The organism is Spirillospora sp. NPDC048823 (assembly GCF_043198445.1).
Lineage (GTDB): Bacteria > Actinomycetota > Actinomycetes > Streptosporangiales > Streptosporangiaceae > Spirillospora.
Genome location: NZ_JBICUT010000019.1, coordinates 112,472 through 158,982, shown reverse-complemented (window position 1 = coordinate 158,982; position 46,511 = coordinate 112,472). Strand labels below are relative to the sequence as shown.

At 70.4% G+C, this 46,511-nt stretch carries 44 protein-coding genes, 1 tRNA gene, 1 pseudogene and 1 riboswitch (1 of these 47 cut by a window edge); of the genes and pseudogenes, 17 read left to right on the top strand and 29 right to left on the bottom strand.

All coding sequences use genetic code 11. The annotated features are described in order from the left end of the window. Nucleotides 1-337 precede the first annotated feature (337 nt). The 9 genes from ACGFK0_RS33120 to ACGFK0_RS33080 form a co-directional block, all read right to left on the bottom strand. Nucleotides 338-640 carry a hypothetical protein gene (locus tag ACGFK0_RS33120; RefSeq protein ID WP_392912125.1) on the bottom strand — a complete coding sequence of 101 codons (303 nt, stop codon included), beginning with the start codon at nucleotides 638-640 and terminating at the stop codon, nucleotides 338-340. 203 nt (nucleotides 641-843) lie between these two features. After that, the gene (locus ACGFK0_RS33115) at nucleotides 844-969 is read right to left on the bottom strand and encodes a hypothetical protein (protein WP_392912122.1); all 126 of its coding nucleotides are present in this window, start codon (nucleotides 967-969) and stop codon (nucleotides 844-846) included. 114 nt (nucleotides 970-1,083) lie between these two features. Continuing rightward, nucleotides 1,084-1,674: a phospholipid scramblase-related protein gene (locus ACGFK0_RS33110; RefSeq protein WP_392912120.1), complete on the bottom strand. Its 591-nt coding sequence runs from the start codon at nucleotides 1,672-1,674 to the stop codon at nucleotides 1,084-1,086. A gap of 74 nt (nucleotides 1,675-1,748) precedes the next feature. Next, nucleotides 1,749-2,351, bottom strand: coding sequence for a phospholipid scramblase-related protein (locus ACGFK0_RS33105; protein WP_392912118.1), 603 nt, complete (start codon nucleotides 2,349-2,351; stop codon nucleotides 1,749-1,751). Between the two features lie 126 nt (nucleotides 2,352-2,477). Further along, nucleotides 2,478-4,106 carry a chaperonin GroEL gene (groL, locus tag ACGFK0_RS33100; RefSeq protein WP_392912115.1) on the bottom strand — a complete coding sequence of 543 codons (1,629 nt, stop codon included), beginning with the start codon at nucleotides 4,104-4,106 and terminating at the stop codon, nucleotides 2,478-2,480. 657 nt (nucleotides 4,107-4,763) lie between these two features. Further along, nucleotides 4,764-5,531 carry a hypothetical protein gene (locus ACGFK0_RS33095; RefSeq protein ID WP_392912112.1) on the bottom strand — a complete coding sequence of 256 codons (768 nt, stop codon included), beginning with the start codon at nucleotides 5,529-5,531 and terminating at the stop codon, nucleotides 4,764-4,766. Between the two features lie 476 nt (nucleotides 5,532-6,007). Next, nucleotides 6,008-6,286, bottom strand: a complete 279-nt coding sequence (locus ACGFK0_RS33090; RefSeq protein WP_392912110.1) for a MoaD/ThiS family protein — start codon at nucleotides 6,284-6,286, stop codon at nucleotides 6,008-6,010. Between the two features lie 11 nt (nucleotides 6,287-6,297). Beyond that, nucleotides 6,298-7,542, bottom strand: coding sequence for a threonine synthase (gene thrC / locus ACGFK0_RS33085; protein WP_392912108.1), 1,245 nt, complete (start codon nucleotides 7,540-7,542; stop codon nucleotides 6,298-6,300). A gap of 16 nt (nucleotides 7,543-7,558) precedes the next feature. Further along, a riboswitch (SAM riboswitch) is annotated at nucleotides 7,559-7,700 on the bottom strand. 117 nt (nucleotides 7,701-7,817) lie between these two features. Then, nucleotides 7,818-8,756, bottom strand: coding sequence for a cation diffusion facilitator family transporter (locus ACGFK0_RS33080; RefSeq protein ID WP_392912105.1), 939 nt, complete (start codon nucleotides 8,754-8,756; stop codon nucleotides 7,818-7,820). A 109-nt stretch (nucleotides 8,757-8,865) separates the two neighbouring features. Here ACGFK0_RS33080 and ACGFK0_RS33075 point away from each other — a divergent pair, with 109 nt between their 5' ends. After that, nucleotides 8,866-10,377 carry a trehalose-6-phosphate synthase gene (locus ACGFK0_RS33075; protein WP_392912103.1) on the top strand — a complete coding sequence of 504 codons (1,512 nt, stop codon included), beginning with the start codon at nucleotides 8,866-8,868 and terminating at the stop codon, nucleotides 10,375-10,377. 94 nt (nucleotides 10,378-10,471) lie between these two features. Here the strand turns inward: ACGFK0_RS33075 and ACGFK0_RS33070 are convergent, their stop codons facing one another. Next, complete coding sequence (locus ACGFK0_RS33070; RefSeq protein WP_392912101.1) at nucleotides 10,472-11,497, bottom strand: sulfotransferase family protein; 1,026 nt, start codon at nucleotides 11,495-11,497, stop codon at nucleotides 10,472-10,474. A 173-nt stretch (nucleotides 11,498-11,670) separates the two neighbouring features. After that, nucleotides 11,671-12,222, bottom strand: coding sequence for an RNA polymerase sigma factor (locus ACGFK0_RS33065; RefSeq protein ID WP_358469208.1), 552 nt, complete (start codon nucleotides 12,220-12,222; stop codon nucleotides 11,671-11,673). Here ACGFK0_RS33065 and ACGFK0_RS33060 point away from each other — a divergent pair. Continuing rightward, complete coding sequence (locus ACGFK0_RS33060; RefSeq protein ID WP_392912099.1) at nucleotides 12,221-14,512, top strand: serine/threonine-protein kinase; 2,292 nt, start codon at nucleotides 12,221-12,223, stop codon at nucleotides 14,510-14,512. The two genes, ACGFK0_RS33065 and ACGFK0_RS33060, sit on opposite strands and share 2 nt — an antisense overlap. 199 nt (nucleotides 14,513-14,711) lie before the next feature. Next, nucleotides 14,712-15,305 carry a PadR family transcriptional regulator gene (locus ACGFK0_RS33055; protein ID WP_392912097.1) on the top strand — a complete coding sequence of 198 codons (594 nt, stop codon included), beginning with the start codon at nucleotides 14,712-14,714 and terminating at the stop codon, nucleotides 15,303-15,305. A gap of 17 nt (nucleotides 15,306-15,322) precedes the next feature. Here ACGFK0_RS33055 and ACGFK0_RS33050 read toward each other — a convergent pair whose 3' ends face one another. The 4 genes from ACGFK0_RS33050 to ACGFK0_RS33035 all read right to left on the bottom strand — a co-directional run bounded on the left by ACGFK0_RS33050 (nucleotide 15,323) and on the right by ACGFK0_RS33035 (nucleotide 19,288). Then, nucleotides 15,323-16,498: a hypothetical protein gene (locus ACGFK0_RS33050; protein WP_392912095.1), complete on the bottom strand. Its 1,176-nt coding sequence runs from the start codon at nucleotides 16,496-16,498 to the stop codon at nucleotides 15,323-15,325. 252 nt (nucleotides 16,499-16,750) lie between these two features. After that, nucleotides 16,751-17,557, bottom strand: coding sequence for a hypothetical protein (locus tag ACGFK0_RS33045; protein WP_392912093.1), 807 nt, complete (start codon nucleotides 17,555-17,557; stop codon nucleotides 16,751-16,753). A gap of 502 nt (nucleotides 17,558-18,059) precedes the next feature. Next, nucleotides 18,060-18,881 (bottom strand): trehalose-phosphatase, encoded by an 822-nt coding sequence (gene otsB, locus ACGFK0_RS33040; RefSeq protein ID WP_392912090.1) that lies wholly within the window; start codon nucleotides 18,879-18,881, stop codon nucleotides 18,060-18,062. An 86-nt stretch (nucleotides 18,882-18,967) separates the two neighbouring features. Beyond that, a complete protein-coding gene (locus tag ACGFK0_RS33035; RefSeq protein ID WP_358469225.1) occupies nucleotides 18,968-19,288 on the bottom strand; it encodes a DUF3263 domain-containing protein in 321 nt (106 codons plus the stop codon). 346 nt (nucleotides 19,289-19,634) lie between these two features. Between ACGFK0_RS33035 and ACGFK0_RS33030 the strand changes: the two genes are divergently transcribed. Further along, a complete protein-coding gene (locus ACGFK0_RS33030; protein ID WP_392912087.1) occupies nucleotides 19,635-20,375 on the top strand; it encodes a MarR family winged helix-turn-helix transcriptional regulator in 741 nt (246 codons plus the stop codon). A 37-nt stretch (nucleotides 20,376-20,412) separates the two neighbouring features. On the opposite strand, the gene ACGFK0_RS33025 is transcribed toward ACGFK0_RS33030, so the two are convergent. From ACGFK0_RS33025 to ACGFK0_RS33010, 4 genes are all read right to left on the bottom strand, one after another. Then, nucleotides 20,413-20,703, bottom strand: coding sequence for an SHOCT domain-containing protein (locus ACGFK0_RS33025; protein WP_392912085.1), 291 nt, complete (start codon nucleotides 20,701-20,703; stop codon nucleotides 20,413-20,415). Nucleotides 20,704-20,822: 119 nt separating this feature from the next. Beyond that, nucleotides 20,823-23,171, bottom strand: coding sequence for a S8 family serine peptidase (locus tag ACGFK0_RS33020; RefSeq protein WP_392912082.1), 2,349 nt, complete (start codon nucleotides 23,169-23,171; stop codon nucleotides 20,823-20,825). Between the two features lie 252 nt (nucleotides 23,172-23,423). After that, the gene (locus ACGFK0_RS33015; RefSeq protein ID WP_392912080.1) at nucleotides 23,424-25,091 is read right to left on the bottom strand and encodes a cation acetate symporter; all 1,668 of its coding nucleotides are present in this window, start codon (nucleotides 25,089-25,091) and stop codon (nucleotides 23,424-23,426) included. Further along, nucleotides 25,088-25,423, bottom strand: coding sequence for a DUF485 domain-containing protein (locus ACGFK0_RS33010; RefSeq protein ID WP_392912077.1), 336 nt, complete (start codon nucleotides 25,421-25,423; stop codon nucleotides 25,088-25,090). Before ACGFK0_RS33010 ends, ACGFK0_RS33015 begins: the two co-directional genes overlap by 4 nt. Nucleotides 25,424-25,615: 192 nt before the next feature. Here ACGFK0_RS33010 and ACGFK0_RS33005 point away from each other — a divergent pair, with 192 nt between their 5' ends. From ACGFK0_RS33005 to ACGFK0_RS32990, 4 genes are all read left to right on the top strand, one after another. Further along, nucleotides 25,616-26,758 (top strand): hypothetical protein, encoded by a 1,143-nt coding sequence (locus tag ACGFK0_RS33005; protein WP_392912074.1) that lies wholly within the window; start codon nucleotides 25,616-25,618, stop codon nucleotides 26,756-26,758. 91 nt (nucleotides 26,759-26,849) lie between these two features. Beyond that, nucleotides 26,850-27,797: an LLM class flavin-dependent oxidoreductase gene (locus tag ACGFK0_RS33000; protein WP_392912072.1), complete on the top strand. Its 948-nt coding sequence runs from the start codon at nucleotides 26,850-26,852 to the stop codon at nucleotides 27,795-27,797. Next, on the top strand, nucleotides 27,794-28,474 hold the full coding sequence (locus ACGFK0_RS32995) for an alpha/beta fold hydrolase (protein WP_392912069.1): 681 nt from the start codon (nucleotides 27,794-27,796) through the stop codon (nucleotides 28,472-28,474). The genes ACGFK0_RS33000 and ACGFK0_RS32995 overlap by 4 nt, the downstream gene beginning before the upstream one ends. A 9-nt stretch (nucleotides 28,475-28,483) precedes the next feature. Continuing rightward, nucleotides 28,484-29,170 (top strand): winged helix-turn-helix transcriptional regulator, encoded by a 687-nt coding sequence (locus ACGFK0_RS32990; RefSeq protein WP_392912067.1) that lies wholly within the window; start codon nucleotides 28,484-28,486, stop codon nucleotides 29,168-29,170. Nucleotides 29,171-29,197: 27 nt separating this feature from the next. Here the strand turns inward: ACGFK0_RS32990 and ACGFK0_RS32985 are convergent, their stop codons facing one another. Next, nucleotides 29,198-29,482: a GlsB/YeaQ/YmgE family stress response membrane protein gene (locus ACGFK0_RS32985; RefSeq protein WP_392912065.1), complete on the bottom strand. Its 285-nt coding sequence runs from the start codon at nucleotides 29,480-29,482 to the stop codon at nucleotides 29,198-29,200. A gap of 129 nt (nucleotides 29,483-29,611) precedes the next feature. On the opposite strand from ACGFK0_RS32985, the gene ACGFK0_RS32980 reads away from it, so the two are divergent. After that, the gene (locus ACGFK0_RS32980) at nucleotides 29,612-29,755 is read left to right on the top strand and encodes a BBE domain-containing protein (protein ID WP_392912063.1); all 144 of its coding nucleotides are present in this window, start codon (nucleotides 29,612-29,614) and stop codon (nucleotides 29,753-29,755) included. A 55-nt stretch (nucleotides 29,756-29,810) separates the two neighbouring features. On the opposite strand, the gene ACGFK0_RS32975 is transcribed toward ACGFK0_RS32980, so the two are convergent. Next, nucleotides 29,811-31,046, bottom strand: a complete 1,236-nt coding sequence (locus ACGFK0_RS32975; RefSeq protein WP_392912148.1) for a cytochrome P450 — start codon at nucleotides 31,044-31,046, stop codon at nucleotides 29,811-29,813. A gap of 235 nt (nucleotides 31,047-31,281) precedes the next feature. Between ACGFK0_RS32975 and ACGFK0_RS32970 the strand changes: the two genes are divergently transcribed. Continuing rightward, nucleotides 31,282-31,872, top strand: coding sequence for a hypothetical protein (locus ACGFK0_RS32970; RefSeq protein WP_392912061.1), 591 nt, complete (start codon nucleotides 31,282-31,284; stop codon nucleotides 31,870-31,872). 189 nt (nucleotides 31,873-32,061) lie between these two features. Then, nucleotides 32,062-33,504, top strand: a complete 1,443-nt coding sequence (locus ACGFK0_RS32965; protein WP_392912059.1) for a WD40 repeat domain-containing protein — start codon at nucleotides 32,062-32,064, stop codon at nucleotides 33,502-33,504. Here the strand turns inward: ACGFK0_RS32965 and ACGFK0_RS32960 are convergent. Together ACGFK0_RS32960 and ACGFK0_RS32955 are read right to left on the bottom strand one after the other, a co-directional pair. Further along, nucleotides 33,490-34,464 carry an immunity 49 family protein gene (locus ACGFK0_RS32960; protein ID WP_392912057.1) on the bottom strand — a complete coding sequence of 325 codons (975 nt, stop codon included), beginning with the start codon at nucleotides 34,462-34,464 and terminating at the stop codon, nucleotides 33,490-33,492. The genes ACGFK0_RS32965 and ACGFK0_RS32960 overlap by 15 nt on opposite strands. A gap of 295 nt (nucleotides 34,465-34,759) precedes the next feature. Beyond that, nucleotides 34,760-35,842: pseudogene (locus tag ACGFK0_RS32955) on the bottom strand (IS630 family transposase). Between the two features lie 115 nt (nucleotides 35,843-35,957). On the opposite strand from ACGFK0_RS32955, the gene ACGFK0_RS32950 reads away from it, so the two are divergent. Then, the gene (locus ACGFK0_RS32950) at nucleotides 35,958-36,527 is read left to right on the top strand and encodes an SMI1/KNR4 family protein (RefSeq protein WP_392912055.1); all 570 of its coding nucleotides are present in this window, start codon (nucleotides 35,958-35,960) and stop codon (nucleotides 36,525-36,527) included. 584 nt (nucleotides 36,528-37,111) lie between these two features. Here ACGFK0_RS32950 and ACGFK0_RS32945 read toward each other — a convergent pair. Further along, nucleotides 37,112-37,184, bottom strand: a tRNA-Thr gene (locus tag ACGFK0_RS32945). Nucleotides 37,185-37,336: 152 nt separating this feature from the next. On the opposite strand from ACGFK0_RS32945, the gene ACGFK0_RS32940 reads away from it, so the two are divergent. From ACGFK0_RS32940 to ACGFK0_RS32930, 3 genes are read left to right on the top strand one after another with little or no spacing between them, the layout of a single operon-like run. Continuing rightward, entirely contained in the window at nucleotides 37,337-37,900 is a 564-nt protein-coding gene (locus tag ACGFK0_RS32940; RefSeq protein ID WP_392912053.1) for a dihydrofolate reductase family protein, read from the top strand. Then, the gene (locus ACGFK0_RS32935; protein WP_392912051.1) at nucleotides 37,897-38,238 is read left to right on the top strand and encodes a YciI family protein; all 342 of its coding nucleotides are present in this window, start codon (nucleotides 37,897-37,899) and stop codon (nucleotides 38,236-38,238) included. Before ACGFK0_RS32940 ends, ACGFK0_RS32935 begins: the two co-directional genes overlap by 4 nt. Beyond that, nucleotides 38,235-39,410, top strand: a complete 1,176-nt coding sequence (locus tag ACGFK0_RS32930) for an RNA polymerase sigma factor (RefSeq protein WP_392912146.1) — start codon at nucleotides 38,235-38,237, stop codon at nucleotides 39,408-39,410. The genes ACGFK0_RS32935 and ACGFK0_RS32930 overlap by 4 nt, the downstream gene beginning before the upstream one ends. Here ACGFK0_RS32930 and rlmB read toward each other — a convergent pair. The 5 genes from rlmB to ACGFK0_RS32905 form a co-directional block, all read right to left on the bottom strand. Continuing rightward, nucleotides 39,391-40,308 (bottom strand): 23S rRNA (guanosine(2251)-2'-O)-methyltransferase RlmB, encoded by a 918-nt coding sequence (rlmB, locus tag ACGFK0_RS32925; RefSeq protein WP_392912049.1) that lies wholly within the window; start codon nucleotides 40,306-40,308, stop codon nucleotides 39,391-39,393. The two genes, ACGFK0_RS32930 and rlmB, sit on opposite strands and share 20 nt — an antisense overlap. A gap of 151 nt (nucleotides 40,309-40,459) precedes the next feature. Further along, nucleotides 40,460-41,857: a cysteine--tRNA ligase gene (gene cysS / locus ACGFK0_RS32920; RefSeq protein WP_392912047.1), complete on the bottom strand. Its 1,398-nt coding sequence runs from the start codon at nucleotides 41,855-41,857 to the stop codon at nucleotides 40,460-40,462. Between the two features lie 95 nt (nucleotides 41,858-41,952). Further along, a complete protein-coding gene (locus tag ACGFK0_RS32915; RefSeq protein ID WP_392912045.1) occupies nucleotides 41,953-43,329 on the bottom strand; it encodes an RNA polymerase sigma factor in 1,377 nt (458 codons plus the stop codon). A gap of 2 nt (nucleotides 43,330-43,331) precedes the next feature. Further along, complete coding sequence (locus ACGFK0_RS32910) at nucleotides 43,332-43,697, bottom strand: YciI family protein (RefSeq protein WP_392912043.1); 366 nt, start codon at nucleotides 43,695-43,697, stop codon at nucleotides 43,332-43,334. A gap of 101 nt (nucleotides 43,698-43,798) precedes the next feature. Further along, complete coding sequence (locus ACGFK0_RS32905) at nucleotides 43,799-44,542, bottom strand: DUF6585 family protein (RefSeq protein WP_392912041.1); 744 nt, start codon at nucleotides 44,540-44,542, stop codon at nucleotides 43,799-43,801. Nucleotides 44,543-44,788: 246 nt separating this feature from the next. On the opposite strand from ACGFK0_RS32905, the gene ACGFK0_RS32900 reads away from it, so the two are divergent. Together ACGFK0_RS32900 and fahA are read left to right on the top strand one after the other, a co-directional pair. Then, complete coding sequence (locus ACGFK0_RS32900) at nucleotides 44,789-46,063, top strand: DUF2637 domain-containing protein (protein ID WP_392912039.1); 1,275 nt, start codon at nucleotides 44,789-44,791, stop codon at nucleotides 46,061-46,063. A gap of 129 nt (nucleotides 46,064-46,192) precedes the next feature. Beyond that, nucleotides 46,193-46,511: the beginning of a fumarylacetoacetase gene (fahA, locus tag ACGFK0_RS32895; RefSeq protein ID WP_392912037.1), read on the top strand. Its footprint extends 899 nt past the window's final position; 319 of the gene's 1,218 nt are visible here — the first part of the coding sequence; its start codon is at nucleotides 46,193-46,195; its stop codon lies off the right edge, out of view.

The following is a 46,511-nucleotide window of genomic DNA, read 5'->3' as shown; positions in this document are numbered from 1 at the left end:
TTCAGCCCTTTTCCGATAACGCCCTTCCACTGCCGCTTGCGCGGCACCTTCCAGGCGGTGAAGCTATTTCATCAGATCCGGCCCGATTGTCAAAATCGACCTTTTCCGACCCACCAACGAACCGCGGACACGGAGCAACCGTGTCTGCTAGGTCGAAGTTGGCTCCCCACGGCACGGCCGCCTCTCGACGTCCCGCTGCCCTGTGGGGCGGAGAGAACATTATGCCCCTGCGGACCCAACGTCAAACCGACACTCACGCTTTTTTCCGAGCGGTGTTCCGCGGGAGCCGGAATCACCCGTCAACCCCACGCGTCACCTGCGGTTATGTCTCTCGCCGTCAAGCCGTCTGAGCAAGGTAGCCGCCCAAGAAGACGACCCCCTCGGCGAAGACCCAGAGAATCGCCGCCGCAGTGAGCATGCCGCTGAGACGATCCGGATCCCGTCGCGGAGAGAGCAACGCCAGAGCCACCAGGATGATTCCCACCGCCGGGATCACCGCGGCAAGGGAGACGAGAACGGCGTCGTGGACGCCGTTGACGCAGGCCTGGTCCCGGGCGCCGTCCGCACCGCAGAAGGCCTGTTCGCCCCAGCCGCCGAGGGCAGTGAACATCCAGAGCGCGGCAAGGGTGAGGTTGGCCACCGCGGGGATCGCGGGTGAGATCCGCCACTCGCCGGTACGTCTCGGAGCGACTTGCACGACTCATTACCTACCCCGGCGGTCCTCACCCGAAAAGGGCTTCCAATTCCCGGTGCGGTCGAGGCAGGTGCGCACTGCCCCCACCATTCCCGGGTCGGCGGCCACGTCGGTGCCGGCCCGTGTACAGATCAGTGCCACATCGAACGTCAGCGGCCGTGGCCGGACGATTGGACGAGGGTCGAGCGCAGATCCTCGGTCGTCACGGACGGGACGCGAGCGTCGAGCTCGTTCATCCGGTGGGCGGTGTGCAGGACCTCCCTCAAGGACCGCACGCGCCGCACCGTCCGGCTTGCCGCGCCAGTTGATCTCCCGCGGGTGGAGCGGATCACGGAGCCGACGGGGCTGACGGCCGCCGCCCCGAGCCCCCCGGCCGGGGCCCGGTCCGGTCAGGTGATCTCCTTGGACTCGTGGAGGGTCATGTCCATCACGATCGCCGTCATGACCGCCATGGTCCGCAGCGGTTCCGGGACGGGGTCGAAGATCTCGGCCTCGTACTTGTCGGCCGTCGTCAGCAGGTGCGTGGCGAGGCCCGCCCACTTCTTGCGCACGTGGGCGACCTTGGTGCCGTCGTTGTCGTGCACGGTGAAGTTGTTGCGCGGCACGTCCACGTCGACCGCGCCGATCAGGGTGCCGTCGCCGTCGTAGACGACGTAGCGGCGTCCGACCCGCTCGGTGACGAACGAGCCGACCGCGTCCTCCTTGGGGCCGAGGATCTCGGTGTAGTCGCGTCCCTTCTGCTTCTCCACGAGGAAAAGGGGGTTCCCGTCAGGTGTCGTCAGCAGGACGGCGCGGGCGTCGAGGTTCGACTTGCCGGGGACGATGCCCCGCATCGCTTCGGCGCGGCCCTGGTCGTCAGCGGGTGCCGCGATGGCGACGACGGTGCCGTCAGCGTCCATCACCTTGTAGCGCGATTTGGCGAACGGTCCTCGGCGAGGCTGCTCAATCCTGAGCATGGAGGAACTGAACGGGTCGCTCATGCATCTCTCCTGGCTTCGTCGTAGGCCGCGCCCTTCCGCGCCCTACGGTACGGGAAATCCACCGGGCGAATGGACTACCCGATCGGCCAGTCCTTACCTTCGTACAGCATCAGATCGATCGCGATCGGGGTGGCGACCACGAGGACGCGGAGCGGGTCGTGGAGAGGCTGGAAGATTTCGACCGAGTATCTGTCGGCGGTGGTCAGCAACTCGGTGGCGACGCCCTTGAGCTTCTTGTCGACCTGCGCGACATGGTTGCCGTAGCCGTCGATCACCCGGAACTTGTAGCCGTAGCGGCTGCCGTCCAGCCGGCCGACGGGGCGTTCGGCCGCGTCCAGAAGCATGTACTGGTACCCGGCCTTCTCACCGATTTTCCGCAGTGAGCCGATCAGAGCACCGTCGGCCGTGCTCACGTGTGTATCCCCGCTCCCGGTTCCCTTTTGCGCCTGCACGGAGATCAGCGGCACACCCTGCGTGCTCTCGACGTGGACGGTCCGGCCGCTGCCCCCGCCTCCGCCGGCGGTCCTCGCCGCCCGGCGGAGCCGCGAAATGTCACGCTCTCCCGCGGTGGCGAGCAGCGTCCCGTTGCCGTCGAACACCCGGTACCGGGATTCGGCGCCCGGGACGCCGCGCGGCTGATCGACACGCAGTACGGGGGAGCTGAAGAGATCACTCATGGGTACGCATGATGCCAGCGCATCCACCCACCGGGAAATGCCGGCAGCCCATTGTGGACACCGAGCACACGAAAGGGACGGCCCGAAGGGCCGCCCCTCTCACGTCGCGTCGTTACACGTCGCCGATCAGAAGTCCATGCCGCCGGCGTCGGGCATGCCGCCCGCCGGGGCCGGGTTCTTCTCGGGCTTCTCCGCGATGACGGCCTCGGTGGTGAGGAACAGCGCGGCGATCGACGAAGCGTTCTGCAGCGCGGACCGGGTCACCTTGGCCGGGTCGAGGATCCCCGACTCGAACATGTTGACGTAGTCGCCGGTGGCGGCGTTGAGGCCCTCACCAGGAGTGAGGTTACGGACCCGCTCCACCACGACGCCGCCCTCAAGGCCGGCGTTGACGGCGATCTGCTTCAGCGGCTCCTCCAGAGCGCGCTTGACGATGTTGGCACCGGTGGCCTCGTCGCCCGTGAGCTCCAGCTTGTCGAACGCGTTGGTGCCGGCCTGCAGCAGCGCCACGCCACCTCCGGGGACGATGCCCTCCTCGACCGCGGCCTTGGCATTGCGGACGGCGTCCTCGATGCGGTGCTTGCGCTCCTTGAGCTCCACCTCGGTCGCGGCGCCGGCCTTGATCACGGCGACACCGCCGGCGAGCTTGGCCAGGCGCTCCTGGAGCTTCTCGCGGTCGTAGTCGGAGTCGGTGTTGTCGATCTCGGTGCGGATCTGGTTGACCCGGCCCGCGATCTCGTTGGCGTCACCGGCGCCGTCCACGATCGTGGTCTCGTCCTTGGTGATGACGACCTTGCGGGCGCGGCCCAGCATGTCGGTCGTGGTGTTCTCCAGCTTGAGACCCACGTCCTCGCTGATGACCTGGCCGCCGGTCAGCGTGGCGATGTCGCCCAGCATGGCCTTGCGGCGGTCGCCGAAGCCCGGCGCCTTCACGGCCACGGACTTGAAGATCCCGCGGATCTTGTTGACGACCAGGGTGGCCAGGGCCTCGCCCTCGACGTCCTCCGCGATGATCAGCAGCGGCTTGCCGGACTGCATGACGCCCTCGAGGACGGGCAGCAGGTCCTTGTTCGCCGACGCCTTGCCCTGAACGATCAGGATGTACGGGTCCTCGAGGACCGCCTCCATGCGCTCGGGGTCGGTCACGAAGTAGTGCGAGATGTAGCCCTTGTCGAAGCGCATCCCCTCGGTCAGTTCGAGCTCCAGACCGAAGGTCTGGCTCTCCTCGACCGTGATGACGCCTTCCTTGCCGACCTTGTCCATCGCCTCGGCGATCATCTCGCCGATCTGCGGGTCGCCGGCGGAGATGGAGGCCGTGGAGGCGATCTGCTCCTTGGTCTCCACGTCCTTGGCGAGCTTGGACAGCTCTTCGCTGACCCGCTCGACCGCGGACTCGATGCCGCGCTTCAGCGACATCGGGTTCGCACCGGCCGCCACGTTCCGCAGGCCCTCGCGCACCAGCGCCTGGGCCAGCACGGTGGCGGTGGTGGTGCCGTCACCCGCGACGTCGTCGGTCTTCTTGGCTACTTCCTTGACGAGCTCCGCGCCGATCTTCTCCCACGGGTCCTCAAGCTCGATCTCTTTCGCGATCGACACACCGTCGTTGGTGATCGTGGGGGCGCCCCACTTCTTCTCCAGCACGACGTTGCGGCCCTTGGGACCAAGGGTCACCTTGACGGCGTCGGCGAGCTGGTTCATGCCGCGCTCGAGGCCGCGCCTGGCATCCTCGTCGAACGCGATCATCTTTGCAGCCATAGGCTCCAGTCCTCCCGGAACAAGGTGGCTTAGACGGATCGAGCCGACGCCCGCGACGGACGGCCCCCACCGACGACTGCCATTCCGTCGCCGGCCTGAGGCCTCATCGCCCCGACCCAGACTGTGAAGTTGTCACTCTCCACAGCAGAGTGCCAACCGTTTTTTAGCACTCTACCCTGCCGAGTGCAAGCGCCGCGCATCCACGCCGGGGGAAGGTTCATCTACCTGCCCCGACCCGTTCCCACCTGCGCCGGAGTCCCGTTCGGGATCGTCACCGGTGTGTCGCCGCGCTCCACCGCGTCCGGTCATCCGTCGGTAATCACGAAACGATCGTCGAACACGGGCGCGAGGGGGAGCGGCGAAGCCGCGATCCTGTTCCGCGGCGTTCCGCGACGAGGGTAGGAGGAGCCCCCAGCGCTGCATCAATGCGCCGGTTCATGATCTCCTCATCACCGTCGATGCAGTGGGCATACGCGCTTTGGGACAACACCCGCTCATGCCCTGCCGTCCTACTGAGAACGGGCGTCGACCGCGAGTGTTTCCCAGGGGACAGACATCGGCCGCTCCAGACTCGCGTTCGCTGGAGCGGCCCGACAGGCGTCCTGGGGGCCTTATCGCCCTGTGAATCCGAGCTACTTCATGGCGCGCGGCAGGCTGCTACTCGGCGCCCTGCTGGGCGGCGGCGCCATCCGCGATTTCGTCCTGCTCCGAACCCTCGACCTCGTTGACGACGGAGTTGCCTTTGCCGCCCTTGAGGCTGGTGTTGATGTCGTCGACCTTGACCGACTCGTTCCCGACCTTCGGCGAGGCGTAAGGCGACCCGGTGACACTGCTGAAGTTCAGGTTGCCCGGGCCGGACTCGCCGACGAGGGTGGGACCGTTGTGCCCGACGTTCGAGTTCTTCACCCACTGGGCGATCTCGGACTTGCCGTCGTGCCCATTCTTGCCGTCCGACGCGGCCCGCTCGGCGCTCTGCTCCTGTGCCTCCTGCTGCTGCGGAGCGGCCTCCTGCTGCGGAGCGGCCTCCTGCTGCGGAGCGGCCTCCTGCTGGGCGGCCTCCTGCTGGGCGGCCTCCTGCTGGGCGGCCTCTTCCTGCGGAGCCTCCTGCGCTTCCAGCGTGTTGTGCTGGGCGCCCTCGGCGGACGCCTGCTCCGCGCCACCCTGCTCGGCGGCCTCCGCGCCACCCTCGCCCTCGTCCTGCTCCGAGCCCTCGACCTCGTTGACGACGGAGTTGCCGTGGCCGTTCTTGAGGCTGGTGTTGATGTCGTCGACCTTGACCGACTCGTTCCCGACCTTCGGCGAGGCGTGAGGCGACCCGGTAACACTGCTGAAGTTCAGGTTGCCCGGTCCACTTTCGCTGACATAGGTAGGACCGTTGTGCCCGATGTCCGCCTTGTCTACGACGTAGATGTGGATGTCGGCCATCGCGGAAGGGGCCGCCAACACGGTAGCCCCCATCGCGATACCGGTAACCGTCACAGCTCGCGCGATTCGATTCATGCCATTCCTTCCTGCGTGAACTATCGGCGCCCTTCTGGGCGCCCACGCATCACTACTTCCAGGAAAGATCCGACAGCAAAGAGCGTCGATAGGCCTCCACAAGATAGCGGCAGTGAATCACATACTCACGTAAGGGGATCGAATCCTCATCGCGGGCTCCTAATGATATTTCCGAATGTTAGGCAATTCTTCTGTCTTGGCAATTATGTCCCCGAATGCACGATTGTTCAGGTGGCAGGCCCGAAATGCCGGCACGTAGGGGCGTCCGTACACCACGGCGAGACGCCCGGCCGGGAATCCCGGCCGGGCGTCTCGCCAGACTCCTGGCCGAAGCCAGTTGATCAGTCGGTTCTGCGACGACCCACGAATGCGCCGTGGGCGGCGGCACCGAGTCGGCCCCGTCAGCCGCCGGCGACGGCGGGGATGATCGAGATCTGGGCGCCTTCGGGGGTGGAGGTGTCCAGGCCGTCGGCGAAGCGGACGTCCTCGTCGCCGACGTAGACGTTCACGAAGCGGCGGATCTTGCCGTTGTCGTCCAGGATGCGGGCGGAGATGCCGGAGTAGGTGGACTCCAGGTCGGCGACGACGGCGCGGAGGGTGGCGCCCTCGGCCTTCACCTCGGCCTCGCCGCCGGTGTAGGTCCGCAGGATCGTCGGGATACGGACGGACACGGTGCTCATTGGTGCTCCTCTCAGGCCAGGCCTGCGGCGCGGAACGCGTCCAGGGACGGGGCAATGTTGGCGGACGGGGCGACGACGGGTGCGACGGCGTCCAGGGTCTTCAGGCCGTCCCCGGAGTTGATGATCACGGTCTCGGCGGACGGGTCGAGCGTTCCGGCGTCGACGAGTTTGCGGAGGGTCGCGACGGTGACGCCGCCCGCGGTCTCGCCGAAGATGCCCTCGGTGCGGGCGAGCAGCCGGATGCCCTCGACGACCTGCTCGTCGGTGACGTCCTCGACGGCGCCGTTGGTGCGGCGGGCGACGTCCAGGACGTACGGGCCGTCGGCGGGGTTGCCGATGGCGAGGGACTTGGCGATCGTGTCGGGCTTCACCGGGCGGACGACGTCGTGCCCGGCCTTGAACGCGGCGGCGACCGGGTCGCAGCCGGCGGCCTGGGCGCCGAAGACGCGGTAGGGCTTGTCCTCGACGAGGCCGAGCTTGATCAGCTCCTGGAACGCCTTGTCGATCTTCGTGAGCTGGGAGCCGGACGCGACCGGGACGACGATCTGGTCGGGCAGCCGCCAGCCGAGCTGCTCGGCGATCTCGTAGCCGAGGGTCTTGGAGCCCTCGGCGTAGTACGGCCGGACGTTGACGTTCACGAACGCCCAGTCGTCCTGCTCGCCGGCGATCTCGGAGGCGAGCCGGTTGACGTCGTCGTAGTTGCCGTCGACGGTCACGAACGTCCCGCCGTACACCGCCGTCGTGATGATCTTCTGGGATTCCAGGTCGGACGGGACGAACACGGCGCTGCGGATCCCGGCGCGGGCCGCGGCGGCGGCGACGGCGTTCGCGAGATTGCCGGTGGACGGGCAGGCCAGCACTTTGAAGCCCAGTTCACGGGCGGCGGCGAGGGCCACGGCCACGACGCGGTCCTTGAACGAATGGGTCGGGTTGCCGCTGTCGTCCTTCACCCACAGGCTCTGCAGGCCGAGGCTCTCGGCGAGGTTGTCGGCGCGGACGAGGCGCGTCAGGCCGGGCTCGGTGTTGGGCGTGTCGGCCACGGTGGACGGGACGGGCAGCAGCCCGCGGTACCGCCAGATGTTGCGGGGCCCGGACTCGATGGCCGCACGGGTGACGCCCCCGAAGTCGTAGGCGATCTCCAGGGGGCCGAAACACTCCTCGCAGGCGTAGAACGGGCCGAGGTCGCGTGTGGAGCCGCATTCGCGGCAGACGAGGCCGGTAGCGGGTCCGAGGTCAGTGGCAGGCGTGAGTGCCATGAGGGCGAGGCCTTTCTCCCCATCTTCCCTGCGCCACCTTGGTCGCAGGCCGGAGTTGGCACCATCTCCCGGCCGGCCTCGCAGGATCGCGAGTGCGCCTCAGCCGGGTGGTTGCCGGGGCTTCGCAGGGCCGGTCCCTCCACCCCTCTGGATGAGCTGTATTCAGTTGTGAAAGCGAGCGCGCTTTGAACGCGTATGCGTCGACTTTACATGATCTGACCGGATGCCAGACGGGTAGGTCCACTGGCTGAGACGCTACCCGGATGCGCTCTTGATCACGCCGGTTCTCCGCGGCGGACGGTGCGCTGCGTGGGGTCGAGGAACACGTGCCGGACGGCCGGAAGCCGCTCCCTGAGCCTGCGGTCGATCTCCCCGGCGACGTCCTCGGCCTCGTCGGCGCTGATGTCGTCGGAGAAGTTGACCTTGGCGGCGACGAGGATCTGCTCGGGACCGAAGTGCATGGTGAGCAGTTCGTCCACACCGGTCACGCCGCGGGCGCCGAGGATCTCCGAGCGGATCTCGCGCTGTGCGGCGGGGTCGGCGGCCCGCCCGATGAGCAGCACCGTGCTCTCGCGGCCGATCCCGAACGCGAGCACGACGAGCAGCAGGCCGATGAGGACGGAGGCGAGGCCGTCCCAGACGTCCGAACCGGTGATCTCGCGGAGGGTGAGGCCCGCGGCGGCGAGCACGAGGCCGATCATCGCCGTGCTGTCCTCGAACAGCGCCGCCTTGAACGTCAGATCGGGTGACCGGCGGACGTGCTCGACGAGCCCGCGGCCGTTTTCGCGGGTCTCCTGGCGCGCCTGGTAGACCGCGCGTATCCAGGACGTCCCCTCCAGCACGGCCGCGAGGCCGAGGACGGCGTAGGCCAGCCACACGCTCGTGCCGGTGCCGCCGCGGCCCATCATGGTCAGGATGCCGTAGGAGATGGAGAATCCGGCTCCGGCCACGAAGATCCCGAACGCGGCCAGCAGCGACCAGACGTACCGCTCGTTGCCGTATCCGAACGGGTGGCGCCGGTCGGGCGGACGTTCGCTGCGCCCCAGGGACGCGAGGAGGAGGCCCTGGTTGAGGGTGTCCCCCACCGAGTGCGCGCCCTCCGCGAGCATCGCGCTGGACCCGGCCAGGGCGCCGGCGATCAGCTTCGCGATCGCGAGGATGAGGTTCGCCGCACCGGCGACGAGCACGGTCTTGGTCGTCTCGGCCCTGCTCATCCGAGTCGACTACCCGTCGCACTTTGCCCTAATCCAGGCGGATTCGGCAGTGGCGTGAACCACGTGGGTCACTTTGAAGCGCCTCGGTCCCAACTGAGACCCTGCCGGTATGAGCCAAGTGCTGGTGGCATCGAACCGGGGCCCGGTGTCGTTCTCGTCGTCCGAGGACGGCGCGCTCACCATGCGGCGCGGGGGTGGCGGGCTGGTGTCGGGCCTCGCCGCCGTCACGGGAGCCCCGCGCGACCCCGGACCGCTCAGCCCGTCCGCCACCGAGACGGCGTCCGAGGCGGCGTCCGAGGCGGCGTCCGAGGCGGCGGACGTGCTGTGGGTGTGCGCGAGCCTGGGCGAGGCCGACCGGACGGCCGCCCGCCGCTCCCCGGACGGCCGCATCGACCTGGCCGGGTACGAGACCGGGGGCGCCGCCGTACGGATGCTCGACATCCCCGAGGCCACGTTCCACCGCGCGTACAACGCCGTGGCCAACTCGACGCTGTGGTTCGTCCACCACCTTCTGTACGAGACACCGCGCAGCCCGCATTTCGATGCCCGTGCCCGCCGCGACTGGCAGTCCTATGAGGCGTACAACGCGGCGTTCGCCGACGCCCTCGCACGGGACGCCGCGCAGGGCGCGAAGGCTGCGATCCAGGACTACCACCTGTCGCTGGCTCCCCGGATGCTCCGCGACCGGCGTCCCGACCTGAGAATCGTCCACTTCTCGCACACGCCTTGGGCGCCGCCGGAGTACTACAGCCTGCTTCCGGACGACATCGGCTCGCAGATCCTTCTGGGCATCCTCGGAGCGGACCACGCCGGGTTCCTCACCGAGCGGTGGGCCTCCGCCTTCCTCGACTGCTGCGAACTGCTGCCGGGGGCCCGTGTCGACCGTGCCGCCCGTACCGTCACCTGTTCAGGACACGTCACGCATGTAGGCGTCCATGGTCTCGGCGTCGACGGGACGGCGTTGCGCCAACGCGCCGCCGAACAGGATGTCGTGGAACGGGCGCGCGCGCTGCGTGAACAGGTGGGCGACCGCCAGCTCATCGTGCGGATCGACCGGACGGAGTTGTCCAAGAACATCGTGCGTGGTCTCGCCGCCTACCGCGAGCTGCTCGTCAACCATCCCGAGTGGCGCGGACGTGTGGTGCACCTCGCGTTCGCGTATCCGTCCCGCTATGACCTGCCCGAGTACCGGGAGTACACCGCGGCCGTCGAGCGGACGGCGAAGCAGATCACCGACGAGTTCGGCACGGCGGACTGGGATCCGCTGATCCTGCAGGTGAACGACGACTATCCCCGTTCCCTCGCCGCCTACGGCCTGGCCGACGTCCTCCTCGTCAACCCGATCAGGGACGGGATGAACCTCGTCGCGAAGGAGGGGCCCGTCCTGTCGGAGCGCGGCTGCGCGCTGGTGCTGTCCAGGGAGGCGGGCGCGGCGGCCGAGCTCTCCGAGGACGCGCTGATGGTCAACCCGTACGACGTGTCGCAGACCGCCGAGACGCTCCACAAGGCCCTGCTGATGCCGCGGGCCGAGCGCGCCGAACGCTGCGCCCGCCTCACCGCCGCCGCGACGGCCCTCACTCCGCAACGCTGGTTCGCCGACCAGCTCGCCGCCCTCGACTGACGCCGCACGTTCCCGGCCGCCACGGCCGGCCGGTCGTGACGGCCGGCCGGTCGTGACGGCCGGCCGGTCGTGACGGCCGGGGTGGCGGCGCAGGTCACATGGTGGAGGTGACGGTGCTTTCCGCCGCGAGGAGGCATTCGACCGGGTTCGGTTCGTGGTGCTGCTTCCAGCGTTCGCGCAGGGCGGCCTTGCGCTGCGCGATGCGGCGGTGGGCACTGGTCCTGGTGAAGCGGGCGAGCTGGGACGCGGGCGGTTTCGGCAGTCCGCTGGGCTCGTAGCCGTACTCGGCGAGCCGTTCGCCGAACGCGGCCTCCGCCAGGCTGATCTCCCAGGGGTCGAGGCGTTCCGCCCACGAGCCGATGCGGCTGGTCGTGACGGAGTCGTGCGTCCGTCCATGCCACTTCTTGCGGGGTGAGACGGTCCGCTGGGCCAGGCCCTCGGGGCGCGTCATCGCCGGGTCGAAGTCCTCGCCGAGGAACCCGCAGAGCCGGGTCAGCTCGTCGGCGGGGTCGGTGACGAGCCGCTCGTACTGCATCTCGTAGTAGGCGTCCGGGCCGAGGCGCTCGGCCAGCCGGCGTCCCCGGTCGATCGCCTCCCGCCACACGGACACGGCGTGGTGGACGTCCCTGTCGTACCAGGGCATCTCCATCAGCGAGGCGACACAGTCGCGGCCGTCCCGGACGAGGTGGACGAACTGCGCGTCCGGGAACATCCGCAGCAGCGTGCCGGCGTGCCGGAAGTAGCTCGGGCGCTTGTCGCCCCAGCGCGGCTTGCCGTGCCGGCGGGCGTACGCGCGGAACACGATGCCGATCGCCGAGCCCAGCGTCGGCGGCCCGGCGACGATCTCGTCGACGACGTCACCGGCGTCGAGGCCGAGCGCGTGGAACTTGGTGGCCTTCCCGGCCGTGATCCACTCCGCCAGCGCCCGTCTGTTCGCCCTTTCCCTGAGGTCACCGAACTCGCACCGCTCCGTATAGGCGGGGATGAGGAACTTCGTCTCCGCCGGGATCGCGATGCGGGCGTGCGAGTGCAGCATCAGCTGCAGCAGCGTCGTCCCCGAGCGGGGACACCCGAGAACGAAGATCGGGCGGTCGTGACGGGGGTCCGGGCCTGATGACATGCACGGCATGGTGTCCCACGCACCGGGGCGGCGGCCCTGGTCATGAGGGCACCGTTGCCCGCCGATTACCGACGTTTGACGGTGCCGTCTCCACGCGCCCGCACCCTTGCCGCCCCGCTGCGCGTCAAGGGCCGCACGTCACGGCCGCGCGTCACGGGCCCGGCCGGCGGCGGTCAGGTGTAGGACTCGCCCAGTGTCTGCCTGACCTGCTTGCGCGCCTCGTGGATGCGGGACTTGACGGTGCCGAGCGGAAGGCCCAGCTGCTCGGCGATCTCCGCGTACTCCAGCTGGGAGACGTCCCGCAGGACGAGGGCCTGGATGAGGTCGGGCTTGCGAGCCTCCAGGTCCTCCATGGCGTCCAGGATGTCGACCCGGGAGCCCGCGATGACGCTGGTACGGCGCGGGTCGGGGCGCTGCTGCGGAAGCTCCCCCGCCTGCTCCACCGAGCGCCGCTTCAGCGACCGGTAGGTGGAACGGGCGGAGTTGGAGACGACGACGTGCAGCCAGGTGCTGAACCTCGACCGCCCCTCGAAGCGGTGGATGTTCCGCGCCACCTGCAGCAGTGCGTCCTGGCATGCCTCCTCGGCGTCCTGCCGGCAGGGCAGGAATCGGGAACTGTGCCGCAGGACGTCCGGCTCGATCTTGCGGAGGAGCTCGTTGAGGGCGCTCTGGTCACCCTGCGCGGCCTTGACCGCCAGCTCCTCGGTCCTCTCGTCGAATGCCATGCCGCCTCATTGCTCGTTCGCGCACTCACCCCGTTGTTGGGATGATACGGGTGTGTCTTTCCCACCATCAGTAGGCCGTTACCGGATCGACCGCGTCCTGGGTTCGGGGGCGTTCGCCTCTGTGTGGCTGGGGCAAGACGACGCCCTGGAGTCCCAGGTAGCGATAAAAGTCCTGTCTGGCAGCCTGATCGACGATCTGGACGTGCGCAACCGTTTCCTGGAGGAGGCTCGGATACTTCGCCGCGCCGACTCCGAGCGCCTCGTCCGCGTCCACGACATCGGCGAGCTTCCGGACGGGCGTCCCTACTTCGTGATGTCGTACGCGGACCGCGGAACACTCGGCGACCGCATGCGCGAGCGGCCACTTCCGGTCAGCGACGCGATCGCCCTCGCCGAGGAGATCGCGTACGGGGTCGAGGTGATCAACACGCTGGGCGTGATCCACCGCGACCTCAAGCCGTCCAACGTGCTGTTCCAGTCGACGCCGGACGGCGGCGAGAAGCTGCTGATCGCCGACCTCGGGCTGGCCAAGGCTCTCGCGCACGCCTCCGGCGCCTTCACCCTGCCGGTCGGCACGCCCGGGTACATGTCGCCGGAGCAGGCGAGGTTCGGCGGCGGCCTGGACGTGCGCGCCGACGTGTACGGGCTCGGCGCGCTCACCTACCACATGATCACCGGACGGGCCCCCGGCCCGGCACCGGTCAAGTCGCCGCCCAGCGAGCTGCGCGAGGGGATCACTCCGGCGTTCGACCAGGTGATCCTGCGCGCCCTGGAGGTCGAGCGGGAGAAGCGGTGGCCGACCGCCGAGGCGTTCGCCGAGGCGCTGTCCACGCTGCGGCCGACGTCGGCGCCGGGCGTGCCCGCGCCCTCGTACGCGCCGCCGGCCCCGCAGATCAACGCGGACGCGACCGTCCAGGACTTCTACCGGGACGGCAGCCAGGCCCGGCCGCCCGGCCCCGGCCCGGCTCCGGCCATGACTCCCGTTCAGGGCCAGGCGCAGGGCCCCGCCCAAGGACAGGGACCGGTTCAAAGGCAGGCGCCCGTCCAGGGTCAGCCTCCCGCGCCGGGGCCGGCGCCCGGCCCGCAGGGCGGTGGCCCGCGGGAGATGCGGACACGGCTCGACCAGCCGGCCGAGGACGACGTCCACACGTCCGAGATGCGCGTCCCGCCGGGGCCGCAGGGCGGTGAGCAGACGATCGTGGACGACCCGAGCGGACGCGGCACGCCGTTCGGGCAGGCCGAGCCGGCGACCGCCCCCGACAATGACAACGACCGCACGGTGGCGATGCAGTCTCCGCCGCCTCCGCAGCAGCAGGGCGGCCCCGGCGGCGACAACAAGACCGCCGTCTTCCCGACGCAGCCTCCGCAGAACGGCGCCCCGCAGCAGGGCGGCCCCATGCAGCCGATGGGCCCGGGGCCGGGCGGCCCGCAGCCTTACGGTCAGCCCGGCCAACCCGGTCAGCCCGGCCAACCCGGTCAGCCCGGCCAACCCGGTCAGCCCGGCCAGCCCGGCCAGCCTGGGCAACCGGGGCAGCCGCCTCCCACCGGATTTCAGCCGCCGCCACCCGGACCGGTCCAGGGTCAGGGCCAGGGGCCTGGCGGCGGCAAGGGCGGGCTGCTGGGCAAACTCCGGGGCGGCGGTGCTCCAGGGCGGCCGGGCGGCGGTGGCGGCACCGGGAAGAAGTTCGTCACGCCGCTGATCATCACGGTGGTCGTTCTGGCGGTGGCACTGGTCGGCGGCCTGACCCTCGGCCTGCTGTTCTCCGGCGGCGACGACGGCAAGGACAAGGAAGACAAGCCCAAGATTCCGAAGGACTTCGTCGCGATAGCCGACAACTCGGGCAAGATCAAGGCCGCTGTGCCGAAGGCGTGGCCCAAGGACCAGAGCGAGCAGACGTGGACGCCGTCCACCGTCCGGCTCAACGACGCCCAGCCGCGCCCGGTGCTGCGGGCGACGCCGGACAAGGCCGCTTACCTCGGCAACGGCAAGGGCCCCGGGGTCTTCATCGGCGTGACCGCGGACGCGCGTGACGGGCAGCTTCCTCCGCCGAGCGCGGCCGTCCACTCCCAGTGCACGAAGGCCGAGCCGGAGAACTACACCACTCCGGACAAGGCCCTCAGCGGGACGATCACGCGCTTCACCAACTGCAAGACCGGTACGCCGTCCGTCACCGAGGTCGGCCTCCGGGACAAGTCCGGCAAGTTCGGCCTGTGGATCCGGGTCAAGGAGACCGACGACCGCAACGCCACCAAGGACATCTTGGACAGCCTCAAGGTCACCGGCCCCTGACCATCACACGCCCCGGCCTGGCCGTCCCCTGACTGGCGGCGCCGTGCCGTTGCACGGTAATACGTCCACCCCTGTGCTCTCCTGGCGTCCGCCGACGCGCCCCGCGCGCGCGGGCAGATCCAGGACGCGGTGTTGCTTCGCGACCTATTCCGATATATCGTTAATGCATCGCAACCGATCATAAGCTAAGGAGACTGAGATGCGTGACGACACACCGAGAAGGCGCGGAGGCCCCCGGGGGTTCCAGGAGCGCGGGCGCCGCGGAGACCAGTTCGGCCCGTGGGGGTCCGGCGGCCCGGGGTTCGGTCCCGGGCCCGGCCATCGCGGACGCGGTGGACGCGGGCGGCGGACCCGGCGCGGCAACGTCCGGGCGGCCCTGCTCGCCCTGCTCGCCGAGCGGGCGATGCACGGCTACGAGATGATCCAGGAACTGGACGCCCGCACCGGCGGTGTCTGGCGGCCGAGCCCCGGCTCGGTCTACCCGACCCTCCAGATGCTGGAGGACGAGGACATGGTCACCAGCGAGGAGCAGGGCGGCAAGCGGCTGTTCTCCCTCACCGACGCGGGCCGCGAGGCGGCGGCCGCGCAGAGCACGACCCCCTGGGACGAGGTCACCGCGGCCGCCGGCGAGAACGCCCTGCGCGGGCGTGAGGCGGTCGGCCAGCTGATGGGCGCCCTGCACCAGGTCATGGCGGTCGGCAGCGAGACGCAGAAGGCGCGTGCGCTGGACGTCGTCAACGACGCCCGCCGCCGCCTCTACGGAATCCTCGCCGATGACCCCGAAGCCGATTGAAGCGGCATCCGGCGCGGTCAGCCCGGGAAGGGGACCGGCTTGGCGCGCTGGTCGGCCATGTACAGCTGCTTCCACACGTACAGGCTCATGTCCCCGCGGGCGATGTCGTTCTGGACGGGGACGTCGACCGTGGCGCGCACCAGGTACGTGGCGCCCGGCGCCATGTACTTGTCGCCGCCCTCTCCGGGGATGAGCGCACCGCCCGCGAGCCTCCGCACGACCTCGCTCTTCGTCGGCGGCGTGCACATTTCCTCCGGGACGCCGGCCTGCGGCATGCACCGTCCCCGGGCCTCGGGCGTGACGAGCTCGCGCTTGACGAAGACGTCGCCGGGGAAGTCGAGCAGCACCTTCTCGTCCGTCGGGTTGGTGAGCAGGTACTCGATGTAGGGGAACGACGTCCCGGACGGCGGCGACGACTGGAACGTCGTCACGGCGCCGTCGCTCACCCCGCTGGTCACCGTGGCGAGGGTGTACTTGGATCCGTCGGCCGTGCCGACCTTGATGGGCGCCCCGGCGGAGGGCAGGCGGACGTCGGCGCCGCCCGTAGGACGCTCACCGGCGGCGGCGCCTTCACCGCCGCCACCGCCGCCGCGCGTCAGGACGAGCCCGACCACGACCAGGCCGGCCAGGACGAGGACGCCCGCGGCGACGAGCCCGCTGCGGCGCCCCGCCCGCTGCCGCGCCGTGCGTTCCCGCTCGCGCTCACGTGACCCGAGCCGCACCTGCACGCCGCTCGTCTCCCGGACGCCCATCTGCCCGGCCGCGGGCTCGTCCCCGTGCTCTACGTACATGTCCTGCTCGGTGTACGCGTCCTGCGCCTCGGAGACACCCGCCCATGCCGCGCCGCCGCGCATGTCCTGTTCCGCACCCGGCTGCTCCGGGGACCGGACCTGCGACCGGACGTGCGGCTGAACGTGCGGCTGAACGTGCGGCTGCGGCGATTCGGGGGGACGGCCCCAGACCCGCGGCGGTTCCTGCGCACCGGGAGCCGCGTGGACGATGGGACGCGTCGGGGCGCCCGGCGGAACCGGGGTGCCCGGCGGTCTCCGCACGTCCGCCCGCGGGAACGGCCGCGCGGCCCGTCCGGGGTGGACGGGCGTCCCCTGCACGGGCGTGGCCTTCGCCGGAATCTCATGGGGTGGAGCGCTTCGCACCTCGCCCGGACGGCGTGGGACTCCCGGTTCAGTGTTCACCGTCAAGCCTCCCCATGTACCTGTGCGGTTCCCCGTGACCACACTTACCGCGATCCATCCTATTTTGGCGCAATTAGACAGCCGGTCCACGCGCGCCACCAGAGTCTCGCGAGATCCGACAAATCCGTACACGCCACTTTGTCACCTGGGCCAACAACCGGCCAGTACGGCACCGGTCACCCGTCAGTGGCACCTGTCAGGACGGCGCGAGTCCGGTCCGGGGGAAGCCGGACAAGCCGCGATCCTCGCGCCTCACTTCGGAAAGGGGACCTGCTTCGCGGGCTTGTCGGCCATGTAGAGCTGCCTCCACACGTACAGGCTCATGTCCGCTCTGGTGAGGCCGCGCTTGATGGGCGCCTGGACGGTGATGCGCACCAGGTACGTCGATCCCGGCGGCATGTACTTGTCGCCGCCCGCCGCGGGGACCAGCTCGCCGCCCGCGAGCCGCCGCACGACCTCGCTCGTCGTCGGCGGAGTGCACATGTCATCGGGGACGCCGGTCTGCGGCTCGCACCGGCCCTGCGCGGCCGACGTGACGAACTCGCGCTTGAGGAACACGTCGCCCGGGAAGTTGAGCAGCACCTCTTGCTGCGTCGGGTTGGTGAGGAGGTAATCGATGTAGGGGAACGACGTGCCGGCGGGCGGCGCGGACTTCGTCTTCTCGTTCAACCCGCTGGTCACCGCGGCGATCCGGTACCTGAACCCGTCGGCCGTACCGATTTCGACGGGTGCCCCGGCCGGCGGGAGCTCGACGTTCTCGACGCTCTGCCCCGCCTTGCCGGCGTCCGCTTCGCCCTCGTCCCCCGAGCCGGGCGTCAGGACGAGCCCGATCACGACGAGCCCGGCCACCACGAGCACGCCCGCCCCGGCCATCATGCCGCGGCGTCCCGCGGGCCGGCGCTCTCGCCGCTCCCGGCCTTGCCGCTCCCGGCGTTGCCGTTCCCGCTCGCGCGTCCGCGACCCGAGCCGCACCTCCACGCCGCCGGTCTCCCAGCTGCCCGTCTGACTCGGCGCGGACGCTCCGGTCCGCTCGGGGTACGCGTTCTGCGTCTCGGGCACGCCGGCCCACACACCCCCCGGCTGTGATGTCCCGGGCAGCGGTGTCCCGGACTGTGATGGGCGTTCGGGTGGGCGGCCCGGGGGTTCGGGTGGGCGGCCCCAGGCCCCCGGTGTCTCCGGGGCGCCGGGGCGTCCCTGGACGATGGGGCGGGTCGGGGCACCCGGAGGTACCGGCGCACCCGGCGGCGGTGTCCGGGCACCCGGCGGCTCGGGCGCCGCGGGGTGAACCGGCAGTCCTTCCAGCGGTGTCGCCCGGGGCGACGGATCACCCTGGGGAATGTGCCGGGGATCGCCCGGACGGCGTGGGAGTCCCGGTTCCGTGTCCACCGTCTAGTTCGCCTTTCGTAGCGCGGCCACCCGCGAACCGCACACTTGCCGCAATTCGCCACATCTTGCCTCACGTGGACGGCGGCCCGCACGCGGCTCCGGAAACAGGCGAGATCCGATGACCCCGGGCGCGATTCTTGTCACTTTACGACGAGACGTTGGCGTGTCGTGCAGGTCAGAGAGGCGAGTCGAGCAGCGTCCCGAGGAAACCGACGACTCCGGCCGGGCCGTCCACGACCACGTCCGCCCGCTCGGCGAGCGCCGTCACCTCGCTGGACCCGCTGCAGACCAGCACCCCGGGCACCCCTTCCGCGCGCAGCGACTCCACGGCGTCGAACGCCGCCAGGTCACCGAGGTCGTCTCCGGCGAACAGCACGGCCGACGGGCGCGCCCCGCGGTCGTCGATGAACGACCGCAGCGCCATCCCCTTGTCCATCCCGTGCGGCCGCAGCTCCAGGACGAGCCGGCCGGGCTCCACCGTCAGCCCGGTACGTTCGGCGAGCGCGGCGAGAATGCTCCGCAGCCGCTCAAGCGCGACCTCCGGCTCGGCGCACCGGCGGGTGTGCACCGCCAGCGCCTGCCCCTTGTCCTCGACGAAGGTCTCCGGCGGCGCACCCGCGGCCGCCAGGACGCTCGGCAGCTTGGCTCGGGCCTCCGCGACACCCGGCGGCGGCTCGGGGACGGTCAGAACGCCGGACTCCCAGCGTTCCAGCCCGTACTGCCCGAGCACGACCAGGCCGTCGATGCCTTCGAAACCGCCGTACTCGACCGCCACCGCCGCGGGACGTCCCGTGACGATCACCACCGCGCCCACCAGCGGAGCCAGCCGGGCCAGCGCCGCGGCGGCATCCGGATGCGCCCGGGCCGCGGCCGGATCGTCGACGATCGGCGCGAGAGTGCCGTCGAAGTCGAAGCCGAGCACGGCCCCGGCCGGGGATTCACGGATGGCGTCGAGGCCGTCGGCGCCGGCGGCCGTCACAGAGCGGGGAGAGTTCACCCGGCCAGTCAACCCTCTTCGTCCGGGGTGTCGCCAGGACCCGCCCGGCGCGAGTCCTCGGACGGAGGCGGGTGCGGCCGGCCGGGTCAGGGCCGGATGCCGAGGCGGCGGGCCGCGCGGCTGCGTTGCCGCTGCGACCGCATCCGGCGCAGGCGCTTGACGAGCATCGGGTCGCACTCGAGCGCCTCGGGTCGGTCGATCAGAATGTTGAGGAGCTGGTAGTACCGCGTCGCCGACATGTCGAACAGCTCGCGGATGGCCTGCTCCTTCGCTCCGGCGTACTTCCACCACTGCCGTTCGAAGGCGAGGATCCGGCGGTCACGCTCGGAGAGCTGGTCGGCGGGGAAGGCGGCGTCGTCCGCCCCCCCTTCTTCGGTCACGGGTTGCGGAACCGGGCCATCGTCCATGCTTCCGTCCTGTGGGGGGACGTCACCGCGGGGATCACCGGGGGGGTTCGCCGCTCGCATCAGGTCCCCTCTGTGGTCACTGATCCCGGGTCGTCCGGGTTCGGGCGGGAGTCATGTTACGCGTCCGCGCCGACAAGTTCCGGCGGTTCGCGGGGAACGGCGGCCGACGATTCAGTGCATCACATCCCCGTTCACCTGGGGATCTTCAACGCCGCGTGTCCCACCGGGACCACCTGTCCCAGCCGCCCCGGACGCGTGCGATCGCATTCGTTAGGGTCGGTAATCCGCAGTGTCCGGCGCGGCGTCCGAGCAGGCGGCGATGACAGCACGGAACGGAGACCTTTGCATGGCGACGGACACCTCCGCCACGAAACGGCCCGCCGGACGTAACGCGGCCGACCACGAACCCGCCGACCACGAACCCGCCGACCACGAGGCCTCCGACCACGGCACCGCCGTGCGGGAGCCGGCCACCCCGGGACGTCATGACGAGCCCGCCTCCGACCCCGTCCTGGCCGACATCAGCGTGGCGCTGCTCCAGCTTCGCCGGGCCTGGGCGAAACCCGACCTCATGAAGCGGATCCGCGCGCAGACGCCGACCGAAACCGGCGGGCGCCCGCTGCAGATCTCGAACCTGATGGTGGTGAACGCCGTCGCCGCCCTCACGGCCGCGGAACCCGGTGACGCGGCGCCCCATGACACGGCGCCCCATGACACGGCGCCACATGACACGGACGAGCCGTCTTGCGAGGTCACCGTCGGCGCCGTCGCGGAACGACTGGAGATCGACCCGTCCACCGCGAGCCGCCTCGTCGGGCACGCGATCGACGCGGGGCTGCTGTCGCGGCGCCCGTCCCCCGTCGACGCGCGCCGCGCCAACCTGGGACTCACCGAGGCGGGACGGCGTGTCAAGCAGGTCGCCGACCGGTTCCGCCGCGCCTACTTCGACGAGCTGATGTCCGGCTGGTCGGCGACGGAGCGGACGGAGTTCGCCCGGCTCCTCACCCGCTTCGTCGACGCCGCCGCCCGCGCCCCGCGCTACGCGGACGGCATCGACAAGATCTTCGAGGAGGCCCGCGCCGACTAGCGCGGACCTGCTCGCTCCGGGCGGCGCCGGGCCCGGGTCAACTTCCGTTGCGGAGTGTGGAGATGCGCATCAGGTACTCGTCCTCGTCGATCTCGCCGCGGGCGAACCGCTCGGCGAGCACCGACTGCGCCTTGGCCATCGGGTCGGCCGCCGCCGCGGCCGCCGCGGCGTTGCCGTTCATCTTGCGGCGGATCAGGTAGAACCCCGTCGCCAGCACGGCCAGCCAGAACAGGCCGAAGGTGATCGGGAAGACCGGCCAGAACGCCGGCGCGTCCCCGCCGTCGTGCCAGTTGCCCGGATTCATCTGCGTCGCCAATGTCATCAACATGGTCCATCGACCCTTCCTGTCGTTCGGATACGTCGATGCTCGGCGACAGGTTCGGGGGCACACATCGTCTGGCCGGAGACTCTCGCGCTACGCCCGGCGGAGTACCGCGGGCACGGGGTTCACCACCAGGGCGGCCGGTAGTCCTCGTCGTCGGAGGGCCCCGAGGGGCGCGGACGCCGCCCGCGCGGCTCGTCGTCCGCCTGGTTCACCGGGGGGACGGGCCCGCGCGGCGGCTCACCGTCGGCGGGATCGGGCGGGACGGCGGGCAGCGCGCCGGTCGGCCACCCGTCCACGGGCGGTCCGGGAGGGCCGGGCGGTCCGGGAGGGAGCGGCGGCTGCGCCGGCGGTTCCGGAGGCACGGCGGGCAGCGGGGCGGTCAGGTCGATGTCCGGTCGTTCGTGCCCGCCGAGGGCGTTGCGCCGGAACGCGTCCCAGTCGTCGTCGTCCAGGCCGGGCGCATCGCCTCCGGCGCCGCCGACTCCGAAACCGGAACCGTTGACGTCGGTGCCGTTGGCGCCGTTCCCGTCGGCGTGATGACCGTGACCGTTGCCGAAGTCGTGCCCGTTCGCCGGCTTGTGCCCATTGGTGAGGCCCTGGCCGTTCAGATGGCCCTGCCCGTTGAGGTGGCCCTCTCCGTTGGCGTGGCCCTGCCTGTTGGCGTGGCCCCCGTTCCGTCCGTCCGCCGAGTACTCGCCGGGGACGAACGGACGAAGTTCGCTCGACATGATCGGCGGCTGGTGCGGGGCCGGCGGCGGCGGGGGCTCGACAACGCCGGGCGATGCCTCCGTGTCCCAGGAGGCACCCCAGGTCGAGGTGTCCAGGGGCGGCGTGTCCATGGCCGGCGTGTCCATGGCCGGCGTGTCCATGGCCGGCGTGTCCATGGCCGGCGTGTCCATGGCCGGCGTGTCCAAGGGCGGCGTGTCCATGGGCGCTGCGTCCCACGGCGAGGGCTCCCCTCCCGGGACGCCGAAAGGCGGAACGTTCCCTGGCGGGACGGCCGGCGCGGGCGGCCCCTGGTACACGTCGGTGCTCTGCCAGAGCGGCACGTTGACCGGCGCGACCACGGGCGCCATGGCGGCGGAGCCCGGCGGCACCGCCGCCGCGGCGGCGGGCTGGCGCTGCGCGACGGGGGCGGACGGCAGGCCGTAGTCGGGCACGGCGTCGGTGTCGCCGGTGTCGTCATCCGGGCGGCGCCGCTGCCGCCAGCCGAGCACGAGCCCGAAGACGACGAGCATTCCGCCGCCGGCGAGGACCGCCGGGAGCAGCAGGTCCGAGCCCTCCTCGGGGGCCTGCGCCACCGGCTCCGGGGCCGGGGACGGGGGCGGGGTCTCCACCGGGCCGCTGGACGTCTTGTTGATCTTGTGTGCGGCGAAGAGCGTCCTCAGCGCGTCGACCGTCCCGTGGCAGGTGGACGAGCCCGTCGGATGCCCGCGCCGCGCGGGCGACCCCTGGATCAGCGCCTGCCGGACCTCGGCCGGTGTCAGCCTCGGGTAGCGGGACCGGACGAGGGCGGCGACCCCGGCGACCATGGCCGACGAGGCGCTGGTGCCCGTCCCGACGACGTAGCCGTTGCTGGCGTCGGCGCTGACGATGTCCACGCCGGGTGCGCAGACGGCGGCGTGGGAGCGCCTGTTGCTGTCCTTCCAGAGGCGCAGCCTGCGGTCGAGCGCGCCGACGGCGATCACTCCGGGGTAGGCGGCGGGGAAGTTCTTGCGGTTGGCGCCCGAGCCGTCGTTGCCCGCGGAGGCGATCAGGACGACGCCCTTGCCGAGCGCGTACTTGATCGCGCTCTCCTGGGACTTGGTGCCGTTGTAGAACTGGCGTCCGCCGCCGAGGGACATGTTGATGATGTCGGCGCCGTGGTCGACGGCGTAGCGGATGCCCTGGGCGACGGCGTCGCGGTCGGCGCTCCCGTTCTCCTGCCCGTTGTCGCGCCGCAGCGGGTCGTCGTTCTCCAGCGTGACGCGGATGGACAGGATGTGGCTCTGCGGCGCGACGCCCATCATTCCCTGCGACAGCCGGGGCCCGTGGCCGTGGCCGGAGATGATGCTCGCCATCGACGTCCCGTGCAGGCCCCAGAAGCGGGTGCCGGGACTGCGCACTCCGCCGGTGAGATCGGGCCCGGTGATGACCTGGCCGGTGAGGTCGGGGTGGTTCTTGTCGACGCCGGTGTCGAGGACCGCGACCGTGACGCCGCGTCCCTTGGAGTACTTCCACGCCTTCTGGGTGCGGAGCACGTTCAGGTGCCATTCGCGGCCGCGGATCTGGTCGGTCGGGGCGTTGAGGAGCGCCCCGGCCGCCGCGCCGCGCACGGTCCGTTCCGGCTGCGGCCGGTCTCCGGTCGCGACGGCCACCGGTACGGCCACGGCCGCGCCGAGGGTGAGCACCGTGAGGGCCGCGGTCGTCCGGGCGCCGAGCCGGGTCGCCGGTCGGGTACGCGCTGGACGGCGTCGACCGGCTTCGGACACGCCGCCGCACCTCCCTCCCGGCAGACCGCCGCGCTCCACGACGGGTTGACATTCTGCCACGCGAACCGGCCTCGGCCCGGGCACTCGGAACATTAGGGCACGTCCGGGACAGCGAGGGTCTTCCCTTCCGCGACCTGCCTGGCCAGTCCCTCAATACCCACTGGTAACCAGGGTGCGCACGAAATGTTATCCGTCCCACACCGGCACGTCACCGCCACGCCGGGCCGGACGCCGCCGTCCCGCAGCCGGACGTCAGTGGGAGCCCGCCCCCGTCAGCGCCCTGACCGACAGGTCGTCGTAGCGCTCCGGGTCCGGCTGTTCCCGTCCGAGGAGGGTTCCGGCGACGGCGCAGGCGAACCCGATCGGGATCGAGACGATGCCGGGGTTCTCCAGAGGGAACAGGTGGAAGTCGACGCCCGCGGGGAACAGCGACCGGCTCTCGCCCGTCACCGGGTCGACCTTGCCCGACACGACCGGTGAGAACACCACCAGCACCAGTGAGCTGATCAGCCCGCCGTAGATGCCGGCGACGACACCGCTGGAGGTGAACCGCCGCCAGAACAGCGACAGCACGATCGCCGGGAGGTTGGCCGCGGCCGCCATCGCGAACGCCAGCGCCACCAGGAACGCCACGTTCAGGTTGCGGGCGACGACCGCGAGGACGATGGCCAGCGAGCCGACGAGGAACGCCGCGAACCTGGCCACCCCCACCTCCTGCGACTCGCGCGGACGGCCGAGCATCAGCACCTGGCCGAAGTAGTCGTGCGCCAGCGACGTGGACGAGGCCAGCACGACCCCGGACACGACGGCGAGGATCGTCGCGAACGCCACCGCGCCGATGAACGCCAGCATGACGTCACCGCCGAGGTGTCCGCCGGCGTGCTCCCCGACCGCCCGCGCGAGCAGCGGTACGGCGGTGTTGCCGGACGGGTCCTGCTCGACGATCGCCCGGCGTCCGACCAGGGCCGCCGCGCCGAAGCCCAGCGCCAGCGTCATCAGGTAGAAGACGCCGACGAGCCCGATCGCCCACGACACCGACGTGCGGGCGGCGCGCCCGTCCGGGACGGCGAAGAAGCGGTTGACGATGTGCGGCAGGCCGGCCGTGCCGAGCACCAGGGCGACGGCGAGGCTGATGAAGTCCAGCTTGTTGACGATCGTGTGGTAGGCGTCGCCGGGTACGTCCTGCCCGTATCGCAGTCCCGGCCGCAGGAACGCCTCGCCCTTCCCGCTCGCGTCGGCTGCGGACCCGAGCATGGCGCCGACGTCGAACCCGAACCTGCCGAGCACCATGACCGCCAGCACGGCGGAGCCCGCCATCAGCAGGCCCGACTTGATGATCTGCACCCAGGTGGTGGCCTTCATCCCGCCGAACGCCACATAGCAGATCATGAGCGCGCCCACCGCGACGATCGTCACCGTCCGGGCGGTGCCCGCGGACATTCCGAGGAACCGCTCCCCGCTGTGGATGCCGAGCAGCAGCGACACCAGCGCCCCCGCCCCGACCATCTGCGCCAGCAGGTAGAACACCGACACGGTGACGGTGGAGACGACCGCCGCCCGGCGCACGGGGGCCTGCCGCCGGACGCGCCGCGACAGCACGTCCGCCATCGTGAACCGGCCCGCGTTGCGCATCATCTCGACCAGCAGCAGTGCGAGCAGCCACGCCACCAGGAAGCCGACGGAGTACAGGAACCCGTCGTATCCGGACAGCGCGATGATCCCCGCGATGCCGAGGAAGGACGCCGCCGACATGTAGTCGCCCGCGAGCGCCACGCCGTTCTGCGCGCCGGAGAACGTGCGCCCGCCCGCGTAGAAGTCGTCGGCGCCGCGGGTGTTCATCCGCGCCCAGACCGTGATCCCGAGAGTGATCAGGATGAACGCGACGAAGAGCGCGAACGTGACCGCGTGATGCTCGATCACCGCAGCTCACCGGCCAGCGGGTCCAGGCGCCGCCGCGCGTACGCCACGTACGCCCAGGCCAGCGCGAACGTCGAGACGAACTGCAGGACGCCGAGCAGGAGCGCGACGTTGACGTGTCCGGCGACCGTCCGCGACATGAAGTCCCGGGCGAACGCGGACAGCCCGATATAGACGAAGTACCACCCGAGAAACACCGTGGCGACGACCAGCGCGGCTCGCCGGAACCGCCGTCTGAGCAGCCGGAACCGCTCATAACCCGCTATCGGCGCATACAGCCCTGAAGGTTCCGTTTCGCTCCGCCGGCGTCCCGTGACCTTCGAGTCCCCCATCATCTGGATCTGGCCTCCCTGGACCGGACATGACTCTCCGCATTTGTCTGATCGCTCTATGAGATCAAAGTTTCAACGTCCGCAACCCTCGTTTGGCGAGATCCAGAAGGAGAACGACACGCCTCGCCCCCGGCGGCCGCGCGGGGCCACAACCGGCACTAGGAAAATGCCAGCCGTTAGTGGCATGGTTGCTCCATGAGACGTCTGATGGCCGGTACGACCCTCCTCCTTTCCACGGTGTCGATCGCGGCGGCACCGGTCGTGACGGTGCCGGTGGGCACGGCGGCGAACACGCCCTCGTCCACCGCGGCGGCCGCGGCACCGGCCGCACCCGTGCGGGCGGCGGCCGAGGAGTGGCGCCGGATCGGGCTGCCGTTCCTCTGGCCGAACGCCGGTCTTTCCGACATCGCGGCGGTCGGCCCCGCCGACGTGTGGGTGGCCGGCGCGCAAGGGGCCTTCTGCATCCCGCAGATCGCCTCGTGGGGCTGCTACGTGCGGAGCGACGGCAACCCCGTGGTCCGCCATTGGAACGGCTCCGCCTGGGAGGAGTTCCCGCTGCCCGGCTGGAACAGCCACGGTGCGATCACCTCGATCGGCACGGTCGCGTCCGACGACGTCTGGGTGTCCACGCCGCCGCACGTTCAGCCGGCGTACCTGGCGCACTTCGACGGGACCGCGTTCACCAAGATCGACCCGCCCGAGTCCGACGTGCCGGTCGAGGTCCATGGGGGCGCCGCCGGCGCGTGGCTGTCGACGACGGGCGGCGACGCGCCGCTCTATCGCTGGACGGACGGCGCATGGCAGCCCGCCCAGGGCACCGGCCTCACCCGCGTGGAGGACGTGCGGGCACGGACGGCCACCGACGCATGGGCGGTGGGCGAAGCAGCCGGTAACCGGGCCGCCGCGGCCCACTGGGACGGCGACTCCTGGACGCCGGTCGACTACCCGGGCGACGACCGCCGGCTGACCGAGGTGCTGCCGGTCTCCGCCACCGAAGTCTGGGCCGCCGTGTACGCCGCCGAGTACGTCGTCCGCTGGAACGGTTCCACCTGGTCACAGATCGACCTGCCCAGCGGGACCCAGTGGGTGGACCTGGCCGTGGACGGCTCGGGAACCGTCTGGGCGGGCGGCCTGGAAAGGATCTACGTCGACGGCTACGGCAAGTGGCGGCCGGTGCTGCTGTCGTACACCGGCGGCACCTGGCAGCGCACCACCCTGTCCATGCCGTGGGGCGCGGACGAGATGACCGTCAACGGGCTGACCGCCGTCCCCGTAACCGGTGCCCTCTGGCTGGCCGCCACCGCCTCGAACGGCCCCGTCGTCCTCACCAACGACTGACCCGATCAAGTTGCCTACCTGATTCTGAACAAAACACTTCAGAAACAAGAAGTAACCCTCTAGAGTCGGTCCCACCCGATGAGGAGGGGCCATGGCGGAGACACGGGTCGGCTATCTGCTGCCGACGCGGGAGCAGAGCCTCCTGGACGAGCACGATCCGGGACGGCTGGTCGAGCAGGCCCGGCGGGCCGAAGCGCTCGGGTTCGACTCGGTGTGGGCGGGCGACAGCCCCGTGACCCGGCCGCGCGCCGACCCGCTGCTCCTCCTGGCGGCCGCGGCGCACGCCACCGAACGGGTCCAGCTCGGCACGGCGGTGCTGCTGCCCGCGCTGCGGCACCCGATCCTGCTGGCGCACCAGCTCGCCACCCTCGACCGGCTCGCGGACGGGCGGCTGATCGCCGGCATGGGCGCCGGATTCCCGAACCCCCGGACCGAGGCCCAGTTCGACGCGATCGGCGTGGGCTTCAAGCGCCGCGTGAGCCGCATGGAGGAGTCGATCGCGGCCATGCGGAAACTGTGGTCGGGCACCGGCCCGGTCTCGTACCGGGGCGAGCACTTCGCGTTCGAGGACGTCGAGCTCGCGCCGCCGCCCGCCCGTCCCGGTGGGCCGCCGATCTGGCTGGCGGGCGGCGGCGGGCCGGCGGTGCGGAGGGTGGCCCGCCTGGCCGACGGCTGGCTGCCCTACCCGCCCGAGGTGCGGACGTACGCGGAGGAACGGGACGTCATCGAGAAGGCTTCGAGCCGGCCCGTCACCCCCGCCCTGTACGCGACCGTCTGCCTGGACGACGACGCCGAGCGCGCACAGCGGCGTCTGCGGACCAGCATCGAGCGCTACTACGACGCCCCGCTGGAGTTCATCCAGTCGATCCAGGCCACGTTCGCCGGCACGGCGGGCGACGCCGCGACGTGGTTGACGTCCTACGCCGAGGCCGGCGCACGGCATGTGGTGATCCGGCTGGCGACCGACGACCACGACGCCGGCCTTGAGGCCTTCGCAGGCCTCGTCCTGCCCCTTCTGCAACGGGAGCGCCCCGCATGACCACGTTCGTCCTCGTTCACGGCGCATGGCACGGCCCCTGGGCCTGGGAGAAGGTGACGCCGTTCCTTCACCGGGCCGGTGCGCACACCCTCGTCCCGAATCTGCGGGACGGTGATGTCGGCCTGCGCGAGCACGTCGAGGACGTCGTCACCGCACTCGGCACCGCACCAGACGACGTCGTGCTCGTCGGGCACAGCTACGCGGGCCTGGTCGTGAGGGAAGCGGCCGACCTGCGCCCCGACCGGGTGGCCCACATCGTGCTGGTCGACGGGTGGGCCGGGCCGGACGGTTCCGGCATGTTCACCCTGGCCCCCGACGCCTTCGTCCAGACGGTCCGGTCCTGGGCGGACGGAGCGCAGGTGCCCGCCCCTCCCCCGGCGGCGTTCGGAATCACCGACCCCGGCGAGGCGGGACGGCTCGTCCCGCGCCTGCGCCCCCAGCCGCTGCGCACCTTCACCGACACCACGCGCCTCGCCGGAGCCGTTGACCGGATCCCGGGAACGGCCGTCTACTGCCGTCCGCAGTCGTTTCCGTTCGACCGGTTCGGCAAGGCGCTCGGATACCGGACGCTCGGGCTGGACGGTCCGCACAACGTGATGCTCACCCATCCGGAACCTCTCGCCCAGTTGCTCCTGGACACCGCCGGGGACTTCGAGAACAAGAAGCCCGCGCCATAGAGTGATGCAGTGGACCAGCGGACGTACAACCAGTACTGCGCGACCGCGCGCACCCTCGACCTCGTCGGCGAACGCTGGACGCTGCTGCTGATCCGGGAGCTGCTCACCGGCCCCAAACGGTTCGGCGACCTGCAGGCCAGCCTGCGGGGCCTCGGCACGGGCCTGCTGTCGGCGCGGCTGAAGCATCTGGAGCGCGAGGGCCTCGCCCGCAAGGTCACGCTGCCGGCGCCCGCCCGGACGCCCGCGTACGCGCTGACGGAGGCGGGCGAGGAACTGGGCCCGGCCGTCCTGGAGATCGCCCGGTGGGGGATGAAGTGGGCGCTCGGTGAACGGCGCGAGGGTGAGACCTTCCACCCGGGGTGGGCCGTCCTGGGGCTCAGGTCCTGCTTCGATCCCGAGGCGGCCGCCGGGCTGCGCGCCGTCTACGAGTTCCGCATCGACGACGAGGTGCTCCACGCCCGCGTCGACGACGGCACGGTCGAGGTGGCGCACGGCCCGGCGCAGCGCCCGGACGCCGTCATCGAGATGGACGAGGACGCGCTCCTCGGCATGGCCGCCGGCCGTTCGGCACTCCGCGACCTGATCGACGGCGGGAGGGCCGCCGTGTCGGGCGACCGGGAGGTCCTGTCCAGGCTCGGCGGCCTGTTCCACCTCCCCGGCCCGCGCCCCCGGACCCCCGAACAGCCTCCGTCCTGACCGGCCGCGTCGCCTGCGGCGGACCTGTCAGCGTTCGACATTGCGGTGTTTGCGGCGCGCTCTGAGCGCGGCGACGATCGCGACACCGAGCATCGCCAGGCCGACCTGGAACACCAGCTCGATCCAGTCGATCCCGCCGGTGGTGTCGACGCCGACCCTCTGCGCGATCGCCGTCCCGATGAGCGCCGCCGCGATGCCGACGAGCACGGTCAGGATGATGCCGATCGGCTGCCGGCCCGGCAGCAGCAGCCGCCCCAGCGCCCCGATGATCGCTCCGATGACGATCGCGGTGATGATCCCTGTGATGTTCATGCCCTTCGTGTGCCCAGAAAGGACACACAGTCACATCGACGCAGGTCGGACGGGGCCGCGGTGTCGTACCCGCCCTTCCCACGGACCGCATGCCGCGGAATCTCCTCAGGTCGAGTTTAGTCACGAATCTTGACTATCAATAGCTGTGACTATAACGTCGACTCAACGCCCGTCGACGCGACACGCGGGAACCACCGCCGGCTCCGCGAGATCAAGCGGGCGTACGACCCCCAGAACGTGTTCCACCGCAACCACAACATCAAGCCCGCCTGAACCAGATCCGGGCCACCCACCGCATCACCCGTCCTGCAGGGCCTATTCCGCGGCCCTACCGGCGTGAGACCCGCATCGGAACGGGCCCGGCGGGCCTCAACGTGATCTCAGCCCGCCCGCGCACGGACACCCCCGGAGCGAGATCGAGCCGGTGAGTGCGGCTGACGGTCGCCAGCACCAGAATCGCCTCCAGCATCGCGAATCCGGCCCCGACACAGATGCGCCTGCCACCCCCGAACGGCAGATACGCGTAGCGGGGACGCTGCTGCTCCCCCATGAACCGCTCCGGCTGAAAACCCTCCGGGTTGGGCCAGATCTCCGTGTTCCGATGCAGCAGATACGGCGGGACCGCGATCGTCGACCCCGCCGGGACCCTCACCCCCGCGATGTCGTCTCCGTCAACGGCATCGCGCTCGATGGTCCACGCCGGCGGGTAGATCCGCATCGCCTCGGAAAGGACGGCCCGCGTCCAGGGCAGCCGGTCCACGTCGCCGGCCTGCGGATCCCTCCCGCCGAGCACCTCGTCCACCTCCCTCTCCAGCCGCTCACGCGCCGCCGGATACCGGGAAAGCAGCACGAACGTCCACGCCAGCGAAGCCGCCGTCGTCTCATGCCCGGCCAGCAGGAGAGTCAGAACCTCATCGCGCAACTCGGCCTCGGAGAACTCACCGCCCTCCTTGAGCAGATTCAGGAGCTCCCCACCGGACGACCCCCGGATGACCCGCTGCACCAGGCCGTCCAACTGGCCGATCGCTCCGCCCAGCCCCGGCACACGCCGATACACCCCACGTTTCGCGGTCACCCCCGGCAGAAACGTCCCGACGACCGCGCCACGCTGCAGCGCCTCCAGGGAACGCCCCGTCCGCCCGGCCTCCCCCGCGAGTTCGCTGCCGAACAACGCCCGCCCCACGATGTCCAGCGTCAGCCGCCGCAACTCACCCGCCGCATCGAACATCACCCCGTCGGGCCACCGCCCGACCGCCGCGACGGCCGTCTCGACGATCTGCGGCGCGAACCCGGCGACGTGCCGCTGCGCGAACACCGGCTGCACCACCCGCCGATGCCGCCGCCACGTCTCACCCTCGCTGGTCAGCAGCCCGTCCCCGAGGACCGCGCGCAGTGGCCGGTACGTGAACGCCTTGACGTAGTTGGCCTGGTTGGCCACGAGAACATGCTCGGCATATTCGGGCCGCGAAAGCACATAAAGCGCACGCCCCACCCCGAACGGCACCCGAACCGCGTCCCCATACCGCCGCCCGAGCGCCCCGTACGTTCCCAGCGGATCCCGCATCATCCGCAACCACCACCGGGCGGATTCCGCACCCCCCGGCCCGGCAACATTCCCACCTGCAACCAACGCCATGAAGCCACCGTAAACCCGCCGTCGTCCATGCCCGGCCCCCCGTGGGCGACCAGATTCCGCCCCTCGGGCAACGGGTGCCGCCCTTGAACGACCGGTCCGAGCGGATGAAGCGCCACCACCGATGCGCCACACTCGTTGGACACGAACAGGGGGCGACGCTCGCATGCACGACGTCCAAGGAGAGCTCGTATTGCGGCCGGATCTCAGGCGAGGGCTGGCCGTTCTGGCCACCTTGGCGGTGGCCACGGCGAGCATCATCGCCGCGATCCTGATCGGCGACGCTCCGACGGTGTTCGCCCCGATTGTGGGCGTCCCGTTCACCATGCTGATCAGCCTGACGATCGCTGCCCTCCTCCGTGCCCGAATCATCCTCACGCCGCACGAGCTCGTCGTACAGGGCCCGTTCGGCCGGCAACGCCGGCCACGCTCCCAGTTCACGGCGGCGGTGCGCGCGTCCATCCTCGGGCCGAGGGGAGTGCTCGCCGGCAGTCTGTTCGTGCTCGGCCCACATCGCGACCTGCTCATCAGGGTGTCCGGCGACAGCTACACACGCGAGGATTTCGACCGGCTGGTGGACGCAATCGGCGTGCCGTGCAATCACCTCAAAGACCCGATTAAAGCAAAAGACCTCGACCACATTTATCCGGGCCTGGTGTCGAGGGCCGAGCGCCACCCCTACCGAATCGCCATCGCTACGTTCGCCCTCATAAGCGCCGCAACCATCGCCATAGTGCTTCTTTCCATCCGCTCCTGACCCGCGACAATCACGGCTGATATGGAAAGCATCACTCGTCTGGGAAACCGCCTCGCGTTCGAGCCGCAAGGCGGACCGCGTCGGGATTCGGGCATCCAGGGACAGGGCGAGGGGCTTTCCCGATCGACCGAAGTGTCCGCGGCCCATGTGATCATCGATTTTGTCACCAAGCCCCCGGAGGAGACGACGGTGTCGACTGACATCTATGGCGTGCGCGTCCTGGCCGTCCACCCCGACGAGCTCAGGATCAGCTTCCGCATCTTCGTGGTCTACTACGACACGCACAGCCAGACGTACGGTCCCGAACCGGACGATCCGACCTTCTTCTTCTCCCTGCTCTGGGAGCGTGGCCCGCTCCATGACCGGATCGACGTCGCCACGAGCTTGGACGGCGAATGGATCGATGCCAACACCCGGCGCTTCGTCTCAGGCGTCGAACGACTCGCCACCCGCAACCACCCCCCGTCCCCGGAGCAGTGGAAGGAGCTGTGCGACTTCTACTACGAGCACGGCGGCTACTGGCAGGACGAGGACCTGCTGGTCCAGTTCGACTACGACGTGTACGTCACCGACCGGCGCTGGATTGAGTCGTTCAGCGAGGGCGACGCCTGGGGGACGACGGCGTTCCCGTACAACGCGGATATGTGGACCGCCGAGGACGCGCCGAACATCCCGGACCTCACCGCCCCCGCCCTTACGGTGAGCCCCTTCGACGTGACGACGGGTGACATCAAGTACGACGGCGTCATCGGGGCGGAGTTCTCCGATGACGGCCGGTACCTGGCGCTGTGCAGCGACAAGGGCCGGGTCTGGGTATACGAGACCACCGGTTGGTCACAGGTCGTCCACGTCTCGTCCGGGGTGGAGTGGATCTTGCCACTGATGGCGTGGGTACCCGGCGAACCCGTCATTACCCTCAAGAACTACTGCTCGAGACCGGACGAAGACGATCGGACGCAGTGGGCCTACCATGTGGACGCCCGCGCCGAAGTCGGAGCCCCATTCCAGCCCGGCCGCATACGCTCACGCGGCGGGGGCTACTGGACAGGCAACTACAACAACCGCGACGGCGGGATCGACATCTGCGCTCCCGACCGTCCTCCCATCCCGACCAGCGTTGCGGGCGACGGCTGGGATCCCATCCAGTGCGAGTCCTTCGCGGGCGATGGCAGCCACCTGTTTCTGGGCGCCAGGGAGAACCTCTACGTCCTCGACCCGGCGACCGGCCGGATCAAGGACAAGGTCATGAAGGCGTCCACCTGCCTCTTCAAGCTCGCCGCCAGCCCGGACGGCGCCTACCTGGCGGCGAGCAGCTTCAGCCGCAAGCTGCCCTACCTGGACGTCTACGGCCACAAACGGCCGCACGAGCTCTGCGTATGGCGGACCTCCGACATGAAGATCATCATGGGCCGGCAGCTCACGACGTGGGTCAAAGCCATGGCCTGGTCACCGGACGGCCAGTGGCTGGCCGTCACCGTGGAACCCACCACGCGGAGCCTGTCCCTCAACGGCAGGTCACAACTCATGATTTACCGAATGGGCCCGAGCCAGCCTCCCTTCCCGGTCGAACAAGCGGACGGCCAAGCCGGTGCAGACAGCAGTGGTGGGGGTACTGGTTCAGCTCCTGGCTGACGGCGCGGATTCCGGGGCGTTCAGCATGGTCTGCGGCAGGTAGGCGGATCGGACGCGCAAGTCCCAGCCGTGCACTTGGACCGCCAGCGCGGCCAGTGCGATGGTCTTGTGCGGCAGGAGGCTGCGGGGCGGCGCATCGGAGGATGTGCTCTCCCGGTGCTGGATGAGGCGATGCTCCAGGGCCTGTTCAAAGGCCGCCTGGTCATCTTCCAGGAGCACGCGCAGTAGGCGCTGATCCGGCATCAGTGCATGGAGGGCATCCAGCTGCCGCGTTGCCTGGGCCCGTTCGTCAGGGTTCGGCTTGCACAGCGCAACCGCCGGCCAGTCCCTGGGCGAACGCCCTGTGGCCGGGGTGAGGTAGCCGCACAAGGCGTCCATCTCCGCCAGCTCGCCCGGGTCCGACTCTGATTCCAGGTGCGAACACGGCAAGCCGTTACGGATTTCCGGCGCATAGTCGCCGCGCAGCATCAGCCCGATGACCAGGTCCCGTTCCCAGATCATGCCGCTGATCACAGCCAGAGCGAATGCGTCCAGCCAGGTCCCCGCGGTGACCGCCTGCTCCACTACATGACTGAAGTCCACTTCGGCGCTGCTGAGCGTCTCCTCGATGAGAGTGAAGAAGATCTCTTGATCACCTTTGGGGTAGCACCCCAGGCTCAGGAATCCCATGGCGCACTCGGCCGCGGTGCGCAGGACGACGTCCGAGGGGGCGGTGCGGGGCTCGGGGTCCGCCACCGCGCGGGCGGCCACGTGGTCGAGGAGCTCGTCGCGCATCCGCCGCAGCCGCTCATCGGAGCAGTAGTCGTATTGCATCGTGTGCCAGCGACCAAAGGCCCGCCGCCCCGGGTCCTGCAGAGCCTGCTCGATCCGCTGCCCACTCACCTCATGCCGGGCCACATCGCTCATCGTCACGAGCGCCATCATGGCAGCCGCCACGGACATGGTGAAGCGCAACTTCACTGCTCAGGGCCGAACCGGCGCTACCGGCCAGGGAATCATGCTGATCTCGCCCTGGCGGCGAACCGCCCCCTTCAAGAACCGCAAACCCGGCTCCGCTAAGCTCCACCGGGTGCTGCCGCGCGCCCAGCTGAGCACCGAATGTCGAGTCAGCACCGCCGTTAGCCCGCACACCCGTCCCGGAGGGGTGCGCCCGCGCGAACGGCGAGATCGCGTGACAGGCAATCTCGCGCAGAGTTGCCGGTTGACGACCGTAAGCCACCTATAAGGCGAGCGCAGCGAACCTGCAGCCGACCCGCTAGTGTCTTGAGTCGTTAATTTGTTGGCAGTATGCGGCGAGGGTTTCGAGGATCTCGTCGGCGGTCTTGGTCCACACGAACGGCTTGGGGTTCTTGTTCCACTCGTTGATCCAGCCGCGGACGTCGCGTTCGAGTTCGACGACGCTGCGGTGGGCCGAGCGGCGCAGTTTGCGGTTGGTGAGTTCGGCGAACCAGCGTTCGACCAGGTTGAGCCAGGACGAGCTGGTGGGGGTGAAGTGCAGGTGGAACCGGGGATGGCGCAGTAGCCACTTCTTGACCTGCTCGGTCTTGTGGGTGGCGTAGTTGTCCAGCACCAGGTGCAGCTCCAGATCCTGGGGGACGGCGGCGTCGATGAGCTTGAGGAACCGCAGGAATTCTTGATGGCGGTGGCGGCGGTAGTGCTGGGCGATCACCGAGCCCGACGACAGGTCCAGGGCGGCGAACAGGCTGGTGGTGCCGTGCCGGACGTAGTCGTGGGTCATCCGGGCCGGGGTGGTGGGCATGATCGGCAGGATGGGGGCGGTCCGGTCGATGGCCTGCATCTGCGACTTCTCGTCGACGGCCAGGACCAGGGCGTTCTCGGGCGGGTTCAGGTACAGGCCGACCACGTCGCGGACCTTGTCGACGAACTGGGGGTCGGTCGACAGTTCCAGGTCTGCACGGTGTGCGGCTTGAGTCCGAACGCCCGCCAGATCCGCGAGATCGCCGACTGCGACATCCCGGTCGCCGCCGCCATCGACCGCGTCGACCAGTGCGTGTCGGCACAGGGTGTCTCCTTCAGCGTCGCTGTGACCACCCGCTCGACCTGCTCATCGGTGATCGTGCGGGGCCGGCCCGGCCGCGGCTCATCGGTCAGCCGCTCAAGCCGGCCGGACAGGAACCGTGACCGCCACTTCGACACCGTGTTCCGCGAGGTCCCGGCCTGCTCGGCGACCTGCGATCGTGCCGCCCTCGGCGCACAACAGCACAATCCGAGCCCGCAACGCCAAAGCCTGCGAGGTCTTGCGGCGACGCACCCACCCGGTCAGCACCGACCGCTCCTCGTCGGACAACACCACCGGTTCAAGCTTCGGGCTCGGCATCCCCACAGCCTGCCGACTACCAAAGAATTATTGACTCAGAACACTAGTGCGCCTCTTGCGGCGCTTGTCGATGCAACCTCGTATGCTCGCGGCCACGTTGTCGAAGGGATCTGCCGTGGAAGACCCGACAGGTATCGCAGCGCTGACCAAAATCCTGCCTTCAGATCTCGGTGCGGACGAGGAAATCGATTGGTCGGCAGCAGAGGTGCAATGGGGCACGCGGTTCCCGCGTGACTACATGGCCTTCATGTCCATCTATGGCGCCGGCTCGTTCGGCGCCGCGGACGGACGGGGCGGCGGGGGCGTCGTCCTCATGCCGTTGCCCAAGGAGAGCATCTACCTGGATGATGAGACCTTCGAGGAGGAGACGCACAACGCCCGTGACGCCTGGGAGATGCTGGGAGGTCAGGAAGGCCTCGACATCGACCCGAACCACATCCTCGCCTGGGGCGTCACCTCAGGCCCCGACATCCTGTGCTGGCTGACCACTGATCCCGACCCCGACCAGTGGCCGGTCCTGGTTTGCGGCCGACACACTGACGAGGACTTCACGCTGTTCCCCTGCGGCATGGTGGAATTCCTCCGCATGCTGATCCTGGACGAGCACGACCCTTACCCCCTCAGCATCGACCTGCGGGACGTTTCGCTGCGCTACGTGCACAGGCTTGAAAGACAAAAGCGTTGAGCCGCGTGGTGGACGGATCAGCAAGCCTGAGCACTGCCAGCCGACCGGTCCGGGCACTCGTTCGCGAGAACGGTGCCGGTCGTCCAGATCTTCGAGCGGGACGTGACGGGGCCGTGGTGGCCCGATGACGCCGATCTCCGGCACATTCTGTGGTGTCCCAACGAACCCTGGGATCCACCCGCTCAACAGGCCGATGTCAGCCCCGCCGTGGAGTTGCGGTGGCGTCGAGTGAGCTTCCCCTGGTTCCACGGACACCCGATCTGAGTTGACCTTGATCAACTTGGGAAGGAAGTGTCTCGTGCACCACCTCACCCGCCGGAGTTCGCGCCGCGCCGTCGAGCTGGCCCGGACCGGCGACAAGTCGGTCACCGCGCTGGCCAAGAGTCTCGGTATCAGCCAGACGTGCCTGAGTAACTGGATCCGTCAGGCCGGCATCGACGAAGGCCACCTCGACGGCCTGAGCGCCGGCGAGCACAAAGAGCTGGTCGAGCTGCGCCGAAGGCGCGGCAACCGGAGCTGGAGAACGAGATCCTCATGTTGGCAAAAGCCCCCTTGTGATGATCGCAAGGGGGCTTTGAGCTGGGAGCCGGCGAGGGGACTTGAACCCCTAACCTTCTGTTTACAAGACAGATGCTCTGCCAATTGAGCTACGCCGGCGCGGGCTCGTCCCGCATCGTAGTCGACTTGGTGGGGGGCTCGCTCGGGGTGGCTGACGAAGTTTCGGGTGGGGTGTCGATGTGCGGGGAGGGCGTTCGTGTAGAGGGTGGGAGGCCGGCGGTGGGTCGGCCGTCGCTCTGGAGGGAAACCTCATGGGAAAGCTCGTTCTGGTCGATCATCTGACGCTCGACGGGGTGATGCAGGCGCCCGGGCGGCCTGATGAGGATGTGCGGGACGGGTTCGCGCATGGGGGGTGGGCCGTTCCGGGGAACGACGAGGTCATGGGGTCCGTGTTGGGGAAGGGCATGGGGCAGGGCGGGGCGCTGCTGTTCGGGCGGCGGACGTACGAGGACTTCCATGGGTTCTGGCCCCGTCAGAGCGGCAACCCGTTCACGGACGTGCTGGAGCGGGCGCGGAAGTACGTGGTGTCGAGGACGCTGCGGGAGGCGCCGTGGGGGAACTCGGTTCTGCTGAAGGACGTGGGGGACGTTGAGGGGATCGAGGACGACCTCACCGTGTTCGGGAGCGGGGTGCTCTCGCGGGAGCTGATGCGGCGGGGGCTCGTCGACGAGTGGCTGCTGATGATCCATCCGCTGGTGCTGGGGACGGGGCGCAGGTTGTTCGACGGGGTCGAGGTGGGGCTGCGGCTCGTGGACTCGGTGACCACGACGACGGGGGTCGTCATCGCGACGTATCGGGGCAGGGAGGAAGCATGAGGCTGTACGCGCTGAACATGATCCAGCCGGTGGGCGAGAAGCCGCCGCCGGAGGTGCTGGAGAAGGTGATGGCGGAGCTCGGGGAGATCCGGCGCGACCTGGAGTCGCGGGAGGCGTGGGTGTTCGGGAAGCCGCTGCACGGGCCCGAGGCGAGCACGATGGTGCGGTTGAGGGGCGACGAGGTGGTCGCGACGGACGGGCCGTGGACGGAGGGCAAGGAGTTCATCGGCGGACTCATGATCATCGAGGTGGAGGATCTGGACGCGGCGTTGGCGGTGGCGGCCAGGTATGCGCGGGTGACGGGGCTGCCGATGGAGGTGCGGCCGTTTCAGAGCTGATCGAGAGCGTTTTCCGCGAGGAGCATGGGCGGGCCGTGGCCGTCCTGGTCCGGGTGTTCGGTGATGTCGATGTCGCCGAGGAGGCGGTTCAGGACGCGTTCGCGGAGGCGGTGCGGAGGTGGCCGGTGGACGGCCCGCCGCCCAGCCCGGCGGGGTGGATCATCACGACGGCGCGGAACAGGGCGATCGACCGGCTGCGGCGGGAGTCGGCTCGGGCGGGCAAGCATGCGCAGGCGATGGTGGTCGGCGAAAACGAACCGGTCGAGGAGGGGGTCGTGCTGGACGAGCGGCTCCGGCTCATCTTCACGTGCTGCCATCCGGCGCTGGCGTTGCAGTCGCGGGTGGCTTTGACGTTGCGGCTGCTGGGCGGGCTGACGACGGCGGAGATCGCGCGGGCCTTCCTGGTGCCGGAGAAGACGATGGCGCAGCGGCTCGTGCGGGCGAAGGGGAAGATCCGGGACGCGGCGATTCCGTACCGGGTGCCGGAGGAGGCGGATCTTCCGGGACGGCTTTCCGGGGTGCTCGCGGTCATCTACCTGGTGTTCAACCAGGGATATGGCGGACGGGAGGACCTGGCTGCGGAGGCGGTACGGCTCGGGCGGGTCCTGGCGGAGTTGATGCCGGACGAGCCGGAGGTTCAGGGGCTGCTCGCCTTGATGCTGCTGATCGAGTCGCGGAAGCGTGCGCGGATGGCCGGTGGTGAACTGGTGCTTCTTGCCGATCAGGATCGCGGGTCGTGGGACCGCGCGCTTGTGGAGGAGGGGCTGGCGCTCGTCCGGTGGTGCCTGAGGCGGAACCGGCCGGGGCCGTACCAGATTCAGGCGGCGATCAATGCGGTGCACGGTGACGCGGCGCGGGTCGAGGACACGCGGTGGGACGAGATCCTGCAGTTGTACGACCAATTGATGGCGGTGGCGCCGAGCCCGGTGGTGGCCCTCAACCGGGCTGTGGCGGTCGCCGAGGTCGAGGGTGCCGAGGCGGCGTTGGCGGTCGTGGACGGGCTCGATCTCGGCCGCTACTACCTGTTCCACGCGATCCGCGCGGATCTGCTGCGGAGGCTGGGAAGGCGGCGGGAGGCCGCGGCGGCCTACGACGAGGCCATTGAGCGGACGGATAATGAGGCCGAGCTGGCCTTTCTCCGGGGGCGCAGGGTCAGGAGCGGAGGCGGCTGACCTCGTAGAGGGCGATTCCGGCGGCGACCCCCGCGTTGAGGGACTCGGCCTTCCCCGGCATCGGGATCGTGACGAGCATGTCGCACGTGTCGGCGACCAGACGTCCGAGGCCCTTGCCCTCCGAGCCCACGACCAGCACGAACGGACCGGACGCGATCTCCAGGTCGGCCACGGCGACGCCGCCGGCGGCGTCGAGGCCGGCGACGAAGCAGCCCGCCTTCTGGTAGGCCTTGAGCTGGCGTGTGAGGTTCGTGGCCTGCGCGACGGGAACGCTGGCGAGGGTTCCGGCGGACGTTTTCCAGGCGCCCGCGTTGACCCCGGCGGCGCGCCGCTCCGGCACGACGACTCCGGCGGCGCCGAACGCGGCGGCGGACCGGACGATCGCGCCGAGGTTGCGCGGGTCGGTGATCCCGTCCACGGCGACGATCAGCGGCGCGGTCCCGACGAGCAGGTCATCGGGGTGCGCGTACCGGTACGGCTTCACCTGGAGCGCGATGCCCTGGTGGACGGCGCCGTCCGTCAGCCGGTCGAGTTCGTTCTTGCCGGTCTCCAGGAGCGGGACGCGCCGGTCGGCGGCCAGCTGGATCGACTCGCGGACGCGTTCGTCGGTGCTGGACATCACGTAGAGCGCGGTGCCGGGGACCCCCGCGCGCAGCGCCTCGACGACAGGGTTGCGGCCGGTGACGAGTTCGGGGACTTCGCCGTTCGCGCGCCGTGCACCCGCGGGACGTCCCCCGGCACGCTCCTTGGAGTCGGCGGCCTTCGGGCGCCCGCCCGGCCCCAGCGTGTGGGTGCCGGTGCGCTTGGCGCTCTTGACGGCGCGCGCCTTCTGGCGCTTGCCGTGCCAGTGCCGGTCCTCGGCTTTGGGAGTGGGTCCCTTGCCTTTGCGCTTGGCCATTGTCTCGGTACGCCCCTCGCGACGGTTGCGGCTCGCCCTCGTGGCTGTCGGGCGGGTCAGGTCTCTGCGCGACGGCAGCGAACCCCCGCGAACCTCCGATTTTATCCGCCGCGCAAGGTGCGCAATGCACAATGGGCGCCGCGCGGCGGTGTCATTCGTGCTTGAGTTCCCAGCGGGGGCCCTGCGGGGTGTCCTCGACGACGATGCCCGCGTCCGACAGGCCGTCGCGGATGGCGTCGGCGGACGCGTAGTCCTTGCGGGCGCGGGCCGCCTGCCGCTGCTCCAGCGCGACGGCGACGAGGGCGTCCACGACGGGACGCAGGTCCTCGTCGCCGGCCTGGTTCCACTGGGGGGACATCGGGTCGATGCCGAGCACGTCCGCCATCGCCCTGACGTCCGCCAGGTGGCCGCGCACCGCGTCGTGATCACCGGATGCGAGGGCGCTGTTCCCCTCCCGGACGGTCTCGTGCAGTACCGCGAGCGCCTGCGGGACGCCGAGATCGTCGTCCATCGCGCCCGCGAACCCGGCGGGGACGGCCGCGGCGGGCTCGGCGGCGCCGACGACCTCGGACGCCCGCGTCACGAACCCTTCGATGCGCTGGTAGGCGGAGACGGCCTCGGCCAGGGAGGCGTCGGTGTAGTCCATCAGCGACCGGTAGTGCGCCGAGACCAGGTAGTACCGCACCTCGACGGCACGGGCCCTGCCGAGCAGATCGGGCAGCAGGACGACGTTGCCGACGGACTTGCTCATCTTCTCGCCGTCCACGGTGAGCAGCCCGTTGTGCAGCCAGTAGCGGGCGAAGCCGTCGCCGGCGGCGCGGGACTGAGCGATCTCGTTCTCGTGGTGCGGGAAGATCAGGTCGACGCCGCCGCCGTGGATGTCGAACGCGGCGCCGAGGTACTTCGTCGCCATGGCGGAGCATTCCAGGTGCCAGCCGGGCCGTCCGGGGCCCCATGGCGTCTCCCACGTCGGCTCGCCCGGCTTGGCGCCCTTCCACAGCGCGAAGTCGCGCGGGTCGCGCTTGGCGTCCTCGTTGGGGGTGTCGCCGGCGGAGCGCATGTTCTCCAGCCGCTGGTTCGACAGCGCGCCGTACTCGTCGGCCCACGACTTGACGTCGAAGTACACGTCGCCGCCCGCCGCGTACGCGTGCCCCTTCTCGATCAGCCGGCGCATCAGGACGATCATCTCCGGGACGTGTCCGGTCGCGCGCGGCTCGATCGTCGGGGGCAGGCAGCCGAGCAGGTCGTAGCCCTGCGTGAAGACCCGCTGGTTGCCCTCGGCGACGGCGAACCACGGCACGCCCCGCTCCGCCGACACGGCGATGATCTTGTCGTCGATGTCGGTGACGTTGCGCGCGAACGTCACCTCGTAGCCGGACGCGCGCAGCCAGCGCAGCAGCACGTCGTAGATGACGCCGGAGCGCAGATGCCCGATGTGGGGTGAGGCCTGCGGAGTCGCACCGCACACGTACATCCCCACGCGGCCCTCTTCCAGGGGCTCGAACGTGCGGACGCTACGGGTACCGGTGTCGTAAAGGCGCAAACTCACGGGGCCAGGTTATTGGATCGGCGTGCGGCCGTGTGTGCTCTCGGCCGGGAGGGCCGCGTGTCCGGTCAGGCCGAGCAGCGGAGGCTCATGGGCGATCAGCCTTCGCCGTCGGGCCGTGCGGCGTCGAGCCGTGTGTCGTGGAGTCGTGTGTCGTGGAGTCGTGCGGCGCGTGATTCGAGATAGCGCCGTTCGGGGATGCTGGTCGTGCTGCGGGCCGCCTGCCGGTACATCTCCCGCGCGCCGCCCGCATCGCCCGCCATTTCACGAAGGTGGGCCCGGACGGCGGTGAGCCGGTGGTGTCCGGACATGCGGTCGTCGTCGTCCAGGGGCCGCAGGAGTTCGAGGCCCGCCGACGGGCCGTCCACCATCGCCAGGGCGACGGCCTCGTTCAGCGTGACCATCGGGTTCGGGGACACGTGCGCCAGCAGCCGGTAGAGCGCGAGGACCTGCGGCCAGTCGGTGTCCCCGGGCCGCGGCGCCTCCGCGTGGACGGCGGCGATCGCGGCCTGGAGCTGGTACGGGCCGGGCGGCGACCAGGTGAGGGCCTCGGTGATCAACCCGGTCCCCTCCTGCATCGCGTCCCGGTTCCACAGCGCCCGGTCCTGCTCGGTGAGCGGGATCAGCAGGCCGTCCGGTCCGCTCCGGGCCGCACGGCGGGCATCGGTGAGCAGCATCAGCGCGAGCAGCCCGGCGACCTCGCCGTCGTCGGGCAGCAGCCGGTGCAGCGCCCGGGTGAGCCTGATCGCCTCCGCGGTGAGGTCGGCGCGCTGCAGGTCGGGGCCGCTGGACGCGGTGTACCCCTCGTTGAAGATCAGGTACAGGACGTGCAGGACGGCCCGCAGCCGCTCGTCCCGTTCGTCCGGCGCAGGCATGCCGAACCGCGCCCCCGCCGTCTTGATCCGCTGCTTGGCGCGGCTGACCCGCTGCGCCATCGTCGCCTCCGGGACGAGGAACGCGCGGGCGATCTGCGCCGTGGTGAGCCCGCCGACCGCGCGCAGCGTCAGCGCGACCTGCGATGGCGCCGACAGCGCCGGATGGCAGCACAGGAACAGCAGCGTCAGCGTGTCGTCGTGGTCGCCGGGACGGTCGCCGGCCGGCCCGGGGGCGTCGTCCCGCCCGGACGGTTCCCGGGCGAACACGGCGGCCTCACGGTCGCGGCGGGCCCGTTCGCTGCGCCACTGGTCGGTGAGCCGCCGCGTCGCGACGGTCAGCAGCCACCCGCGCGGATTCTCCGGAACGCAGGCCCCGGCCCCACCGGCCTGTTCTGTCTCCGGGCCATCGGTCCCCGTCTCCCCGGTCGCCGTCTCCCCGGCCGCCGTCCATTGGACGGCGGCGGCGAGCAGGGCCTCCTGGACGGCGTCCTCGCAGGCGTCGAACGCCCCGTGCCCGTGCCGCCGGACGAGCGTGCCGAGCACCTGCGGCGCGAGAGTGCGCAGCAGGTCCTCGACGTCCGGGGGCACGGCCACGGACATCGTCACATCTCCGTCCCGGACTCGTTCATGATCGCCCTGACCTCCATGTACCCGCCGAACCGGACGTCCGGCCAGCGCGACGCGATCTCCACGGCCCGCTCGAGCGACTCGCAGTCGACGGTGATGTGCCCGGCGAAGTGCTCCTTGGCCTCCAGGAACGGCCCGTCGGTCACGGCCGGCTGCCCGTCCTTCCGCCGGACGGTCTTCGTCGTGGACGGGTCGGCCAGCGCGTCCCCGCCGACGAGTTCGCCCGACCCTGTCAGCTCCTCCATGATCGCGCCGACCTCGCCGAACAGCTCGTCGCGCTCCTGCTCGGTCAGCTCCTCGACGAAGCCGGGACGGTTGTAGATCAGCAGCATGTACTTCATGTGTGCACTTCCCATCGGGCTCGGGCGGCGGCCCGGACGGGCCGCTCGTCACAGCAGGATCGGAGCGGCGGACGCGTTCTCGACATCCCACGCGGAAAATCTCAGGAAAGTTCTGTCAGGTTCCTGACGCGGTGGCACAGCGCCGTGAACGCCAGCGCGTCCGGCGTCTGCGCGACGACGGTCACCAGGTCCATCCGGCCGGCGCACGCGTGCACGGTCACCAGGCCGTTGTCGATCGTGACATCGTCGACGGCCTGCCAGGGGAGGCGCTCCCCGTCCTTCTCGACGCCGTCCAGGTCGACGGTGAAGGGTCCGATCCGCACGGCCTCCCCGCCCTTCACCGCCGCCAGGTGACGCGGGAGGATCCGGGCCGTCACCTCCTCGGCGACGGCCACCCCGAGCGCCCGCACGTCCGGGAGATCATCGCCGAGCAGCAGCACGCTGCCGTCGTCCACGACGATCGTGAAGCGCCAGCGGGTGCGCCCACCCGGGCCGGTCCGCACTCCGGACACGGTGACGGAGACCAGTTCGTCCCACGCGTAGCCGGCCTCACCGCCCGCGCCGGACACGGAGATGCCGCCCGTGTGGAGGCGGGCGACACGGTCGCGGACGCGCGGACGGTCGCGTCCCACGATCCAGCCGACGGCACCCGCATACCCCATGGAGAGCAGCAGCGCCGGTACGCCCACCCACCACAGGCGGTCATGCAGGTAGACGATGGCCGCCGGTATGAGCGCCAGCGACGCCAGGCCCAGCAGCGACAGCCAGGCCCACGTGCGGCGGTTGCCGGCCCGGCCGTCGAACGTCCGGACCGGTTCGCCGAGCCGATCCCGGGGAGACGTCACCGTCGCGCCCTATCCGGCCGCGAGGGACCACATCTCACCCACGGCCCCGCCGTCCGGCATCATTGCCTCCCCCGGGCTGTCGACATCCCGAAACGCGTTGCCCACACCGCGCTGCCCCATACCGTACGTCTCCTCCCATATCGCTCGCAGCGGGAAGTGATCATTGGTAAGTGGGGAGCCGCGGCCGTGCCGGGCTGGCTAATCTCGCCTGAGGACCCTCAGGCGCCCTTCCCCGGAACGAGAGACATGCCATCTGATCCCACGCGGCCCGGCGGCCCCCGGTACACCCGCACCCAGCGGCGGCTGCTCACCGCCCTCGCCGGCCTCATCGTCGCCGCGCTGGCGGGCGGCGCCTTCGCGCTGACCTACGACGTGCTCCGCGAGCTGGCCCTCGCCGGCCGCGCCGGCCGCCGCTGGGCGCCGCTGTACCCGGCGATGGCGGACACGCTCACCGCGATGACGATCCTGTCTCTCGTGATCACCCGGAACGCCCGCTGGTGGACGCGGCTGCTGCGCTGGGCACTGCTGCTGCTCCTGGTGTCGGGAGGCGCCGCACTGTCCGTCCAGCGCTCGGTCTGGGGCTTCTCCTCACTCCCCGAGGACGCGGTCCGGGCGGGCGTCGCCGTCGCGCCGCACGTCATGCTGGTGATCGCCGTCTGGCTGTGGCTGACGATGTTCAAGCAGATCCGCGTCGCCCGTCCCGCCGGCGAGGAGATCGAGCCCGCCGAGATGCAGCGCGGCCACGTCAAGGTCCTGGAGCCGGCGGCACCGGAGCCGCTGGCCCTGGCCGCCCCGGCGGAGCCCGAGGAGCCCGAGGACCCCGGACCGCGATCGCCCCTGGCCTTCCTGGACGACCCCGAGCCCGAGCCGCTCATTCCCTTCCCCCGCGACCCCGCGCAGCCCCTCCCGCCGGACCCCGTGCCGCCCGGCGAGGCCCCGGCGACCGACCTGGCAGCGCAGGAACCGCACCCGCACGAACCCGCCGTGGACGAGCCCGTCGCCCACGAACCGGCCGCACCCGAGTCGGCCGGGTTCGAACCCGCCGGGCACGGGGCCGCCACGGGCGAGGACGTGCGGCAGGAGCCCGCGGCGTATGACGGGTTCGTGATCGAGAGCCTGTCGTCGGAGCCGGCGCCGCCGCCGGACGCACTGCCGGACCCGAGACCGCCCCTGGACGCGCCACCGGACCCGCCGGCCACCCCGCCCGCGCTGCTCCCCACGGACGTCGAACTGGTCAGGAGCCGCGACCGGGACGAACAGGAGGCTCGTCCGGTCGCATCGACGACGCGCCCCGACATCGCCATGCCCGCGGCATACGGCGCGGAAGAGGACGATCACGACACGGCCCCCTCCGATCGCGCCGAGGACCCCGACGCCGGCGAAACCCCGGACCACGAAACCCCGGACGGCGAAACCACGGGCGGCGAAACCACGGGCGGCGAAGGCCGCGAGCCGGTCAAGGACTGGAACCCGCCGCCGTCGGGCAATTTCCGCAGCGGCCCCACCCCACCCGCCGACTGAGCCGCCGCACACGCGAAGCCGCCGCGAACGACGCGAGGTGGGGCGCGTTCGGGGCGTCCGCGGGCCCCGGGCGGATCTGACGGCCGCGGGCCTGATCAGAACGCCGGACACTGGGGAAGATATGTCTCCATGACGTCCGTTTCATGGGTTGAGGTCGATGAGAACAGCGGCTTCGGCGTCGAGAACCTGCCGTACGGTGTCTTCTCGCGGCCGGGGGAGCTTCCCCGTGTCGGCGTGGCCATCGGTGGCCATGTCCTCGACCTGGCGGAGTTGTCCTCCACGGGCCTGGTGGAGGATCGCCGCTGCTTCGCGTCGGGGTCGCTGAACGCCTTCATGGTGGCCGGACGCACCGCCTGGGAGACCAACCGCGCCCGCCTCGTCGAACTGCTCACCGACGAGTCGTACCGCGAGCGGGTGGAACCGCATCTGATCCCGGTCACGGACGTGG

Bases quoted from the DNA above. Each gene is read 5' to 3' on its own strand.
- ACGFK0_RS33110 (WP_392912120.1), bottom strand. From the start codon at position 1,674: ATGAGCGACCCGTTCAGTTCCTCCATGCTCAGGATTGAGCAGCCTCGC.
- ACGFK0_RS32910 (WP_392912043.1), bottom strand. From the start codon at position 43,697: ATGAAGTACATGCTGCTGATCTACAACCGTCCCGGCTTCGTCGAGGAG.
- ACGFK0_RS33005 (WP_392912074.1), top strand. From the start codon at position 25,616: ATGAGACGTCTGATGGCCGGTACGACCCTCCTCCTTTCCACGGTGTCG.
- ACGFK0_RS33105 (WP_392912118.1), bottom strand. From the start codon at position 2,351: ATGAGTGATCTCTTCAGCTCCCCCGTACTGCGTGTCGATCAGCCGCGC.
- ACGFK0_RS32915 (WP_392912045.1), bottom strand. From the start codon at position 43,329: ATGTCCGTGGCCGTGCCCCCGGACGTCGAGGACCTGCTGCGCACTCTC.
- ACGFK0_RS33090 (WP_392912110.1), bottom strand. From the start codon at position 6,286: ATGAGCACCGTGTCCGTCCGTATCCCGACGATCCTGCGGACCTACACC.
- ACGFK0_RS32935 (WP_392912051.1), top strand. From the start codon at position 37,897: ATGAGGCTGTACGCGCTGAACATGATCCAGCCGGTGGGCGAGAAGCCG.
- ACGFK0_RS32900 (WP_392912039.1), top strand. From the start codon at position 44,789: ATGCCATCTGATCCCACGCGGCCCGGCGGCCCCCGGTACACCCGCACC.
- ACGFK0_RS33055 (WP_392912097.1), top strand. From the start codon at position 14,712: ATGCGTGACGACACACCGAGAAGGCGCGGAGGCCCCCGGGGGTTCCAG.
- ACGFK0_RS32995 (WP_392912069.1), top strand. From the start codon at position 27,794: ATGACCACGTTCGTCCTCGTTCACGGCGCATGGCACGGCCCCTGGGCC.
- groL (WP_392912115.1), bottom strand. From the start codon at position 4,106: ATGGCTGCAAAGATGATCGCGTTCGACGAGGATGCCAGGCGCGGCCTC.
- ACGFK0_RS32940 (WP_392912053.1), top strand. From the start codon at position 37,337: ATGGGAAAGCTCGTTCTGGTCGATCATCTGACGCTCGACGGGGTGATG.
- ACGFK0_RS33030 (WP_392912087.1), top strand. From the start codon at position 19,635: ATGGCGACGGACACCTCCGCCACGAAACGGCCCGCCGGACGTAACGCG.
- rlmB (WP_392912049.1), bottom strand. From the start codon at position 40,308: ATGGCCAAGCGCAAAGGCAAGGGACCCACTCCCAAAGCCGAGGACCGG.
- ACGFK0_RS33025 (WP_392912085.1), bottom strand. From the start codon at position 20,703: ATGTTGATGACATTGGCGACGCAGATGAATCCGGGCAACTGGCACGAC.
- ACGFK0_RS32975 (WP_392912148.1), bottom strand. From the start codon at position 31,046: ATGCGGGATCCGCTGGGAACGTACGGGGCGCTCGGGCGGCGGTATGGG.
- ACGFK0_RS33070 (WP_392912101.1), bottom strand. From the start codon at position 11,497: ATGTCATCAGGCCCGGACCCCCGTCACGACCGCCCGATCTTCGTTCTC.
- ACGFK0_RS33095 (WP_392912112.1), bottom strand. From the start codon at position 5,531: ATGGCCGACATCCACATCTACGTCGTAGACAAGGCGGACATCGGGCAC.
- ACGFK0_RS33065 (WP_358469208.1), bottom strand. From the start codon at position 12,222: ATGGCATTCGACGAGAGGACCGAGGAGCTGGCGGTCAAGGCCGCGCAG.
- ACGFK0_RS33075 (WP_392912103.1), top strand. From the start codon at position 8,866: ATGAGCCAAGTGCTGGTGGCATCGAACCGGGGCCCGGTGTCGTTCTCG.
- ACGFK0_RS33080 (WP_392912105.1), bottom strand. From the start codon at position 8,756: ATGAGCAGGGCCGAGACGACCAAGACCGTGCTCGTCGCCGGTGCGGCG.
- ACGFK0_RS32985 (WP_392912065.1), bottom strand. From the start codon at position 29,482: ATGAACATCACAGGGATCATCACCGCGATCGTCATCGGAGCGATCATC.
- ACGFK0_RS33060 (WP_392912099.1), top strand. From the start codon at position 12,221: ATGCCGCCTCATTGCTCGTTCGCGCACTCACCCCGTTGTTGGGATGAT.
- ACGFK0_RS33010 (WP_392912077.1), bottom strand. From the start codon at position 25,423: ATGATGGGGGACTCGAAGGTCACGGGACGCCGGCGGAGCGAAACGGAA.
- ACGFK0_RS32970 (WP_392912061.1), top strand. From the start codon at position 31,282: ATGCACGACGTCCAAGGAGAGCTCGTATTGCGGCCGGATCTCAGGCGA.
- ACGFK0_RS33035 (WP_358469225.1), bottom strand. From the start codon at position 19,288: ATGGACGATGGCCCGGTTCCGCAACCCGTGACCGAAGAAGGGGGGGCG.
- thrC (WP_392912108.1), bottom strand. From the start codon at position 7,542: ATGGCACTCACGCCTGCCACTGACCTCGGACCCGCTACCGGCCTCGTC.
- ACGFK0_RS33000 (WP_392912072.1), top strand. From the start codon at position 26,850: ATGGCGGAGACACGGGTCGGCTATCTGCTGCCGACGCGGGAGCAGAGC.